This is a genomic window from Nocardia sp. NPDC059236 (assembly GCF_042754085.1).
Classification (GTDB): Bacteria; Actinomycetota; Actinomycetes; order Mycobacteriales; family Mycobacteriaceae; genus Nocardia.
On the sequence record NZ_JBHZAF010000001.1, the window covers coordinates 1 to 52692 of the forward strand.

Here is a 52692-nt window from a genome sequence, read left to right on the forward strand (position 1 = left end):
ACCCACTGATCCCAGCTCAGCGGGTATTACTTCCGCTACCAGTGATCATTTCTGAAAAGTGCTGGCAGTCAGGTAATTTGACGAACCGTGATTACGCATGATTGACCCCACCTAAGCTACAGCTAAGCTACAGACAATCGAAGGGGGTTCCCATGCCAGCCAAGAAGAGACGCGGCCGACGCGGCGAAGGCGCTTTCTACAAACGCAAGTCCGACAACCTCTGGATCGGCGCGGCCTCGTACGAGGACGAGTACGGCGAGTCACGCCGGGCCACCGTGTCCTCGGCGGACAAGGTGATCGCCATGGAGAAGTTCCGCGAGCTGAAGGCAGAGATCGCCCGAGGTACGTACTCGCCGCGCAAGAAAATGACCGTGGCGCAATGGATGACGTATTGGCTTGAGGAGATGGTCAAGCCGCACAAGGCACCGCGGACGTACAAGAGCTACAGCGACACGGTCAAGAACCAGATCGTTCCGTTCGTCGGTGACAAGCAACTTCCCGTCCAGCCGGCCACCATCCGCGGCAATCTCAAACGCGTAGGCGACCAGTGGAGCCCGCGCACAGCTGAACTCACTCACAGTGTGTGGAACATGGCGATGAAGGCGGCGAAGGCCGAAGGCGTGATTCTGACCAATCCTGTCGAGAACGTCACGAAGCCCATGAACAAGGCAGCCGTCGGTACGGCGCTCACCTCGGAGCAGGCTCGCGGCGTGCTGCTCTCGGCGATGGAGTCCAAGGACCCCATGGTGACTCGCTGGGCCACAGCGCTTTTGCTCGGCACGCGACAGGGCGAGGCCCTCGGCCTGGAGCGTGACCGCATCAACCTGGAGCACCGAACGGTAGATCTGTCGTGGCAGATTCAGGCGCTGCCGACGAAGGATGGATACGACCTGGAGGACCCGGACCGCTTCGACGTGCCGAACGGCTACGAGATTCGTCCGCTGTATCGCCGCTTCGCCCTCACCCGGCCGAAGTCGGACCGGTCGAAACGCCTTATCCCCCTACCGGATCCGCTGGCGGCCATCTTCGAGACCTACATGGACGCGACGCCGCCGAACCGATTCGGCCTGATGTGGGTCACGGACGCGGGTACGCCGATTCCGCATCGGTACGACTCGCAGGCGTGGCATGCCGCCCTGGTCCGCGCTGGGGTTCCTGACGTGCGCCTGCACGACGCTCGGCACACCACGGCAACTCTGTTGCTGGAGATGGGTGTGGAGGAGTCCGTGCGCATGGCGATCATGGGGCAGAACACGGTGGCGTCGCACCGCATTTACACCCATGTGGACCTCGACACGCAGCGCAAGGCGCTCGGCAATCTGGGCGGGCTGCTGTCGCTGGAGTAGACGACCGGCGCTATTGGTGCCACGACCGCCGGAGGACTTTTTAACCGATCGGCTAAAATTGCTGGTCAGGTCGTGGCACATGAACTACGGCGCGGGCACTGCGACCACCGTTTACGCTGGTGCCGAACGTCGTTGGGACTTACCGGATTACGGGCGGAAGTCCCAAGTTGCGTGAGACCGCAGAGCAGGGGCGGTCCAGGTGATGCGCACGCCTGTTCCCTTCACCCGGCAGTCGAAGCTCGCGCCTTCATCGACCGGTGTGGCGACCGCGTGTGCGTCCATCCCGTTGCTCGGGACGACCGCTACGGTGGTTGTGCCGATCGGTTGCAGAGTGATCATCACTGCTTTGGTGCCGCTGGAGTTCTCGAACCGGTATGTGTCTGCGTCGAGATGCGACACAGTCCATGGAACGCTCATGACTTCTCCTTCATCGGTTGGTGGCACAACCACGGTAGGAGAGCCCCGGTCGTCGGACCGTTACGACACACTTCGGCGAGACCAGATGTGTGCACCGTCTCAGCGTTAGAAAACGTCCACTATGGCCGACTCCCCGACTCGGACCTCGTCGTCCTTGGTGCCGATCGCGATCAGGTCCGACGAGATCATGGTGATCAGGTCCTGGAGGCCGTCGCGTTGGAATGGGTCCTCTACGTAAACGGGTAACCACGGACCCATGGCCATAAGTCGGCGGGTCCGTTTGCTGACCCAGTCCAGGTACTGGCTGGCCACCTTCGGCGCTTTGTCGCGCTCGCTTGCGAGCTCGGGCACGAGCTCGGGGTTTTCACTGAGTATGCCTGCCACGTGGAGAAATGCCTTCGCTGTGTCGTGCAACGACTGCCGGGCGGACTCCATCGCCATGTCGGCGCTTCTGCGGCCGCGCTGAAGATGGGATGACGCAGGCTGGAGTTCAAAGATCAATTCGGCCATGTCGATGTTCAGCACGTCGGCGATCATGGCAGCTTCGCCGAGTCCGATTCGCCTCGCGCCGGCCTCCATGCGCGTGATCGCGGTGGGGTCGAGTCGAAGGCTGCGTTCCCCGAGTATCTCGGCGAGCTTCTTCTGAGACCAACCCAGTGCGAGGCGCTTGTTCCGCATTGCTCCAGCGAACGCTGCCTCGAATAACTCGACGTTGCTCTCCTGTCCCTGCATATTTCGCAGAGTACTGCTTGACTCGCAGTGTTGCAAAGGGTAGATATTGGTTGTGTGCAGATCGCAGGCATCTGCGCAATTCACAGATCTGGAGGTTAGGCTGTGCGTAGCTCGCGAGTGCTCGATGACATCGAGCAGCTGCTCACTTACATCGAAGTGGCCGAGATGACCCGCTTGACCGTTGGGACTCTTCGGTATCTGCGGCACGAGGGACGAGGTCCGCGCTCGTTCAAGCTCGGCCGACAGGTGCGCTACTCCCGGCAGGACGTCCTCGACTGGATTGCGGCACAACGGGATGCCGAGGAGCACCGGTTCGTAGGTGGCAAGGCGTGAGAACGCCGTCGCCGAACAAGATTCGATTTCTGACAGTTACACACCAGCGCCCGGCCTTTCTGCCAGGTCCGACCGGGCACTGGTGCTCGCAAGACAACAACCCACGAAAGGGCTGAGTCAGTGCCTGACTCTACGTCATCGTCATCTACCAGCACGAACACCCATTCACATGGTGTCCCGTACACGTCCCTGGATGTCCTGAAGTACATGAACGCGCACATGCGTCGCACGATCGAGTGGACCATCGATTCGCTCGGTGACCGCTTCGACTGCTGGGACACCGACGAGATCGACGCCCTCGCAGAGCTCCCCGCTGGATTCGACACCCTCCTCGCCCCACTGGCCGAGGCGTGGAATCAGTACTCAGACGGCCGACCGGTCATGACTCGGGTGGAGATCGAGGAGGGCTGCACCTTCGAGCATCTGTGGCACCCGGATCCTTCGCAAGACTCTGCCCAGACCGTCACGGGACGACTCATGGCGGACCCCGGTCAGGACAACGGCGGCTATGTGATCACGATCCTGCCGCCATCGGCGCTGGTGCTGGAGCTGACACCTCCCAAGGCCGAGCGGTTGCAGATCGTTCCGGGCGGTGTTGTATGAGCGGCCCGAACATCGTTGCGAGCAGCCCGGACGGGTTCTTCAGCCAGGACGATAACGGTGAGTTCTATCTGTCGCCGAAGGCGCTGGCGCTGATCTTCGGCGTGTCGGAAGACCAGGTCCGTGAGGTCGGCAACCGCTACAAGCCGCAGGGTTTGAGCGATGGCGAGATCTACACGGCACACATGCCGCATTTGTGGATGCAGAACGGTCGCCGGCGGATTCGGGAGGCGTTCGCGGCGATCGGCGATGACGATTTCAGCGAGGCCGTCGCTTATCTGGCGCGACTGGAGGGCCGGTCGTGACCACTGGTTCTCTCGCCCGCCGCCTGGTGCGTGAGGTCGAGCCGAAGCCGCGCATCCGCTACGCGAAAGCCGAAGCGGCGCACATGTTGTCGATCTCCATTTCCACGTTCGACCGGCTTCGCCGAGCGGGCAAGATCATCGGCCGCCAGGACGGCGGGCGAGTGTTCTTCGACCACACCGAGCTGGAGAGCTACGCCCGGTCCTGCCCTGCTGAGTAGTTAGGTCTACCGACCCGGCTTGTGGTCGGTCCCAATCCATTTCACCCGAACGCCCCGCCGAGTCGTGCGCCTCGGCGGGGCCCAGGGACCCATTGTAAGGGGAATTCTTTCCATGGCCAATCAGGCCCATCCTGTCCGTGCCGAGAAGCTGTACGCGCCCATGCATCTCGGCTCCGATGCGACGGTCATTATCGCGATGTATTCGATCGTGATCCAGCCTGCGACCGCGCCTCAGGCGACGGATACTGTTGACGGTGTCGCCGGGACCCGTCTCGGTTACGTCACCTTCGACGACTGTGACCGGCCAGTCCTCACCCCGTGTGAGCACGCTACGGCGCGCACCCTGGAGCGGCTCATCGCCGCCACCACTGACATCGTCGAGTTCGAACAGCCTTCCGCTGGTGCGGAATTCGACGTCTGGGCGCGCGAAGAAATGGCCGACCGGGGCCAAGGCGGTGCGCGATGAGCATCTTCTCGAAGGTTGGAACCTGCGACCAGTTGGCGACGCGCTCGGTTGAGGGTTTCAGCCCGCGCGACGGCCGCGCCCACGGCAGCCTCGACGCCTACGTGTACGTGTGCGACGACCACATTCAGACCGCGGGGGATGAGTGGCTGGGCGACCTGCCCACGACGTTCGTCAACGTTACCCGCCCGTCGGACGGCACGGTGTGCGGTCGGATGGTTGATTTCCGTCGCGGGCTCGGTGTGGGCGGTGCGGAATGAGCCTTCGAGACATAGCAGACCAGCTGGAATCGGAATTGGCGACCTTCGCAGCGGGCGCGCTGAAGCATGGGACCGACCCCGCTTGGAACGCTTTCGAGGTCCGCTATCTGCGCTGGTCGATTGAGCAAACCGCGAAGGAACTGCGCATTCTCGCCGACCAGGCCGACGGCGGTGCGCCGTGATCATCCTCGGCCACATCATCCAAGTCGGTTACAGCGCTGTCCTGCTGTGGGTCGGCGCGAGCATCTGCGCCCACCACTGGCGCACTCGCGGACGACGAGAAGGCGCTGGCAGCCTTTTCGACTTTGGGGTCGAAATGGCTGGTCAAGCGGTACTCGGAAATGAGTACCCCCACAGCGGAAGTCACCGACAAGACGTCCACGACTTCCCTGACTCCCGCCCGCCGGCCACTCGCCGCCCGGTGCACCACATGCCCGCGGCTGGGTGACGGCTCGTCTCCGCGGAATCGATCTCGTCAGGACTGGCCCGGTGTGCGCGCCGGGCCGCGTCCGACATCCCCTGTTCGACCTGGAGGTAACTCGATGGGTTCTTCTGATCTACCCGCCGGTCTCACGCTGGACGAGACCCGCACCTACATCACGGCGATGCTCGACGCGATCCGCAAAGCCGAGCAGGCCGCCGCGCTGCACAAGACGCGTTACATGACCCTGGGCCGTCGCTACGGCCTGTCGTGCGCGGAGATCGCCGAATACCTCGGTATGTCGGAATCCGGTGTGCGACAGGCCATCCTGCGGGCTGAAGCGTCCATCGGCGAAGACGACCAGGTCCTCGGAGGTGCGGCGTAGTGATTCACGCCATCGACGAAAAGATGCACAGCCATCCGAAGACGCTGCGAATCCAGCGCAATGCGCGGTGCGCGGCCATCGGACTGTGGACGCTGGCGATGTCGTGGTGCGACGACCACGACACCGGCGGCCTGGTGCCGGCCTACGTGGTGGAGGAGTTCGGGGCCACCAAGCAAGTCGCTGAATGGCTGGTCACGGTGGGGTACTGGGAGTCCGCCGAGGACGGCTATCGGATCCCCGATTGGCCGGTGGATGACTGATGACTTGGTTCAAGGTCGATGACGGTTTCTGGTCGCACCCGAAGGTCGCGGCCCTGTCCGACGCGGCAGTCGCTCTGTGGGTGCGTGCTGGCTCGTATTCGTGCCAGCACCTCACCGACGGGCACGTCGCCCGGTCGGTGCTGCGGATGCTCGGCGAGGCGTCGGCGGTGGCCGAGCTCGTCGAGTGCGGGCTGTGGATGGAAGTGGCCGGCGGGTATGAGTTTCACGACTGGGCTGAGTACCAGGAGACCGGCGAGGCGGTGAAGCGTCGCCGGGAGCAGGCGCGGGACAGGCAGCGTAAGGCTCGGCAAGCTCGTGAGGAGAAGCGTTCCGGCAAGGGCAAATCCGCACCGAAGGTCACGCCGCATGTCACGCGTGACAGTTTCCGAACCGACGCGGAACCTGACAACACCGCCGCCCGGTCGAACGACGCGTTCAAATCGCCGAAATCCGGGCCCGATGGGAATTCGCAGGTCAGCGGCTCGGAGGGGTCTTATGTCACGGACCCTGTCACGCGTGACAACACGCGTGAGTTTTCTACCCCCGACCCGACCGTAGGGAGGGTCGGGACTACGTCCCTCCCCTCCCTACCTCTATCTCCTAACGGAGATAGAGAGGGGCCACGCAAGCGCGGCACCCGCCTCTCCGAGAACTGGATGCCCCGCCAGGACACCATCGACTGGGCCAAGCGTGAACGCCCAAACGTCGACCTACGCCTCGAACACGAGAAGTTTGTTAACCACTGGATGGCGAAGTCCGGCCGCGACGCGGTGAAGGTCGACTGGGATCGCACCTGGCGGAACTGGATCCTCCGCGCCGACGAGTACGCACCGCGCAAGGGTTCGCCCGTGCCCGGTGTGACCCGCCGCGAACTGAAGGCTGCGGCCGCCGAGCGGTTCAAGACCAATCCCCATCCTGGCGTTCTGCGGTACATCGAGTCCTCTGACGTCACTCCCACCTTCGGTGGGCCCAAAAACGCGCCCAGAGCGCTTCCAGGCGGCAGTGCGCACGCCTCCAATTCGCCTGCCGCATACCAACCCCCACTCCTTGGAGAAGTTTCATGACCGAAATCGCCTTGCCCACCTCGGCGTTCGGCCCGGACCACACAGGCATCACCAATGACGAGGTCGTAACGCTGCTGCAGAAAGCGGTCATCTACGACAACCGTGATGTCGACCAGTTGCTTGTGGACGCCTGGCTCGACGCCGGCCGCCGCCAGCACTGGACCTTCGACGAAGCCGAAGAAGCCATCCAACAGCACTACTCGGCCAGCACCGCCTGGATCATGCCCGGCCACATCACGCAGATCATCAAAAACGAAAACCGAAGGTGGTACGAGCAGTGAGCTACGAGGAAGAAACCCCCACCTACGACGACTCCGCTGAACGCGCACTCCTCGGCGCGGCAATGCAGGCGCCGGAACAGATGCGCACACACCTCCAAGCCATCACACCCGACTCCTGGCATCACACTCGTTCGCGGACCCTCGCAGGCGTCATCACCGCCATGATGAACAACGGTGACCCCATCGACCCCTACGCCGTCCTCGTTGCCGCACAAAACCGCGGACTCGTGCCCACCCGCATCACACCCGACTACGTGTTCGAATGCGCGCAGGTTGCAGTCCAACCCGTCTCAGCCGGCCTGCTCGTCGACCGCATCCTCAACCTCGCGGCCTGCCGCAAACTCTGGGATGTCACCACCCGCACAGCCCAACGCGTCGAATCCTCCTGGACCACAGGCGTCGACCGGCTCGACACCCTCGACCACATCGCCTACCTCAAAACAGCGATGGGCGATGTCGAAAAGGTGCTCACCAACAGCATCACCGCGCCGAAACCCGCAGGCGTCTTCCTCTCCGAGGAAAGCGACGAGAACCCGTGGCTCGTACCAGACCTGTTCCAGCGCATGGATCGGCTCGTACTCACCGGAGAGGAAGGGCTCGGAAAAAGTGAGATGTGCTGCCAAATGGCGGTAGCGATGGCCGCACACCTCCACCCGCTCAGCGGCAAACCTCTCGGCGACAACCTGCCGCCCATCCGGGTACTCGTGGTCGACGTCGAAAACAGCGCCGCCCAGATTCGAGACCGCTACAACCGAGTCGTCGCCATCGTCGACCAACGGCGCCAGATGTGCGGCCTACCCCAGATCGACTGGGACAACCCTGGCGTCAACCTGCGGTTCTCCGATCCGCGGCCAGGCGGCATCGACCTGCTCGACAGTCGAGACGCCGCCTGGGTCGAAACCCAACTCAGCCAGACCTCGCCCGACGTCCTTGTCATGGGGCCGCTCTACCGCCTCCACAACGAGAACCCAAGCGACGAACAGCCCGCTCGCAAACTCACCCGGATCATCGACCAGTGGCGTGAACAGTACGGTTTCGCGCTCATCACCGAAGCTCACGCCGGCAAAGCGCTCAACAGCACCGGAACCCGCAGCATGGCGCCCATCGGGTCCAGCGTGTGGCTGCGTTGGCCCGAATACGGGTTCGGCATGCGGCGGGCGAAGGAAGACCCCGGCGGCAAAAACGTGGAGATCGCTGACTTCGTGGCGTGGCGTGGCGCGCGCTCGAAAGGTGTGTGGCCGCGGCAATTCAACCGCAGCACATCAATGCTGCCGTGGATGCCCGCCGACCCCGCCTATTACGAGGAACTCGACCGACAGAGCCGCAGCGCTGCCTGATCCCAACCGGATGCCATCGACATCCCATCCGAAAGGCATCGACATGCCACGAGATCACACCGACATGTTGCGCAAGCTGTGGGCCCGCAAGGGCTTCCGCGCCCTACCCCGCACCGCCCAAGCCCTCTACGCACAGATGCTCACTGAACCGACACTGACCGCCGCCGGCGTGCTGCCGCTCATGGTCGACAAGTGGGCCGCCGCCTGCGACGACACCACCGTCGCCGATATCCAGGCCGACCTGAAAGCGCTCCATACCGCCGGATTCGCTGCCATCGACGCCGAGAACTTCGAGGTGCTGCTGCGCTGGTATGTCGACCTGGCCGGACTCGCCCGCCATCCCAACCACCTCAAGGGCGCGCTCCGTAGCGCCGAGGCAGTCGAAAGCCTGCTGCTGCGTAAGGCGTTGGGCATCGACCTCATGGCGCTCGGTCTGACCGGCGAAGCCGCAGCGGCCGCCGAGCGGCTCATCGGATCCCGATCCCATCCGGATCCCATTCCGATGCCATCCGAATCCGTACCCAGCCCGATCCCGGAGGAGGCCAACCGTGCCTGATCAGATCCATCCCGACGCTCCGCCCGTGGTCCTGTACAGCAAGCCAGCCTGCGGCCAGTGCGTTGCAACGGCGAAAGCGCTTACGGCGCGCGGTGTCCCGTTCGTCAAGGTCGACATCACGACCGATGACAACGCGGCCGACCGCGTGCGGAACCTCGGCTATCAGTCCCTGCCTGTCATCGTCGCGGGCGACATGCACTGGTCCGGGTTCCAGCTCAACAAGATCGATCAACTCGCCTACGCGCTGCGGAACTGGACACCCAGCACGGAGGCCGCCGAATGACCCACGCCGAGACCCACACCGATCCGATCGCGCACATCGACCACAACCCGGCATGCACCGGGTGCGGCAAGCGCGCCACATTCTGGGCAGACGCTCACGGCTGCACCGACGGATTCATCTGCGACACATGCCTCGCCGACAACCGAAAGAACTTCGAGCGCACCGTGGCCCGCCGCGGCCGGATCGGCTGCGTCTTCTGCGTGCGGTTCTTCAACAACTTCGACACCTGGATCAAGGTGGTGCCTCTGTGAGCATTCGTCCCTGCAAGTACCCGAAATGCGCTGGCGACAACGGAGACCCGCGCCTAACCAGCCTCGGCATGTGTGAACCCTGCCAGCGACGTCTGGCGCGCCTGCTCGGCTGGCTCGTCCTCGACTGGGTCAACCTCGCCACCCACCTACCCACCGCAGTGGCCCGCCTGCAAGCCATCCGGAGCTCGTCTGAGCGGGTCTACGGCCACCCCGCCGAATGGGCCAGCGACATGTCCGCCGAAATCGCGGCCAAGCTGAACGGTGCACACGACGCGCTCGCCGACCACCTCGGCGAAACACCGCCCCCGCACCCCGGCGTCACCGAGCACCGGCGGATCCGCGCGGCCTGGACCTACCTCGAATGCCGGATCCCCGAGCTCGCGCTGTACGACGAGACCGGCGACATCACGGCCGAACTAGTGGAGCTCCACAACAAGATTCGGGCCCGCCTCGGCCTCACCCGGCCCCGGCAACTCCTGCCGACGCCCTGCCCGGCCTGCGAGCTCCGCACCCTGTACCGCACCGTCGCCCAGTACAGCGACAGTGTCGAATGTGGACACTGCGGACACGTCATCCGCGAAGCGCATTACAGCTTCTACGCCCGTGTGGTACTCGACACAATCCTCGACAACACAGCCGCTTGACTTGCTACACGTGTTAAGCTATAGCCAGTGCCACATCTGTGCGCAGAAACCCCAGACCGGTTCAACCGGCTGGGGTTTCGTCGTGAAAGGGGTTCCCATGGCCGGATCAGTACTAGAACACACCGCCGGAATCGAAGACCTCATCACCGCAACAGATGCGGCGCACCTCTGCGGCGTCACCACAGCCGCCATCGTCAACTGGGTCAAACGAGGCCACCTCGACGTAGCCGGCCTCGACGAACGCGGCCGCAAGCTGTACCGCGTCATCGACGTCGCCAAAGCTGAACGCGCCACCCGCGACCACCCCGCCGCACGCAACCGCTGCGCGTAACCCAAATCGGTAGCGCGGCAACCGGAAAAGCGAACCTCTATTGCGATACACGGTATCGCTTTATGACTCAGGCCGTTCGGGAGCCGTGATGCCAGGCATGATGCGCAGCCGCAAATCAGGCCGATCGTGCCAATGCCATTCGGAATGGATGGGTAGCCGCGCAGCGGAGAAACGGGACTGGCGGCGTATCGAGCGGGAGCAATGGCACCCTCAAACGTCCCTCGTAGTCCAGCGGCCGAAGACGCCCCCACCGAAGCGGTAACGCGGGTTCAAATCCCGCCGAGGGCAACCTATCTCCCTGCGGTGTGGCGATCGCGGGTAGTCGTCGCGTGCAGAGGCCCACGCCTGTGTATGCGCTGCATGCGGCGCACCTAACCAATCCCGACGACCGTAGAAGCCGGTCGACTACCAACAGGCTCGGATAGCGCTGCGGGGCGTGAGGCCGGGCTCGAGATGAGGCCGCTCGGCAATCCGGCCTCACCCCAATCAGAGGAGAACTCCAATGGTTTCCATCCTGACCGAAGCCGGATCCGCTGTGCTGCACGCCATCGACTGGAAAGACGTGCTGATCGCACTGATCAAGGCCCTGTTCTGATGCAGCCCACCATTGGGCGCATCGTCCACTACACCCTCAATGAGTCCGACGCGGAGGCCATCAACAAGCGCCGCGGCGACTTCGTCAGGCACCGCCGAACCGAGGGCTACGCCGACACCGGATACGTCGCCCACTACGGCAACCCGACCCGCGCGGGCGAGGTCTACCCGGCCCTCATCGTGCGCGCCCGGGGCGACTTGGTGAATCTCAAGGTGCAGCTCGACGGCACCGACGAGTACTGGGCGACCTCGCGATCCGAAGGCGATGGCGCTGGCTTCTGGAACTGGCCCCCGAGGAGCTGACCGTGATCCTGAAGCACCCGATCCTCGTGCTCCCGCTGCAGTGGCCGGCGAACCTGCTCGGCTGCTGGCTGTTCGGGCCGCACTGATGTCCGCCGCCGCCCTGAGCCCGACCCTGGACGCCGCCCTCGCCGACATGCGCGAGGGCCACCAAGTGCTCATCGTCGCCGCGAATCGCGATGCGATCGCACGCATGGTCAACGACGCCCGGCCGCAGCTTCGCCCAGGCGAGCGGTTGAACGTCACCAACGGCGGCGAGCGGATCACCCGCTTCGACGGTGGATGGATCTACTTCCGCTGCTACTCGGCCGTCACCCGCGGCTCCGGCCGTGGATTCAGCCTCGACCGTGTGCACGTCGACCACACCGAGCTGTGGGACGAACTCGCGCCGACGTTGGTCAACGCCGCACCTGGACCGACCATCACGCACCACTGACCATGCTCGACCTTCGCACCGAGGACTGAACCATGAGACTGCGCATCCTGCCTCTGCCTGCCAACGTGCTCGGGCAGGCAACGCAAACCCCGTTCTGCCTGATCTTCGATCGGTGCACCGAAGCCGATACCAACACCATCACGGCCATGGTCGACATCGGCTTGAAGGACTCGACCGGCGCGAGATCGGTACTGGCGTTCCAGTCCGAGATCGAGCTGGACTGAGCATGTCGTACGTGACCGTCGCACTAGAGGTCGGCACTCCTGAGGCTGGCCTGTGGTGCGAGGCATGTGCACTACCCAGCTGCATCCGCTTCCAGTTGTCCGCAATCGTGCCGACTGGCGTGCTCTCGGTTGCCCCACTGATGTTCTGCCCTGATCACCAGACCATCGGCGACGCATGGACAACGTGGAGACAGGACATCAATGGCCCAGCGCAGCACGACAACCCGTGACCGGCATCGGGCAGTCATCGCCCGAGGCCGGCCACCATGCGGCATCTGTGGCAACGAGATCGACTACACGCTGCCCTACATGGACCCAGGTGAGTACGTGGTCGACCACGTCACCCCATTGGCCAAGGGCGGCACAGACACCCTCGACAACAAGCAGGCCGCACACAGGCAATGCAACCGATGGAAGAGCGACAAGATGACCGAGGACGACCAGGCCGGCGTCCGGACATTCGTCACGTCGCGAACCTGGTGAGACCTGGCCCGGATCGGCCGGCACTCGGCTGTTCCGAGGTCCGAAATGGCTGATTTTCGGGTCAAATTCACCGATTTTCGAGCCCGAAACCATCGAAAATTGGCGCAAAATCAGCGATTTCGGCCGTTCTGACCTGGTCAAACACGCTCAAATCGGGCTCAAACCGGCCAGGGTGGGGGAGGTACCCCCGCCAACGCACGCGCCGCCCCTCCCGGCATAGGCGAGTCCCCTCCCCGAGCAGGCCCCCGCCCCCCCTGAGCCCCTGAGATGAGGTGAACCCCATGGCAGCACGCGAGCCGAAGCCACCGCTTCGAGTCGTCTTGGATACCGAGCGCACGGAGCCGCCCGCGCCGCCCACCTTGCTTGAAGCTGTTGAGTCGGGGGACATCCTCGCGATCATGAAGGCTCAGCGCATCATCATTGCTGAGTCCCTGGTGACTGCCTCGGAGAACACCCGGCCGCAGTACAGCAACGAGTTGAACAAGCTGAACCGGCTCATCGCTGATGAGGAGGCGCGTCGGGTGACCGAGTTGGCCGACGCGTCGGTGGTGGCCGCGCTGGAAACCGAAGCTTGGGATGGCACTGGATACTGACCGCCGGCCGCTGTCTGCTGTTGCCCGTCATGTAGTTGCCCCCGATGGAATCGTGGCCAGTGAATGGCCTTCGGTTCGCCGGACGTGCCGAAATCTCGGCTGGGACTTCGACGGGTGGCAGGACGGCGCGGCGATGCTGATCCTGTCGCAGCGTGCCGATGGCGAGTATGCGTGCGACACCATCGTCATCTCGATCCCGCGCCAGGTGGGTAAGACGTACCTGGTGGCCTGCATCATCTTCGCCTTGTGCCTGATGAAGCCGGGCCTTCGGGTGATCTGGACGGCTCAGGTGAAAGACACCGCGCTCGAGACTTACGAGAAGCTCGTGGAGATGGCCAGCCGCCCACTGGTGCGCCCGCACATCTTCAAGACGCCGCAGGGCAAGGGCGACGAGGCGATCCTGTTCAACAACGGATCGAAGATCGAGTTCGGTGCGCGAGATTCCGGTTTTGGCCGCGGTCGAACCGATGTCGATGTGCTCGTTTTCGATGAGGGCCAGCATCTTTCGTTGCAGGCGCTCGAGAACATGGGCGCCGCGCAGAACGTGGCCGAGAACCCGCTGTGTTTCGTCATGGGCACTCCGCCCCGCCCGCAGGACAAGGGCGAGTTCTTCCTCTTGTCTCGACAGGAGGCGTTGGACGGCGAGTCCGACGGCACGTTGTACATCGAATTCTCCGCTGACCGCGGCTCGGATCCGATGGACCGCGAGCAGTGGCGCAAGGCGAATGCCAGCTTCCCGCACCGTACTTCGGAGCGCGCGATGCTGCGGCTGCGCAAGAAGCTGAAGAACGAAGACTCATGGCGGCGTGAGGCGCTGGGGATCTGGGACGAGATCAATCCGAACCTGCCAGTCGTGTCGAAGACCGCGTGGCGTGCTCTCGCCGCTCTCGGTCCGGACGACGGCACCAAGCCGAACGCGCTGGCCGTCGACATGTCCCACTCTCGACAGATCTCCATCTCGGCGTGCTGGCTCACCGGCGAACACGCCCACTGCGAAGAAGTTTGGGCTGGCATCGACACCGACGCCGCGGCGGCATGGCTGTTCGCCCGCGCGGGACGGCGCATCCCGGTCGTCATGGACGCGATGTCCCCGGCCGCCGAGTTCGCGCCGCTGCTGCGCGCGCGCCGTATGCGGGTGATCGTGACCAGCGCTGCGGACATGTCCAAGGCGTGTGGACAGCTCTACGCGAAGGTCAAGGCCAACAGGTTCTCGCACGCGAACCAGGAGGCCCCGAACGACGCCGTGGAAGACGCCCGCAAACGCCCGATCGGCACCGCTGGCGGGTGGGGCTGGGACCGGCACGACGAGACCTCCTACATCGCTCCGATCGTGAGCATGACGCTGGCCCTGTTCGGGGCGCTGGCAACGACGAAACCCACCAGATCCGGAGGCGGCCAAGGCCGTTCGGGTCGCACGAACACGGGGAGGAGGGCAACCCTGGCATGAACGAAACCATCCGACTCCGCGACCTAGACAACGACGAAAACGCCATCCTGGCTACGCTGCTCGACCGGCTCGACCAGAAGAAGCGGCGGAACCTGTTGCGCGCCTGCTACTACGACGGCAAGCACGCGATCCGGCAAGTCGGCACGGTGATCCCACCGCAGTACTACAAGCTTGCGCTCGTCCTCGGCTGGTCGGCCAAGGCTGTCGACATTCTCGCGCGCCGCTGCAATCTTGACGGATTCGTGTGGCCGGACGGCGACCTGGATAGCCTCGGCCTGCCAGATGTGATCGAGCAGAATGCTTTCAGGTCCGCCGCCAACTCGGCGATCGTGTCCTCGCTGATTCACAGCGTGGCATTCCTGATCAACACCGAAGGCGATACGGGTGAACCGAAATCGCTGATTCACGTCAAGGACGCACTGAACGCCACTGGCGAGTGGAACCCACGCACACGGCGACTGGACAACCTGCTCTCGATCACCGGCCGTGGTGAGCGCGGCGGCGACCGTACCGCGGTGACTTCCTTCGCGCTGTATCTGGACGGGCTCACGATCACCGCCGATTGGGACTCGTCCGGCTGGACTGTCGACCGCTCATCCCATCCATGGGGCGTGCCTGCCGAGGCGGTGGCGTACAAGCCGCGCGATGGCCGGCCGTTCGGTTCCTCGCGCATCTCGCGGACCGTGATGTCGTTGCACGACATGGCTCTTCGGACCGTGATCCGTATGGAGGGTCACGCCGACGTCTACAGCTACCCCGAAATGTGGATGCTCGGCGCGGACGAGTCGATCTTCAAGAACGCCGACGGCTCCCAGCGTGCGACCTGGCAAGTCATGCTCGGCCGGATCAAGGGCATCCCCGACGACGACGAGGCCGGCTCGGACGTGCTCGCCCGCGCGGACGTGAAGCAGTTCCCCGCGCAGTCCCCGCAACCGCACCTGGACATGCTCAAGCAGCAGGCCCAGCTGTTCTCGGGCGAGACATCCATCCCGCTGGACTCCCTCGGGGTGTCCGACATGACCAACCCCACCAGCGCCGAAAGCTACATTGCCTCGCGTGAGGACCTGATCGCCGAGGCTGAGGGCGCCACAGACGATTGGTCCACGCCGTTCCGGCGATCCATGACCCGGGCTCTGGCAATCGCCAACGGCGAGCGGGGGATCCCGGCCGCATGGTCGTCGATCGAGGCGAAATGGCGTCCGCCGGTCTACACGTCCCGGTCGTCACAGGCCGACGCGGGCATGAAGCAGGTCACCGCGGTGCCATGGTTGGCCGAGACGTCGGTCGGGCTCGAATTGCTCGGCCTCACCGAACAGCAAATCCGGCAGGCGCTCGCTGAACGTCGCAGCGCCAGCGCCGCGCTAGCTCTGACACAGCGTCTGGCGGCGCGCACCGAAGCGGTCGGCACGCCGTCGACGGCACCCACTCAACAGCCCATAGCGCAGCCGTGACCGTTTCACCCTCAGAGCGGCAGTTGATCATGTCTGCGCTCACGCGCGAGGCGTCCGCGGATCTGAATGCGTTGTGGGCGAAGGCCGATGCTCTCGCGTCCAAGGAATTCGCCGCGTACATGATCGAGGCATTCCCCGATCTGGCGACCGAGTATGCCGCGCTGGCGGCCGAGGTCGCCGCGGCCTGGTACGCCCAATCACTTTCCACGACACTGTTTGTCCCTGTGCCGGGGCCGCTGCCGGTCGCTGAGGCGCTGACCAAGTCCGCACAGTGGGCCCTCGGCGGCAGCGGCATGATCGGGCTCGACCGCCTGCAAGGCACCCTGCAGCGCTCGACATGGGACGCGGCCCGCCAGACGATCTTCACCAACACCGACGAAGAGGGCGGCCGATGGGCGCGGCACGCGTCGGCGAATGCCTGCGCGTTCTGCGCGCTCATGGCCTCCCGTGGCGCGGTCTACACCAGCCGCGACGCCGCCGAGACCGTGGTCGGGCGCGGCAAGGAAATGTCGCTCGCCGACCGCCGGGCACGCGCCGCCGGGCGGACCCGGGTCAACGGGCATACCGCGGCCGGCGGAATGAAGACGCGCGGCACACAGGCACTCGGCGACAAATATCACGACTTCTGTCACTGCATCGCTGTCGAGGTGCGGCCCGGTCAGAAGTACGAGCCGCCCGACTACGTCCAGAAATGGGACGAGGCGTACATCCTCGCCAGCCGTGAGACCAAGAAGAAGGGTCGGTACGGGGCGATCGACACCACGGCCGTGCTCGCGCACATGCGCGAGAACCTCGGCAGTCACTGACGTACCCCCGCCGCAACGGTGGGGACCAACCCGAAACGGGGAAACACCATGCGCAACACCACACTTCCACTTCATCCCCTCACGGGCGTACGTGCCCTCGGGTGGGGACGCCGCGGCCCGATCTGGCCCGTGCTGGGCGGCTCGGAGGACAGCGGCCACCCCTCGGGCGACCCCGATGGCAAACAGCCCGAAGACGTGAAGCCGGACCAGAAGCCGACCGAAACGGTCGACGACCTGCGCGCCGCGCTGTCCAAGTCCAAGGAATTCGCGCGGACATGGGAGAAGCGCGCCAAGGACAACGCCGGAGCCGCAAAGGAATTGGCGGAAATCAAGGACGCGCAGAAGACCGATGCCGAGAAGGTCGCCGACGCGTTGGCGAACGCCAAGGCCGAGGTAGACGCCATCCCGGCGAAGGTCGCCGAAGCGCTGCGTGCGCACCTGCGCGGCCTGCACCCCGACATCACCGACGAGCAGGCCGAGCTGTACCTCACCGCCACCGATCCCGAGCTGCTGCTCAAGCAGGCCACCGGGCTGGTGGGCGTGGGCAAACGCAAGTCGAACCACGTCCCTCGCGAGGGGCGCAACCACAAGACCACTGACGACGAGCTGGAGACATTCGCACGCCAGCTCTTCGGCGGAGAGTAGCGAAAGGAGCACCGCGATGGCCGTTTTGACCACCGGTAGCCTGACCATCCCGACCCAGATCATCGACCCGTGGCTGGGCAAGGTCCAGTACGGATCCACCATCGCCACCCTCTCGGGTGCCATCCCGATGAAGTTCGGCAAGGGCAACTCGATGACGTTCTCGATCGGCGAGGCCGAGTACGTCGGTGAGGGCGCGAACAAGGGCGCGAGCACCGTCACCCCCAGCACGAAGACGGTCAACCCGTTCAAGTTCCACAAGACCGTGCGCTGGACCGAAGAGGTCATGTGGGCCGACTCCGATTACCAGATGGAGGTGGTGCGGCAGATCCTCGATCTGATCTCGCCCGCACTGTCGCGCGCGCTGGACTTCGGCGTGTTCCACGGCATCAACCCCACCGGCGGCGCGGCCGTGGCGGCCATGACCGAGAAGCTCTCGGACACCACCAATTCCGTCGAGATCGCGCCCACCGACAAGCCGTACGCCAACCTGGACGCGGCCGACGCGCTGGTCCTGGCCGGCGGATTCAACCCGCGCGATATCGCGCTCAACCCCGACTTCGCCTCGAAGTTCGGCGGCCTGCGCGGTACCCAGAGCGAACAGAAGCTGTACCCGAACCTGTCCTACGCCACCTCGCCGGTTGGCGAGCTGGAAGGTCACCGGTCCTCGGTGTCCAACACCGTCGGTGCCGTCGGCGTCGCCGCCGCGGCCACCAACGTGAAGGGCTTCGTGGGTGACTTCTCCGCGATCCGCTGGGGCATCCAGAAGCAGATCGGCCTGCAGGTCATCGAGTACGGCGACCCGGACGGCCAGGGCGACCTGAAGCGAAACAACCAGGTCGCCTTCCGCGCCGAGGTGGTCTACGGCTGGGGCATCGCTGATACCAAGTCGTTCGCGAAGATCATTGACGCGGTGCCGTGATGCCTCGGTTCCGCAACGCTCTGTCTGGTGTGGTGGTGTCTGTCTCTACAGACATCGCCGCCCAGCTCGGCCCGGAATGGCAACCGGCCGAGGCGAAGCGCCCCCGTGTGAAGTCCCCTCGCCCGAGCACACGCGCGGGCGGGGGCGCGAGCACGGGCAAGTCCGAGTAGGGGGCCGAGGTGGCTGAGATCATCACGGCAACCGACCTTCCCGCCAGCGTTGTGAAGGCCGTCGAGGCCAACACGCTCGCGGTCATGGTGGCCGGCGCCAACGCGCGCGCGACCCGGGTGGCACCGTGCCTCGGCCAATCGCCGACCGCCGATCAGCTCGCCGAGGCGAAACTCGTTCTGATCGGCGCTATCCAGCGCTGGTCTCAGGCCGGGGCAGGCGCGTACACCGCCACAGCCGCTGGCCCGTTCTCAGTCGGAGTGGACACCCGCCAGCGCAGCGGATACACCCTGTGGCCCTCGGAAATCACGCAGCTGCAAGACATTTGCGCGAACCCCGATAGCAGCAAGGCGTACTCGATCGACACCGTCAGCGTCGCGGGCCCCACCCACGCCGATACGTGCGCGCTGACCTTCGCGGCGAACTACTGCGACTGCGGCGCGGACCTGACTGGGGGGTTACCACTGTATGAGTAGCTTCCCGCTGCCCTACACCGCCGGGCACCAGGTCTATGTGCCTGGCGCTGAGGATTCCCACGGCAACCCGATCGACACGTGGGCCGATCCGGTTCCGGTGCAATGCTTTTGGTGGACGCCAGACTCATCCGAGCCGCTGCTCGCTGGTCACGATCGGCTGATCGTGGACCGAGTGCTGGTGCTCGACTCCGCTGATGCCGAGGGTGTCTCGCATCGGGACCGGTTCACGATCGAGGGCCGCCAGTGGGAGGCGATCGGTATCGCCGAGGACTACGACCACGGCCCGTGGTGGTCGCCCGGTGTGCGTCCGGTCAATCTGCAAAGGGTGGACGGCTGATGGCGCGAATACGCGTGAAGTTCAATTTCGATGCGTTCGAGCAGATCCGCCGAGCACCCGGTGTCAGCGCGGACTTGAAGGACCGCGCCGATGCGATCGCCAAGGAAGCCCGCGAGCGATCAGGCGAGGACGGCTATACCGCCGAGGCCAGCCGCGGCCACAGCCGTGACCGTGCCGCGGTCATCACGACCACGTGGCAGGCGATCCGCGACAACGCCGACAATCACACGCTGCTCAAATCGATGGACGCGGGTCGATGACACTGCCGCCCATCGTGTTCCCCGATATCGAGGCGGTCGTCACGGCCTGGGGTAAGGCCACGCTCCCGGGTTACGGGATCACGGCCAAGGTCGCCACGAAAATGCCCGACCCGCGCCCGGCCGCAACGGTTGTGGTGCGCCACGGCGGCGGAGCGCAACGTGACGCCATCACTGACCGGCCCCGCGTGATCCTCGAATGCCACGCCGCCACCGAACCCGCCGCGGCCGATCTCGCGGGCAGGGTGCGGGCCCTGCTCAGCGCGGCCGCGCCCGGCTACCTCACCGCGGGCGTGTGGTGCGACCAGATCGTCGACATGGGCATCGCGAAGTCTCAGGACCCCAACACGGGCACGCCCCGGTATCTGGTGACCGCCGAGCTGCACGTCACCGGCCGCTCTCTCTAGATCCCAGATCCCCACGGGGACAACACAACTGCATAACCACTCATCAGGTCTGCGCATACCCCTGAAGGGAGAACTGTCATGGCTGTGGCAGATAGCAAGTGGATCGGCGCCGGCGCACCGGATTCCGTCACCGGCGGAATCCTCGTCGCCCCGATCGGCACCACCCTGCCGACGAACGGCTCGACCGCGCCCGGTGCGGCGTTCACCAAGCTCGGCTACGTGTCCGAGGACGGCCTCGAGCCCCAGGGCGAACGCAACGTCGAGGCCATCAAGGACTGGTTCGGTGACGACATCGCCGAGCTGCAGAGCGGGCACTCGGTCCAGTTCGGGCTGACCCTGTACTCGGCGTGGGATCCCGACGTCCTCACCGAAGTGTTCGGCCCGGACAACATCACCGTGACCGACCCGACCGCGTCGGCCGGCACCCTGATTACGGTCAAGGAGACCGGTTCGGTGCTGCCGCGCCGGTCCTGGATCTTCGACATGGCCCACGAGTCCAAGAAGTACCGAATCGTGCTGCCCAACGCCAAGATCAGCGAGGTCAAAGAGGGCAAGTTCACCTCGAAGGAACTCGCGTCGTTCGCCCTCACGATCAAGGCATTCAAGGATTCCAGCAACGTCAAGGCGTACCGCTACCTCGACGACGGTGTGACCACCGGGCCGTAACCCCAGACCCCAACGGCGGCGGGCCATTCCGCGCAGACCCGCCCGCCGCCGCTGGGCCCCAACTCTGGGGCATCGAAAAGGTCTGCGCAGCAACGAAAGGGCCTGCGCAATGGCACCCCGCAAGAACACCACCAAGACCGTCGAGAAGGTCCGCGACGACTTCGTCTACACCGTCGACGACCGGGAGATCCGGCTGCCGTCGCTGGCGAACCTCAAGCCCGGCATCGTCCGCAAGGTCCGCCGCCTCGGCGAGGTCGACGCCATGTTCACGATGATGGAAATGACCCTCGACGAGGACGCGCTCGCCCTGGTCGACGACATGGAATCGGAAGTGTTCGAGGACATGTGCGACAAGTGGCGCAAGCACTCCGGTATCGATCTGGGGGAATCGTCGGCCTCGCGTCGCTGATCGACGCGTACAGCGAGGCTATCGAATCCGACCTCATAGACCGAGGTCTGCGGCTGCGCCAGCTCGGCACCGACACGCTGAGCTGGCGCGACCTCAAGTCCGTGATCGCGTGGGCGCCAGCGCAATCCGCGATCGGCCGCGCGATCGATCCTGACAGCGCCCTGTGGGGGCTGAATGAGCATCTGCTGGCCGACGTCGCCGACAGCCTGCACTGGCTGGTCTGGGCAAAGACCGAGGACGCGCGCAAACAACCACCACGAAACCGGCCGCAGCAGATCCCGCGCCCCGGTGTCGACAACGACCGTGACCGAATCGGCACGCCGATGAGTCCCGAGGACATGGACGCGTTCCTCGGCTGGTAGGAGGTGAGCGGCGAAATGTCCGGCGACGCAATCGAACTGGCCACAGCGTATGTGAGCATTCTGCCCGAAACGAGCCGCATCGCGCGTGAGGTCCGCCAGGCCCTCGCCGAGGCTCAGGGGCTGGCCGACCGCAACCACCTCGAGATCAAGGCCGATGTCGAGACCAGCAAGGTCGACAAGCTCAAGACCGTGCTCGCGGGGGTCGGCAGCTCGGCCGGGCAGCTGTCCGGCGTCGCCGCGAAACTCTCGGCAATCTCGGGCGTAGCTGGTGTCGCGGCTGGCGCGGTGGGCACGCTGGCGGTCGGCCTGGTCGCGCTCGGCCCGGCCGCACTGGCTGCCGCCGCCACTGTCAAGGTCGGGCTCACCGGTGTGGCTGATGCGTTCAAGGCTCTGTCGGCTGCTGACGCGTCCGCGGGCAGTGATGGCGCGGCGCAGGCGAAAGCTGTTGCGGCAGCGCAGAAGCAGGTCGAGGCCGCGGTCAAGGGCGTGACGGCGGCGGAGAAGGACCTCACCTCTGCGGAGAAGGACCTCACGTCGACGAAGAAGGACGCCAGCAGCGCTGAGGACGATCTCACCACTGCCCGCAAGGACGCCCGCAAGGAGCTTGAGGACTACGTGCTCACCCTCGCTGACGCGGCGCTCAGCGAGAAGGAGGCCGCCCAAGCGGTCAAAGACGCCCAGAAGGACGTCGCCGACGCCAAGACTCCGGACGAGCGTCAGAAGGCGCTGCTGCGCCTCGAACGCCGGCAACTGGATCTCACCAAGGCGCAGGACCGCAACCGCGAAACCCAGGAGAAGGCAGCCGAAGCCGAGGCCAAGGGTGTCGAGGGCTCGGACAAGGTTGTCGCCGCCAAGGACAAGCTCACCGCCGCGAACGACAAGGTGATCGACGCCGAGCAGAAGGTCGTCGACGCCGGGCAGAAGGTCGCCGACGCCCACCAGGCCGTGGCCGATGCCCAGGCCGGCGTGAACGACGCCATGACCGCCAGCTCGGGCCCGCAGCAGGCCGCCGCGGCAGCCCTGGCGAAACTCGCCCCGAACGCACAGTCGTTCGTCCTCGCCGCGCGCGAGATCGCGCCCGCGTGGGACTCGCTGGTCAAGAACCCGACCCAAGACGCCCTGTTCGCGGGCGCGGCCGACGGCATCAAGGAACTCGCCGACGCGGCACTGCCGGTCCTTGGGCGCGGCATGACCCAGGTCGCGGGCCAGATGAACGCGCTCACCCACGATTTCGCGGAGTTCTGGAAGGCACCGGAGAACCTCGCAGGCGTCGAGTCGATCTTCGCCGGCACCGCGAGCTTCATCGGCGGGATGGGGCCGGGACTGCAGCAGGCGACGACCGGATTCCTGTCTCTGGGAAAGGCTTTCGAGCCTGTCGCCGGGCAGATCGGTGCGTCGTTCGGGAACCTGTTCGGGTCGATCGGGCAGGCATTCACCGATGCGTTCAACAGTGGCGCGCTGACACAGCTGCTCGGAAATTTCTCCGGCATCCTCGACGGCCTCGGCGCAGGTCTGCAACCGCTGATCGGCGGACTGATCGAGATCGGCAACATCGTCGGCCCGACCCTGGGCCCGCTGTTCGCCACGCTGGGTCAGTCCCTCGCCTCGCTCGCGCCGGCGCTGGGCCAGATCGGCGCTACCTTCGCGACGACCCTGACCGCGCTGATGCCGGACCTGACGGCTTTCATCAACGCGCTGCTGGTCGGGCTCGAGCCCGTCTTACCGGTGATCGGTGATCTGCTGCAGAGCTTGATGACCGCGCTGACCCCGATGATCGGGCCGCTGTCGCAGATCGCGCAGGTGGTGGGAATCGCTCTGTCGCAGGCGATTACGGCACTCACCCCGGCCATCGGGCCGTTGTCGCAGTCGTTCGCGTCGCTGATCACCGCGCTGGCGCCGATCCTTCCGGTCGTCGCCAACGTGGTGTCCGGGCTGATCCAAGCGCTCGCGCCAGCGTTGACAACGATCTTCGACGCGCTGGGCCCGGTGATCACACAGCTGGCCGATCTGCTGATGCCTGTGTTCGAGCAGCTGCAGCCGATCCTGGCCGACGTGGCCAAGAAGCTCGGCAACGCGCTGGCCTCGGCGATCGAGCAGATCGCCCCGATCCTGCCGGACCTGGTGTCCAGCTTCGGCAAACTCGTCGAGGCCGTCGCGCCGCTGCTGCCGCAGCTGATCGACATGGGCGTAAAGCTGCTGCCGCCGCTGATCGACATCCTGGTCCAGCTCACGCCTGTGATCACCAAGATCACAGACGCGTTCACATGGCTGATCAACGAGGTCATCACACCGCTGGTTCTGCCCGCCCTGCAGAAAATGGCCGACAAGTTCCAGACCGGACTCCAGTCCGCGGCCGACACGGTCAAGACAGCCAAGGACACCATCGGCGGCGCGCTGTCGGGCATCGGTGACTTCTTCACCAACCTGGGCACAACTGTGACCAACGTCTGGGATGGGATCGTGCGCGGAATCGCCAAGGCGGTCCGGGCAATCGGTGTCCTGCTCCAAGGCGTGAAGATCCCCGACTGGGTCCCCGGCGTCGGCGGCAAGGGCACCTCCGGGCTCGGCGACAGCCTCGTGCAGTGGGCCGATGCGCACATGGCCACGGGCGGACTGTTCCGCGGCCGGGGCACTGGGACCAGCGATAGCAACCTGATCGCGGTGTCCGATAACGAATTCGTCGTGAACGCCGCAGCGACCGGTAAGAATCTGTCGCTGCTTGAGGCGATCAATTCCGGATGGACCCCGAGCCCGGGCGACATGGCCAAGCTGTTCCCGGGCTTCAAGACCGGCGGCCTGGTCGCTGGCAAGTCGTTCGCTCAGTCCATGGATCCGGCCACGTACGCGATGGGCGGATTCTCGCGGACCGCGATCGACTGCTCGGGCCTGGTGTCGGCTGTCGTGAACGACGCCATGGGCACGGATCCGTTCTCGTCGCGCATGTCGACGGTGACCGAAGGCGAATGGCTGGCCGCGCGCGGGTTCAAGCTCGGCAGCGGCGGGCCCGGCGACTTGCGGGTCGGCTGGTTCGATCACGGCGGCGGCGCGAACGGGCACACCGCGCTCACGCTCGGCGACGACACGAACGTCGAATCGAATTCCAGCGAGGGCGTGGTCATCGGCGGCAATGTCGGTGCCGGCCACAGCATGTTCGACCATCACATGTACCTGCCCAAGGAGCTGCTGCTCGGCGGCGACCTCGGCGGGCCCGCCGGTCCGAACACCAACGGCGGCACCAACACCGGCGGTGGCACTACCGGAAGCCCCAGCGGCGCTACGGGCACGGGCGGCAGTTCGGCCGGCAGCGCCACCCCGAGCTCGACACCCTCGACGGGCACCTCGTCGCCGGGGGCGAACACCAACAACAACTCAAGCGCGACACAGGTTTCGGGCACGCACCCGCTGGCCGGGCTGCCGTTCACTGGCGACCTGTTCAACGGCGACGCGCCCTGGTACCTGGCCGACAGCCCGGAGAAGGCGCTCGCCAATCTGCAGACCCAGGCCGGGAACCAGTGGAACTCAACGGTTTCCGACGTCCAGAACTTCTTCCAGAACAACTGGAAAGAAATGGTGCAGACCGGCGCGGCCGTGGTCGGCATGGGCGCGACCGGCGGCGGCGGGGGCAGCGGCGACACCTTCCACATCAGCGGCGTCGACCCGATGAGCGCGGCCGCGGCCGTCGAACGCGTGCAGCGGCGAAAGACGCTGGCCCGGCAGCGACAAGGAGGTTACAGCCGATGAACCCCCTCATGCTGCCCGACGGCACCAAGATCGTGGCCTGGGACAACAACGGGCGCGTGTGGCATCTGCACGGCGCGGGCGCCGGCCGCGAGGGCGCACGCATCACCCGCCAAACCGGGTGGATGTTCGCGCCCGTGCAGCTGCTCGTGTCCGAGGCTGCCCGCCAGGACGGCGCGACGTTCGAGCGGTCGGTGCGGTCGAAAAAGGAATGGGACTTTGTCGTGTTCCTGAGCGCGCCGACCGTGCGGGAGTTCTACGCGGTCCATGATGCGTGGTTCCGCGGCTGGTCCACCGACATCCCGGTGACGGTCGGCTACTTCACCCGGCACCAGGGGTGGCGGCTGCAGCGATACCAGCTCGACGGCCCGCCCACCCCTGCGGGCGAACAGGACCCGGTCCGCAACGCGGCCGCGGAGTTCCAGATGTCGGCGACCGCAATGGATCCGCTGCCGCACCACCTCGGCGAATGGGACGTGTGGACCAACAGCCTCGCCCTCGGCGAGGGCACCGTCCGCGCTCGCAACGCTGCAGATCGGCCGGGCTGGGCGCGCTACACCATGCCGGGCCCGGGCCGGTACGGGATCGAGGACCCGACCGAGACCGCGTTGCGGATCGTCGAGACCCCGATCATCGGCGCGGGCGAAGAGCTGCGCATCGACACGCACCCGCGCCACCGCACCGCCCGCATCTACTCGCCGGGCAGCCCGTCCGGGCGAAACGTATGGGGGCAGCTGGCAGGCCGCAGGTGGTTTGCCAGCCTGCCGCCGTGGTCGGCGACCGACCTGGTTGTCCGCTGCACTGACGGCGCGACCACCTCGGCCGCGGTCCGCGTCGACGTCACCCCACGATCGTCGAGGCCGTACTGATGGCATGGGATTCCGCGGCCGCCGCGCGCCGCCTCGACCTCGCCGAGCGCCAGGACCAGGCCGCCCGCGCCGACCAAACCACGCTGGTCCGCTACTGGGACAAGAACCTGGACGAGGTCGGCGAGGAGCACAACTACACCTCGCTGCAGTTCAACCACACCCGCAACGCCGCGGGCGGGCTGAAAATGCAGATCCCGCGCAAGGACTTCCTCTACTACGACTTCGTGTTCGCCAACCCTGACGGCGAGGACGCGACAATCCCGTTCACGGTGAACATCACGGGATTTCGCTGGGACGGATTCATCACGCGGGCATCGGTGGTGCGTGATGAGACCGGCCTGGAGACCGTCGACATCGAGGCGATCCACTGCTGGCAGCACTGGGCGTCGATCTGCTGCTGGGCATCGCCGTTCGCGTCAATCCTGGCGCAGTATCCGCGCCATCACTTCGTGGTCGCCCCAGCCCGGACGATGGCGCTGAACTACGTTGTGCCGAATCTGATTCGGCTGCAATCGCAGTACGGCAGCCTCGACCCGTCCGGCGCGATGTGGCCGATCACCGTCAAACCGATCGATGTCCTGCACGATGACAGCAAATGGTCCGGCGCGACAGCGCGATTCCATATGGCCGACGAGCTGCTCGTCGCGCCGATGGACGCGGCCGGTTGCCTGCTCACCGCCGAGTTCTACATCCACGGCGAAGACGAACAGCCAGCGCCGGATTACTACACCCTCGACCGCAACACCGTCGTGCTGGGCACTGTCAACAAATCCGACACTGTCGGCCCGACCGGCACGCTGCTCGACGGTCTGATCATGTTCTTCGAGGACTTCCTCGAAGACGGCGTGACCCCGGTCCGATACCCAGTGTTCGACGCCCAGTCCGAATACGAAGCGATCTACGGGAATCCGGGGCCGCTCGGCACCACCCGCCGCCCACCGTGGGTCTGGTACCTCGAAGGCGAGTACTCCGGCCTCGGCCCGAGTGAGGTGGCCATCCACAAGCCGACCGCGGTCGCGGTGATTGTCGGCGGCAAGAGCCCCGGGTGGGTCAACGCGGGCATCGAGGTCGCGATGAAGAACCTGCTCTCCTGGCTGGGTCTGCTGATTGGCGTCCCCGGTTTGGACTCGCTGTATCAGGGCCAGCTCGATGACGTGTTCCTCGCGTGGAACGTCTACGAGGACGTTGGTCGCACGCACCGCGCGGGCCCATTCGCGTTCCGTGAGATGGCTATCAGCAACTCGCAGAAGGCATTCACCATTGATGGCTTCATGGCCGGCCGCCAGGGCCTGCACCAGACCCGCGGCTACACCAGCAAGAAGGTGAGCGTCGGCGACGGCGGCCCCTACACCTTCGGCCGCGACTACGAGCTCGGCGATCAGATCGGTTTCCAGCTGGCGGACCAGATCTTCACCGACTACGTCACCGAGATCACCTTCACTGACAACCGCACCACCGCGGCCCGGCTCGAGCTCACCATCGGCGACGGCAGCGACGAAGAGGACTCCCTCGTCAAGGCGTGGTCGCGCATGAGCGCACTCGCGCAGATGGTCAAGACCCTGGCCACCGACGTCGGCGCGGACCTCGACCTGCTCATTTTCTGACCGAAACCCTCTGTGAGGAGGTGGATTACGCGTGTCCGACGTGACCTTTCCCGCCCGGCTGACTGTGACCTCGGAACCCGACCTCGACGGGCTGCCCATCCTGGACGCCACCATCACCCCCGCCGGGGAGGCACCGGCGCTCGCGCTGCCCGCCGGCCAGCCGGGCCTGCCCGGTCCGCGCGGCGGGCCTCGCACCGCGTTCCGCAAGGTCGGCACACTCGCAAACGCGGGCGCCCGACCGACCGGCCTCGGCCCCGACGACCGCGGCAAGTGGTGGCATCGCCTCGACAGCAACGGCATGGATGTCTGGACCGGGACGGGCTGGCTGCACTCACCGAACGCTGTTGGTGCGCAAGGCCCGACCGCGCCAGCGGCCACCGCCGCCGCGACGACCGTGCACTCCGAGACCCTGACCGACCCCGCCCTGCGCGTCACGGCCAGCGGTGCCGCGCTGGCCCTGGAGGCGACCGCGCCCGCTGGACTGCAGGGCCCGCCCGGCCCGACCGGCAGCAGCGGCGCCATCAGCGCGGCCACCGATTTCGACAACACCCTCGGCCCGACGCACCGCAGCATGTTCGTCTATGCGCCCGCGGCCCGGAAGTGGAAGGTCGCCCCGGCCCCGAACGGGTTCGGTCAATGGTCCTGGTATCAGGAGGATTTCGCCGCCAACACCAGCACCGCGGCCGCCAGCTTGACCGTGGCCTCGTTCGCGCTGCCCGCACTGCCGTTCACCTGGCGGCCGATGGTGTGGCTGTCGGGATACATCCAATGTGTCGCGGACACCGCCACCTATCCGATCCTCGTGGGCCGCCTCAACTCCCCGACCGGTGTCACCCTCGCCTACGGCGCGGGCAGCATCCGCGCCGGCCGCGACTGGTACCACGCGACAGCGTTTCCCACCTTCGGCGACGACGGCCCCAAACCGCTCGCCCCGTCGAGCACCTACGCCACCGTCCCCGCAGGCGAGCAAGCCTCGCTGGTCGTGACCGTGGAAAAGGTGGGCGGCAACACCACCAACATCGCCTGGGACCGCACCGAAGCGAGCGCGGTCGTGTGGGCCCTCCCGATCGGAGCATGAGTTGTCCACCATCGGCGAATACTTCCGCGATGTCCGCATCACCGGTGTCGACGAAGGCATTGGTGGCGTGGGTGTCGTGCAGGCCCTGCAGGCCACCCCTGCTGACAGCTCTCTCGAGCTGCCCACCGGCCCGACCGGCGACGTGGGACCGCAAGGGCCGCAGGCGTACCCGTTCCGCTGGGAGGGCGACATCGCCGACCAGGCCGCCCTGTCCGCGCTCGCCGCCGGACTCGGGCCCGTGCAGGCCGGGAAGGCGTGGCGGGTCGCGTCGACCAACAGCCTCGCCTACTGGAACGGCAGCAGCTTCGACACCTTCCCCGACGCGTTCGGCGCGCACGGCCCGACCGGGCAACCGAACACCCTAACCCTCGGCACCGTCACCACGGGCCCGGCCGGATCCGATCTACAGATCACGATTACCGGCACGCCCCCCGCGCAGGTGGTGAATTTGGTTGTGCCGCGCGGCGTCAAGGGCCGCAAGGGCCCCGCCGGCCCACCTGGACCGATCAGCGCCGCCAGCGACTTCGACGCCACCGTGACCCGCACCGACGGCATGGTCCCCCTGTGGAACGCCGCTACCAGCAAGTGGACGCCGAGTCCGAATCCGAACTGGCGCGGCCCGTGGACGATCAATGACGCTCAGCGATACGACGGCGGCCCCGGGTTCGTCCCCGACAACACCAACATCACCACGGTGCCGTATCAGATTGCGTCCCTGCCGATCCCGGCTCAGGATGTCGCGTGGCGCCCGTTGGTGACCGGCGGCGCGATGGCCTGCACCACCAGCAACAAGACCGCTGAGCGAGTCGTGTTGCAGGCGTTGCTGTCTGGGTCCAACACGATCGTGGCCTACGGCGACGGGCACGGGTGGGCCGTCCTGCGGCACCTGACCCTCGTCCCGCAGATCCGCACTCAAGCCCAAACCCCCGCCAGCACAGCTGGTGTGGTCCCGGCCGGGCAGGACGCCACCATCATCGTGCGCATCGCCGCCAGTTCCGGCGCACCGCCGCTCATCTACGCCCGCGCGTTCGCCCATCTCGCGGTGTGGGCCGTGCCCGTGACAGGAGTCCCTGCATGAGTACCGTTTACGACTCCGACGTGACCGTCACCATGCGGTCGATCCAGGACCCGACCGGGCTACCGCACACCGTCAACCCCGTCGAGGTCGCCGACCGGCAAGTCCTCGTCGAGCTCCGCGAGGGCGCCCCCGGAATCCAAGGCCCCGAAGGTGACCCGTCGTGGCCGTGGACGTGGGAGGGCGACATCGCCACCTTCGCCGCGCTCAAGGCCCTGAGCCTGGGCACCGCTGATGCCCGCAAGGCGTGGCGCGTGGTCGATGAGCAGGCCCTCTATCTGTGGAGCGGGATGGAGTTCATCCGCTTCGCTGGATCGTTCCAGGCCCCCGGCCACCAGGCGGACCCGACCGCGCTGACCGGATCGGCGACCGCGGGCGCGACCGGATCCGCTGCAGCCGCGGCGATCACCGGCACCGCCCCCGATCAGCAACTGGCTATCACCTTTCCGCGGGGCGTGACCGGCGATGTCGGCGACGCGGGTGTCCCGGGTCCGATCCGCGACGCCGAGGACGTCGGCGACCTGTCGAGTGCACGGTCGGACTCCGTGCTCGCTTGGGACACCGCCAGCAGCGAATGGCAGCCGATCCCCGCGCCGCGCCTGGGCGGGCCGTGGGCGATCGCGGGCAATCAGTTCACCGGCGGCGGATCCAACCTGTCCGCCAGCCCGAAAACTCTGGCCACGATGAACATTCCGGCGCAGCCCTATGCGTGGCGGCCGATCGTGCTCGCCGGGAACATCGGCATCCAAAACCACTGCGACCCCGCCGATTCCGGGCGCGTGAACATCGAGATCCGCCTCGGCGCGGTCGACGGCACACTCATCGGCTACGGCGTCTCGGTCGGCCTGGCCAACAACTCCTTCGTGCAGTTCTACCCGCGCTGGGACTACGCCATCGGCCCCGGCAACACCCTCGGCACCGTCGCCGCGAACACCACCACCGCCATCTACGTCGTCGCCAAACGCGTACTCGGCAACAGCAATTACTCCGTCCAGACCGCCAATGCTCAGCTGCTGATCATGGCCCAACCCCTCTGAGGCCCCGTGAGCGACCACGAACCTGAGATCGTCGAACAGATCGTCACGAAGACCGGCCGCGACCAACAGCAGCGCGCCGACGCCACCACTCCACCCGGCAGCGGCGAGCCGCAGGTCACCGCAGCCATGCGCGCGTTCATCGAGCAGGCGCTCGGCGGCCGACTGCCCGACCTCGGCGAGATCCCCGAACAGGACCCGCAAGTCCTGGCGCTGGCCGCCGAGCTGCAAACCATCCACCTGCCCGAGTGGCGCAACCCGACCGGCCGCGTGCTCGCCGGGCCCGCGACCACCCAGATCCAGGGCGCGGTCCGCATCGCCGAGTACCTCGTCCGCCGCGGCGTCCGTATCCACCCCGAGCATGAGCAGATCCGATGGATGCCCACCCCGGGCGGCCCACCCGCGGTCTACGACGACGGTCTCCACGTCACCCCCGACGAACACGGGAACTGGCCGGCACCGGACCCCGAAACGTTCTGGGACGTCACCGATATCGCCGTCCGCCAGGACCGCGACGGCCAATGGGTCGCCGCCCACCCGCGCGGCATCCAGTTCACCAGCGACAGCAAAAGCGAAGCATACGCGGGCGTCGTCACCCGCCTGCGCGCGAAAATCGAGGAGGCACAACAGCAATGAGCGACCCAACCTGGTTGGCTGACGTCCTGCGGGCCGAAGGGCTGACCGTCATCGAGCACGAAGGATGGCGCGACCGCGGGCACGGGGATTTCCTAGACCTGCGTGGCGTGCTGTGCCATCACACCGCCGGCGGCGGCACGAGTGATTGGCAGATCGTGCAGAACGGCCGCGCCGACCTCGAGGGCCCACTCGCGCAACTCGTCCTCGAGCGCGACGGCACATTCCGCGTCATCGCCGCGGGCGTGTGCTGGCACGCCGGACGCGGTTCGTGGCCCGGCTGGCCCACCAACAACGCGAACTATCACGTGATCGGTATCGAGGCTGTCTCGCGCGGCGACGGATCCGATTGGACGCCAGTGCAATTGGACGCCTACAAGCGCGGCTGTGCCGCGATCCTGCGGCGCATCGGCCGCGACGCCGACGACTGCGTCGGCCACAAGGAATACAGCAGCGAGGGCAAGATCGACCCCGCCGGAATCGACATGACCGCATTCCGGCGCGACGTTCAGGCCCTCATCGACCGCACCCCCACACCGAATGAGGAGACCGACACCATGCTTGACGCGCTGATCAAGAACTTCCGCGGCACCACCTTGAAGTTCCGCGACCTGTTCTGGTGGATGGACAAGAACACCAGCCTGACCAAAGACCAGCTCATGGGCCCCGACGAGAAGGGCTGGAAGATCCTCGGCGCGTCCAAGGTCGACCCGAAGCGCGACAACACCCTCGTCGAGGCCATCGCCGAGCTGCGCGCCGACGTCGCCGAGCTCAAGCGCACCGCGCAGGGCGGCAAGTGATGGGACAGCACAGCGCCCCCGAGAATGCGAGCCAGGTCCGCTACCCGTGGCGGACCCTGGCGCGCACCACGTTTCAGCTCATCGTCGGCCTGGCCGCCGCGATGCCGTTGATCGTCGCCTCGTCCGGGCTGCCGACCACGGCGGCGGGTATCGGCACCGCGCTGGCGATCTCGGCCGCGATCACCCGAATCATGTCCGTGCCCCAGGTCAACCTGGCGCTCGCCATATGGGTGCCGTGGCTGGCGGCCGAGCCGCGCGACGACGGCCGGCCTACCGACGCGGGCGAGGCCCACGCGCCGACCTTCAACATCACCGGCGACCCCGCGCGCATGACTGCGGCCCTCGAGCGGGCGAAGCGGCGCGAGCAGATGGGCTGGCGAGGGGGTGGCGTGTGAGCCCCGAACTGATCACCGCGGCGTGCACCGGCGCCGTGGCCATCCTGGGCGCGATCTTCACCTATCTCGACCGCCGCCGCGCTTATCGGGTCGAGGTGCAGGGTCGGCAGATCGCCGATCTCACCAACCGTGTTGCGCACCTGGAGGCCGAGTTGGAGCGATCCAAAAGCCTGTTCCGCGAGGCCGTGAAGTTCATCCGCGTACAGGCCCACCATATCGCCGAGCTCGCCCTCGCCCACCGCCTCGGCACGACCGCCCCGCCCGCGCCCGAGATCCCCGAATCACTGCGAGAGGAGGTCTGACCATGGCCGAGCTCGCCCCGCTGAAATACGGCCGCGTGGTCGGCCGCTTCCTGGCCAACATCGCCGACGGCCCCGACATCGGCGACACCCCGGAGTTCGTACCACTGACGGGCACGCTCACGTTCACCGCCGGCGCTCCCAAAGTCCTTGTCGCCGCGGGCGAACCGGATCCGGCGACCTATGTCCAACTGCCCGACTACTACGTCGCGCAGTTGGATGAGTTCGGCTATCTGACATGGCGCGGCCAGCGCGGTATCCGGCTGGTCGCGCCCAACGGAGACACCAACCCGAGCGGCTGGACGTGGCGCGTCAGCTTCAATCTGACCTATGAGGGCAACCGCGTCCCCATGGACCCGTTCGCGTTCATGGTCCCGCCCTATATCCCGGGCCCGGATCCCGAGGACCCCGACGTGGACTCGACCGGTCTGGTCGACCTGACCCTCGTCTCCCCGGTCCCAGCGTCCAACGGCGAGGCGGTCGTCCGGGGGCTGAGCGTGATCGGCGTGCGCCTCGTCGGTGATGCACTGGTTTTCGAGCTCGACAACGGCGAAGACTTGTCGCCGGTCACCGTGCCCGCCATCACCGAGGCATCGGCCGCAGCAGCAGCGGCCGCCGCCAGCGCAAGCGGCGCATCGACGGCCGCCAGCGCAGCCCAGGCCGCCGTCGACTCGTTCACGCTCACCATCGGTGCGGTATCGGAGGGCCCGGCGAGCGCGGCCGTCCACGGCGGCCCACCCGACTGGACCCTCGACCTCGTGCTCCCGCCCGGCCCGACCGGACCCCCGGCACCGGACGCCACCACGGGCACGAAGGGCATCATCCAGCTCGCCGGAGACCTCGCCGGATCCGCGGGCGCGCCCACTGTGCCGGGCCTGGCGGGTAAGGCGGCGCTCGTGCACGCCCACGCCGCCGCCGATATCAGCGATTCGACGTCGACCGGGCGCGCGGTACTGACCGCGGCGAACGGCGCGGCCGCCCGCTCGGCGATCGGTGCCGGCACCTCGAGCCTCGTGATCGGCACCAGCGCCGGAACTGCCTGCGACGGCAACGATTCGCGGCTGTCGAACCCTCGCACACCGGCGACCGGCACCTCGCCCTATGACCTGTCGATCGTCGTGTGCGGCAAGGACACCGTGCGCGCGTTCGGCACAGGCGATTTCACGTTCGGCGTCAAGCTGCAGCGAGCGGTCACGTTCACCTCCTGGACGATTCGCGGTGGGACCGAGGGGTCCGGCGGCAACCTGGTCGTCGAGCTCCGCAAGAACGGCACCGCGGTGCCGGGTAGCGCCATCACGGTCGCCGGGGGCAGCCAGGTCGCGGGCGGGAGTGCGACCGGCGTATTCGCCTTCGCGGCGGGCGACATCCTCATTATCGGCATCACAGCCGCCGGCAGCACACCCGGCAAGGGACTGATCGCCGACCTGCTCGGCTTGGCGTGAGGAGCGACAGACATGGCAATCATCGTGGTCGGCACCGGCCTCGCGTCGCGGCCAGCGTCGCAACGGATGAACAAATCCGGTGCCTACGGTCCGACCAGCTCGTCACCGACCTTGCTGCCGGTCTGGACGCCCGACCCCGCGTTCCCCGGCACCAACCTCGTGGCCGATCAGCTCGTTGTTGATCGCCCGGGCATCATCGACATCACCGCGCGCATGGTGGTCACAGCCAACAGCCTCAGCGGAACAGTGACCGGCTACATCTACAAGAACAATGCCTCGATCAAGTCGGCGTCATCGAACACGGTGTCCACGATCGGCCTCGACATCGCGGGAATAGTTGTCGCACAAGGCGATCTGATCGACATGCGCGTATCCAACAACTTCGGCACCGTCGCCATCGGCGACATCGGGACCTACCTGCAGTTCGTCGCCGCCTAGAACACCTCACCAACGAACGAATGCACCCCGGCCCTACCTCGGCCGGGGTGCATTCGTGGCTTCTACGTCAGGGGATGTTCACAAAAAACCGGTGTGCCGTGACCTCATCGTCCGGGGCGTACGAGCGTGGCTCGACCTCGTCGTGCATGAACTCGACCAGGATCCGCCGCTCCCCTCCATGCGCCGGATCACGGGCGACAGTGATGTCCTTGACCTTCACGGCGCGAGTGAACGTCCGACCCTTGTCGGTGATCGTATCGATCTCCAGCAGCGGCGCCGGATCATTCTCACGCTCCGTCAATCGTTTGATCGGACCGCGCCAGGTGCGAATCTCGTTGGGACTAAAGCTCGGAAATACCATCTATGTCTCACTTCTCGCGGTCTAGTGTGGGCTTGCATCGGCTAGCTGGACCCGGCACTTCCCGTCGACGGGCGCGACCCCGGCTTCGGCCGGTCGTAGTGCACGTAATAGCTCTCGCCGTTGATGTGGTTGCAGCGTGCGTTGTACCCCATCTCTCGGTACATCTTCACGGTCTCTTCACATGCCTTGCGCCCGTAGATCGTTCCGGTTTCGCCCGCGTTCGCAGGGCCCGCCCCAAGGCCCACAGCCGCCACAGCGATTCCACCTATCAACACAGCTCGCGCAATATGCTTCATACCCAGTGTCTTTCGTGTCACATGATTTGGAATGACCCCCCCTCGCGGCACTGCCATACCGCGATATTTCCAGCTGGGAGCGTCGGCCCCGATCCTTCCCGGTGCGGCGCTCCATGTCAGCAGCCCGTCAGAGAATGGGCACGAATCGTCACAGGGCTATGTGACGAGACCGGTTTAGTCTTACCGCCACAGTTTTGAGAAGTCTGCACGCTCTGGCACAGAAGGTCACAAATCTGGCAGCAGCTGGCCTTATGCACACTCTGAGCAACCTGGTTACGTCAGCGTTCCTGGTGTCTTCCAGGCAGAGGATCGAAGGGAACAGCACCGCAGATGTCAGACCCGTACGGTAAGCCAGGGCATCAGGATTCGAGCCATGCGTGGCCGGATCGCACCACGACTCAGCAACCCGCGCCGGCCTATCAGCCGCAGCCCAGATACGGCCAACAGCCCGAATACGCACCGCCGCAAGGGCATGCACCCCAGCCCGGATACCAACCGCAGCCCGCGCCCGGGTATCAGCAGACCAGACCAGGATTCCCGCAGCAGCAGGGCTACCCGCCCCAGCCCGGCATGCCGCCGATCGTGATCAACAACGTCGCGAACGCCTCGGCCGCGGCGTTCGCTGGCGGCTACGGGCACGGCCGCCGCAAGACCCAATCCTTCTGGGTCCACTTCTGGCTGTTCTGGCTCACCATGGGGATCGGGAACATCGTTTACGCGTGGTACGTGATGGACTGGAACAAGAAGCACGGGTACTGAACACGGCACTGCCGCGATACAGAACAACCGGCCGCCCCCGTCGCTACCGGGGGCGGCCGTGCTGTATTCATCCTCCTGCTGGACAACGCCGAAACGCAACCGCCTCAGCCATTTACCTGGCTGGGGCGGTTGCGTCATTTGCGGGTCGTGTCGAAGTCACTCACGCCCCGGCGCACGTGGTGGGACTCCAGTAGATTTGCGGCGCAACCGAAGAGCACCAGCCCGGGGGGCCTTCCCTGTGGAGCAATGCGGGAATTGTCAGATATGCCCGTGTCGCTCCAGGAACTGACGCGCGGCCGTCACCCTCGGACAGGGCGGCGTGCACGTGGAGTGAATCTTCATGATCCCCTCGGCGCGCTTGCGGTCAAGCTCATCGATCCGCCAGCGGTCGCACCAGTCGTCAACCCACTGGTTGGCTTTGACAGCGTGGATGTTCGGCATGTCCTCACCTCCGTGGAAGGCATACGACGCCAATGATTATCGCGATGAGTGCAGCGATGAGCAGGCCGATCGGCATTGTCAGCATCGGAACTCCGTTGCGCGAGTGGAGGTGGCCGGCCGACGGGAGGACGGTTGCAAAGCATCCCGCCGGGGGCCACCTGTGGCCGTTGGCCACGAAACCCACCGTATGCAGCAATGATGCGAACAACAGGTACGAACGTACCCCATGCCCTACGCTGGAAAAGTGGTAACCGCGTGGAGGGGTGAACCATCATGAACAGTCCAGATGGCGTTATGAAGATCGGGCAGCGGATCCGGTCGTACCGCGAGCGGGCGGGCATGGCACGCCCTCTGCTGGCCGCACAGATAGGGCGCTCGGCCGAGTGGCTGAAGGCTCTGGAGAACGGCAAGATACAGCGCACGCCGAGTCTCGACATGCTGCTACGCATCGCCCGCGCCCTGGGCCTCGATGATCTGGCGGTGCTCACCGGCGACGATCACGCGGTGCCTGTGGCCGCATTCTCCGGCGAGCGGCACAATGCCCTGACTGAAGTCCAGGCCGCGCTGACCGATTACCGGCTCATGCCCGGCGCGCGGCCGGTCAGCGACACCCATCTCGCCGAGCGACTCCGGAAGGCGTGGCGTATCCGGCATTCCAGCCCAGACCACCGGTCGCAGTTGGGCGCGCTGCTGCCCGGCTTGATCCGTGACGCGCAGTCCTCCGCCCGCACGGGCGAGGACCGCCGCGCCGGGCGCCGCAACCTCGCGGGCGTCTACCAGCTCGCTGACTTCTATGTCGCCTATCAGCCTGCGCCCGAGCTGGTCTGGCTGGTCGCCGACCGCGCCATGAACGAAGGCTACGAAGCCGACGATCCGTACGTGATCGCGTGCAGCGCGTGGGCCATGGTGCAGTCACTGCGCGACTCGGGGCGCTGGGAGGAGGCAATCGGGCTGGCCCGCAACGCCATCGAACAGATATCCCCGTACCTCGGCCGCGAGGAAACGCCGGACGATTGGCACGGCATCGCCGGGGCGCTGGAATTCGAGATCGCCTACGTCTACGCCCGGCGCGGCCGGTACGGCGACGCGTGGGCGCACTGGGAGACCGCCGACCAGGTTGCGCACCAGCTCGGCCCGACCTATCGGCATGTGCAGACCAGCTTCAGCCAGCCCGTGATGGCCGCGCACGCGACGACTCTCGGTGTCGAGTTGCGGCGTGCGGGCGAGGCGCTGCAGGCGGCCCGGTCCATCGACGTGAACCAGATCGTTTCGGTGCCGCGGCGCGGCCGGCACCAGATCGAGGTGGCGCGCGCCTACTCTCAGCGCGGCGAGAGCGCGGGGGTGCTGGCGATGCTCGCCGCCGCCGAGCGCACCGCGCCCGAGACGATCCGCTACAACGGGTTCGCGCGGGACATGATCCTCACCCTGGTGGCCTCGCCTCCCACGGCGATGCGCGCGGAGGTCCGGGAGCTTGCTGGGAAGGTCGGCATCCGGGCGTGAGTGCCCGCCCCGCCCGTAAGCTACAGCTGGAGCTACAGCGCTAACGACGAAGGCCCCTCCTGTCCGGCGGTTGCGCTGGTGAGAGGGGCCTTCGGATGTATTCGATCAGAGCGCAGAGCCCTGAACCCACTGATCCCAGCTCAGCGTCCAGTCGCCGTTCTGCCACACCTCGAGCGGTGCGCCGCCGGTGTTGTGCACCTCCACCACGTCGCCGGGGTTCGCGAAGTTGAAGAACCACTGCGCGTTCTCGGCATTGAGGTTGAGGCAGCCGTGTGAGGTGTCGGTATTGCCCTGCGCCCACACCGTGGAATCCAGCTCGTGCAGATAGATGCCGTCGGTGCTGATGCGGGTGGCCCAGCTGATGGCCTCCTTGTAGCCGAGCCGCGAATTGACCGGCAGGCCGTAGGTGGAGGAGTCCATGATGACCGGGTTGGCCTTGTCCATGACCGTGTAGGTGCCGGGCATGGTCCAGAACGTGAAGGTCTTGCCCGCGATGGTCTCGCTGCCGCCGCGGCCCATGGAGGTGGGCATGGTGCGGATCAGCTGACCGTTCTCGAACACCTGCACCTGATGGGTGTTGTCGTCGGCGATCGACACGTGCGACGGGCCGATCACGAAGTTGGCCTTGGAGTCCTCCTGGCCGAACAGGCCGTTGCCGACCTCGACGCCGTAGAGGTTGGCCGCCACGCTCACCTTGGTGCCGGTCTTCCAGTACTCCTTGGGCCGCCAGTGCGCATTGCGGTTGTCCATCCAGTACCAGGCGCCGTCGACCGGCGGATCGGTGGTGACGACCAGACGCTTCTGCGCCGCGGCCCGGTCGGGGATGTCCTCGTCGAAGTGCGCGACGATGACCATGCCCACGCCGTAGCTGTTGCCGTCGACGATCGCCTGCCCGCCCGTGGTGTTCAGATACACCTTGGTCTGATTCTTCGGGGCGATGGTCGTGAAGCTGGAGGTGACCGGGCCGGTGGGACCGGTCACGTCCATGCCCGAGGCCTTCAGCGTGTACGTGCGGCTGTAGCCCAGCTGATCGTTCGGCTTCCATGCCGTCTTGTCCGGCGTGTAGGTGCCCTCGATGACCTTGCCGTCCTCATTGGTGAGCGTCACATCGGTCAGCACGCCGCTGGAGGTGCTCACCTTCACCGGCGCCGACGGATCCACCTTGTCCGTGCCCTGTGCGGGGGTGATGGTGATGGACTGCGCGACCGGAGTGCGCGGACCCACATTCCCGCTCGGGAGATTGGACGAGCAGGCCGCCAGCACCAGCACCAATGCGATCAATACGCTCGCTGCGGCGTTCGTCCGAAAACGGCGGGGTGGCATAGCTTCCCTCCTGTAATCGCCGTGCGCCGCACTGCTGCACAGCATCTTGTTACTGCCCAGCGTAGTAGATTACCCTCCGTTTCTGATCTTCCATCGCCAGGTCATGCTGACGAAATGACAACGATGTGAGATCTGCGCGCGACACGCCGTTGGGCAGTGGTCATTTCAGCGATTGTTCTTTGATAGCGAGTTGCTGTTGACCCTTCTGATACGTGACTTCGCGGATGCCGAGGGCATCGTGCAGCTTGCCCGCGGGCAGCGTCACCGGCTTGGGTGCCGGCCCGTCACCGGGTTTCGGCAGCGGATACGCCGTGGTGGTGCCGCTGTAGAACGTCACATTGCCCTCGGTCTTCGTGAACAGTTGGTGCACATGGCCGTTGAGGCAGGTCACCGAGGAGAACCGCTTCATATAGCTGAGCGCCTGGGTGGCATCGTCTGTGCCCCAGCCCCATTGGGGGTACATGGCGAACAGCGGAATGTGGCTGAACACGATGATCGGTGTGTCACTGGACAATCCGGCCACGTCCTTCTGCACGAAGTCCAGCTGATCCTGCCCGAGGTGCCCGAGATCCTTGAGATTGAGCGTATTCACCAGCCCGATCACGTGGACGCCGGCGATATCGAAGCTGTACCAGCCGCCCCCGCGCGTGCCGTTCCCGAACGTCGACCGGTATCGGGAACCGCCGTCATCACTCGAATCGTGTTCTCCCGGAACGGTGAACACGTGCGGGGTCTTGAACCCCTGCATCATCTGATGGACCTGATCGAACTGCTCCTGTGTGGCCAGATGCGTGAGATCGCCGGTGTGGATGACGAAGTCGGGCTCGTAGCCCAGCGAATTCACCTGTGAGATGGCCTCGGTGAAGGTATCGGTCACGCTGGTGTTGGCGGTACCGGTGAAACCGATGTGGCTGTCACTGACCTGAGCGAACCGCAGCGTGGGCCGGGCGGGCGCGGCCAGCGCGGTGCCGGCCACGTGCGAGACCACCTCGCCGCCCACCACCGCCAGGCCCACGGCCGCGCCGAACCAGGCGGAGTGCCGCATGAGCTGGCGGCGGGTCATCTTCTGCGGATCGCGGGCCGCGTCCTCGTCCTCGAAGTCCGCGTACCGATCGTCCGGGTTGCGAGTGTTCATTGGGTCACCACCACGGTCGCGTGCATGAAGGGATGAATCGAGCAGACATAGGCGAAGCTGCCCGCTTTCGAGAAGGTGAAGGTGTAGGTCGCGTTGTTGCCCAGCGTCGGCGAGCGGAAGCTGCCGTCGTTGGCGACCACGGTGTGCGGTTCCTCGTCCTTGTTGGTCCAGGTCACCGTGGTGCCGACCCTGACGGTCAGGGAGCCGGGCCCGAAGGCGAAATTGTCGATGTTGACAGCATTCGGGCCGGCCGGTGCCGCCGCCGGGGCGGACGAGCTCGGCATGGACATGCCGGGCATACCGGTCGGCCCGCTGCCGTCCGGCACCATGCCGGGCGTAGCGGTGCCGGAAGCGAAGGTGAAGCCGGGGGCGGCATTGTCCGTGGCTTTGCCGCTGCCGTTCGAGCTGCACGCGCTCGCCGTCAGCAGGGCTGCCGCGGCGACGGTGACGGCGACGGCTGCGCGCCGCCGGCTGCGGGTGGGTGTCATGGGGTCCGGGCCTCCATCCGGGATGGTTCCGTTCGCTGCTGCGAACCGGTCATCCATAGATAGGGGCGGGGGTTACACGGGACGGAAACCGCTGTGCACCAGCACTATTGGAGCCTAGGCGGGTTCGGTGGGAGCGAAAACCTCGATGGTGCCGTTGTTCTCGCGGACCTGGACGGTGGGCAAGGGCGCGGGCGCCACCGGCAGTTGATGGGTGACCACCTCGCCCTGGATGGAGAAGGAAGTGGAATGGCACGGGCAGCGCAGACGCTCGGCCGGGGCGTCGAGCCACAGCTTGCAGCCCTGATGCGTGCACACGCCGGAAACCGCGACCGGATTCCCCTTGTCGCGGCGCACGAATCCATTGACGGTGCCGACATCGAACGCGATCGTCGCGCCCTCCGGCAGATCCGTGGAGCGGGCGATCGGCAGCCACGCGCCCGTATTGGGGGACAGCGGGGCCTGCTTGGCGGCGGGCGGGGAGCTCGGCTGCCCGTGCCCGATCAGGGTCCGATCCACCACGGCGCCGACCGTGGCCGCGGCCGCAGCCGCGGAGGTGCCGATCAGCAGGTTCCGGCGGCGGTAACCGTTCGCCGGGTGCAAGGGGGTCGGCTCGTCGTCCATCTCGGCCGCGAGCCGGCGCTGCAGACTGCTCAGGAACTCCTCGCTGGGCGCGTCGCTGCCCAGGCGCGCGGCCCGCAGTTCGATGGCCGTGCGCATCTCCTCGGCCTCGGCCTCATCGGGCCGGAAGCCCGTGGACTTCTTTCCGGCCAGTAGTTCGTCGACGAACCGCCGCACTTCCCGCCCGCTCACCGCACACCTCGCTCATTCAGCTGGGACGCCATCTGCAACGCCCGATGCTGCAACACCTTCGCATTCGCCACCGTCACACCGAGGCTCTGCGCCGACTCCCGGACCGAAAGCCCTTGGAGAAAGCGCAGTTCCAGAATGCGGCGGTAGCGGTCCGGGAGTTCGGCCAGCACCGCCTTGGCGCGGGCCTCCGCCCCGGAGTCGTGGAACTCCTCGGGCGGTTCATCGGGGATATCGCCCTCGATGGTGGTGATCTCCCGGCCCATTCGCGCCTTCCAGTGCGCGGCCAGCACCGTGCGCGCGGTGGCGCGCAGGTAGGCCCGTACCTCCGGGGCGCTCGCCGTGATGCGCAGCGGTTTGAGCGCTGCCGTGAACACCTCGGCGGTGAGATCCTCGGCGTCGGCCCGGTTGCCGACCTTGCCGAACATCAACGCGTACACCCAGGTGACATTGTCCCGGTACACCGCTTCCCAGCTGGCGTAGCTGTCACCGGACACCAGCCGCAACTCCCGACCCGAGCTCGAGCTCGTGACAGGCTGCGTCCGGTGCTCGGATTCGACCCGTCGCACCATGAACCGCCGCTTCCCGCATCCAACGAATACATCGACGCGTGTTCACGTCTGTCAGTAGATAGCGCCCGGGGTTACAGCGGGGACGTTTCGGTGGTATCGCAACGAATTCGTCCCGGGTGGATCCGGCCGGATCCACCCGGGACGTGCGCTGATCGCGCTGTCAGCGCACGGGTCGCAGCAGATCGCCCCGCAGCACGCCGTGCACGGTCCTGGCGGCGACCACGGCCCAGGCGGCGACCAGCAGGGCGTACAGGCCCACGGCGGTGACGGCGAACAGGTCGGCGCCGGTGTGCTGGTAGAGCGCGGTGCTGCCGGTGACGCAGCAGCCGAGCGGGAAGGTGAAGCCCCACCAGGTCAGGTTGAACGGCATGGAGGTGCGGGCGTGCCGGGTGACGGCAATGGCCAGTGCCAGCCACAGCATGGCGAATCCCCAGGTGGGAACGCCGTAGAGGACGGCGAAGACATCGAGCCCGGCGGCAGTGCGGTCATCCACGACGCCGGGGGCGACATTGGCCAGGCTGCCCGCGGCGGTCACCGACTGGCCCAGGGGACCGAGCACCAGCCAGACGGTGGCGACCATTCCGGCCGGCAGCAGGCCGTGATGCAGCAGCCGCGACCAGATCAGGGTGATGGTGACCAGCGAGGCGATCAGGCTCAGCCCGAACATGGCCAGACAGGCCACGAACATGGTCAGCCGCAGCTGCCCGGCCGGAGTGTGCGGCACCAGCAGCGCCCCCAGCGCGGCGGACACCATCGGCGGCACCACGGGCATCAACCAGCCGCCGAAGGCCGAGTCGGGATCGAAAGTGTGGCGGGTGATCATCCGGTAGGGGATGGCGGCGGCGGTCATCAGCCCGAAAACCGTTCCGGCCGACCATAACACCCAGTCGACGGTCACCGCGGCGGTCGTGCCGATGATGTCCTTGCCGAGCAGCAGGGTGCCCGCGCCCACGGTCAGCAGGGCCATCGGCAGCGCGCCGTAGAACTGCATCATGATCGGGTGCAGTCCGTGTGCCCGCGCCTCCTGCGGATACCGCCGGCAGTGCAGGACCCAGGCCCCGGCCAGTACGGTCAGCAGCAGCGCGGCCAGCGCCCACACCAGGGTGGCGACGCCCTTCAGTCCGGGGAACTGCATCGGCAGGGTGGCGGCGGCATTGGCGATGATGCCGGTGCCCATCACCGCCGCGAACCAGTTCGGCGCCAGGTACCGCAGCGGCTGCCACCCCTCGCCCGCAGCCGTCGGGGTGCTCACCTGTGCGGCGGGAGCTGCGGCAGCGGTTCGGCGGAAGGTTACGGTGGTCATGCCTCAACCCTCGCGGACCGGCACTTCCCCCGGTAGCGCTCACAATCCGATGGATGCATAGATCGGTTCTATGCCCGATCCCGGTCCTGTTCTATGCCGCCACCATGTGCTGGATTGTCAGGCGGTGGGCGGAGCGGATTTGCGCAGCACGTCGAGGAAGGCGCGCATCCACTGCGGATGATCGGGCCAGGCGCGCCCGGTGATCAGATTGCCGTCGACATGGTCCGGGCTGTCGACCCATTGCCCTCCGGCCGCCACCACATCGGGTTCGAGTGCCGGGTAGCTGCTCGAGGACCGGTCCCGCAGCACGCCCGCGGCGGCCAGGATCAGCGGTCCGTGACACAGCGCCGCGATCGGCTTGTCCGTTTCCGCGAAGTGCTGGACGATCCGCCGGCAGTCCTGGTCCCCGCGCAGATACTCCGGCGCCCGCCCGCCCGGAATCACCAGCGCCGCATACCGACTCGGATCAACCTCCGCGAACGCCAGATCAGCGGGCCAGGTCCGCCCCGGCTTCTCGGTATAGGTGTCGAACCCCTCGGTGAAGTCGTGCACCACGAACTGCAACTGTTTCCGAGCCGGAGCCGCGATATCGACCTCGTACCCCTCTTCCAGCAATCGCTGATAGGGATACATCACCTCGAGGTCCTCGGCGGCATCCCCGGTGATCAAGAGCACCTTCGTCATGGCGCACCTCCCAATGAATGGTAGCGAGACCGCTCATCACCCAACCCCTTTTCGGAACACCTGATCGCACGACCCGGTGCCGTATCGCGATTCGGACGCGGCGGTCATGCGACGCCGCCAATGGAAGCTGGCAGCCGCCCGCGCTCACCCCGAACAGCTGAACCGCGGGCAGGCCGGCATGAGCGCAGACCAGGAGTGTCGTTCATATCGGCCGATGCGCGAGACCCGTTGCGATGGTGGGGAGTTCAGCCGACGATCGACGCACGGCGATCCGGCGGCGGCGGGCGCAGGTGCCGGACGACGGCCAGGTCGGTGGGCTGGGCGTGGCGGGTGTCGTAGCGGTCGAAGACCGCGGCCAATTCCGGTGACCAGCGCGCGAATTCGGCTCGGATGGGCCCCTCGGTCTCCAATTGGCACACCACGCCCAGCGCGGTCAGAAAGGAGCGCGCGAAGGGGGTGAAGTAGGCGGGCATGTCCAGTTGCCGGTGGACATTGGACAACCGCGGCGCCAGCACCGAGCGGACGTGGCCGCGCAGCCAGGCGGTGGTGAGCCGGAAGGTGGGCACGGTGAGCGGTTCGCCGACCGCGTCGAGCCCCTCGGCCAAGGCGGCCACGTCGTAGTTGCGTCCGGGCCGCACGAAGCCGTGCCGCCGCACCGCCGCATCCAGTTCCGGTATGCCGCCGTTGAACGCGGCCTCCATCACCTCGCCCACCAGCGCCTCGAAGCCCGGGGGCGGCCAGGGCGTGCAGGCCCCGAAATCCACCACGCCCAGCCGCCCGTCGGGCAGCACCCGGAAATTGCCCGGGTGCGGGTCGCAGTACAGCAGGCCGGTGCGCGACCAGGTCGACAGCAGGAATCGGATGATGAGCATCCCGACCCGGCTGCGCTCCTCGGGCGCACCGGATTCGATGATCCGCGAAACCGGTGTGCCGGTGAGCCATTCGGTCACGATCACATCGCCGCGCTGCGTGATCACGCCGGGCACCGCGAAGTCCGGATCGTCCGCGTACGCCTCGGCGAAGCGCCGCTGATGGTCGGCCTCGGCCGCGTAGTCGAGTTCGTCGGCCACGCAGGTGCAGAGGGCCTCGGTCACCGCGGGCACGTCCGCGCCGGGCGCGAACACCGTGGCCAGCACCGAGAGTCGGCGCAGCTGTTCCAGATCGGCGAGCACCGCCTGGTGCGCGCCCGGATACATGACCTTGACCGCCACCGGCCGCCCGTCGCGCCACACCGCGCGATGCACCTGTCCGATGGAGGCCGCCGCGGCCCGCCGATCGTCGAATTCGGTGAAGTGCCAGCGCCAGTTCTCGCCCATGCCCGCGGCCATGGCCTCGTGCACGGTGCCGGGCAGCATGGTGGGCACCGCATCCTGCAGCTGGGTGAGCGCGGTCCGGTACGGCGACGCGATCTCCGAGGGCAGCGCGAGTTCGTAGAGCGAGAGCAACTGCCCGAGTTTGGTGGCGCAGCCCTTCAATTCGCCGAGTACCTCGAAAATGTGCTGGGCGGTGCGCATCCGGATTTCGAAGTCCACCTCGGCCGCGGATCGGCCGAGGGCCCGCTTGCCGACCCCGGCGGCCTGCCGGCCCGCGAATGCGACCGGAAGACTGGCGATTCGCGCATTGCGGACCGCGCCGCGAGCCTGCGGCCTGCCCCCGTCGTCCCCCGACCGTTCCCCGATACGCCGAATCGACATTGCTCACCTCGTCGTGTGCGCGGCACCGCGCCGGCGTCCGGTGTGGCCCTCACCAGGTCCGATGAGTGGCCCGCTACGGCGCATGCACGTGCAGTTTGGCACACGGAAGTCTAAACTGTCTGGGACGTATCCGAAAGTTGTCGAAAGGTGACACGATGGGTGCCCAGACGGTCGTGTCCGATGTCGCGGACGAGCTCGCTCGCCGCGTCGCGACCGGTGATTACGCGCCCGGTGATCTGATGCCGTCGGTCCGCCAGGTCGCCGAGGAATTCGATATGAACCGGGCCACAGCGCAATTGGTGCTGGGCCGCCTGGAGTCCTACGGCTTCGTGGACGCGCATCGCGGCCGCGGTTTCACCGTCCGGGATGTGCGCCGCGCTGGCGGGGTGGATGTGTATCGGCGGCTGTTCCGGCTGTCCATGCACGCGCCCGAGGTGGCCGCGGAGATGTTCGGCAATATCGTGGCGGCCGAGCGCGCCATCGTGCTGGAGGCACTGCTCGACTACACCGCCGCCGACCGCGGCATCGAGCCCGCGGTGCTGACCGCCGCGGTCGACCAACTCGAAACCCAGGCCCGCAGCGCCGAACCCGACCGCACCCGGATGCTCGAGCTCGAGGTCGGTCTGGTGCGCCTGGTGCTGACCGATCTGGGCCACACCATGCAGCGCGCGGTGCTCAATTCGGTGGGGGAGATGGTGTTCGAGGTGCCGGAGGCGGTGGAGGCGTTCTTCGCGGCCTCCGCCGATCTGCACGTACTGGTGTGGCGGGCGCTGCTGGCGGTGTGGGAATCCACGTCCGGTCCGTCCCAGGCGCAGCTGGCGCTGTTCGAGGATCTGTTCGCCATGTACCACGAGAAGGTGCTGGCCAGATTCGACGAACTGCTGGGTATGGGCCTGGATTCCGCGGTGCACCGGCAGAGCGCGTCCGCCTGATCAGACGGCGGTCGCCATGGCCGCCGCCACGAGCGCGCCGATGATGGCCAGCGCTAGCACCGCCAGGATCACCCGGTTGCCTTTGGTGGGTGGCTCGGCGGGCGGATGGACGGTCATGGATCTGTCTCCTCATCGATATGGGTGGTGGAGGCCATCGTATTCCGGGGACTCCCAATATGTTTGGAGTCCTCGACGTTGGGGCATTATCTCGGCCGCTTCCCGGGCCACGCCGAGGAAACCGGGGTGGTCGATGAGGAAACGCGCCACCCGCCCGACCTGGGGTTTGCTCGTCACCCACATGAGGGCCCAGTAGATGCGGGGCAGGCGCGGGTGAGCCCACACCTGGTGCGGCGGGGAGGAGAATCGCGCCGGACGGTGACGGCGAAGGTAGCGCTGTCGATGAACGCATCGATGTCGGCGCTCGACAGTGGCCGCCCGGCGAAACCGCCGCCGGCGAGAACCGCTGTGGCCCAGGCGCGCAGCATCAGTGCGGCAAGGCCCGCGGCGATCGCTCCCACTGCGACGACGACGATAACGATGATGGTGGCGAGCATGATGAACTCTCCCCTGGATTGTCCCAGACAGAATAGAGACGGGATCCGGTCCCGGCTAGTCGACTCCGCGCGCGGAACTGCGCGGTCCCGCATCACCAGATACATTGTCTCAGACGGAAATTCGAGGAGGAGAACGACCGCATGACCGAGGCGCTGCCCGACCGGCCGACCGTGACCAGCCCGCCCCTGCTCGCGCGCCGCTGGACCATCGACGACATCCCCGACCAGACCGGCCGGACCGCCGTGGTCACCGGCGCCAACAGCGGACTCGGTCTGCGCACCGCGGAAGCCCTGGCCGCCAAGGGCGCCCACGTCCTGCTCGCCTGTCGCAACGAGCTCAAGGCCGCGGCCGCGCTGGAGCAGGTGGGTGCCGCGGCCACCGGCCCCAAACCCGAAGTGCTGCCGCTGGATCTGGCCGACCTGACCTCCATCCGCCGCGCCGCCGACCACCTCGACGTGCGCGGCACACCCATCGACATCCTGGTCAACAATGCGGGCGTGATGGCACTGCCGCGGCATCAGCGCACCGCCGACGGTTTCGACGCGCAGTTCGGCACCAATCATCTGGGCCACTACGCATTGACCGGACTACTGCTGCCCCAGTTGCTGCGTGCACCCGAAGCGCGCGTGGTGACCGTGTCGTCGATCGCCGCCTGGGGCGGCCTCATCAACTGGTTGGATCCGAATTGGCGTGTGGTGTACAGCCGTTGGCTGGCCTACAGCCAATCCAAACTCGCCAACCTCCTGTTCACCGCCGAGCTGCAGCGGCGGGCCCGCGCCGCCGGGTCGACGCTGACCGCCGTGGCCGCGCACCCGGGTCTGTCGGCGACGAATCTCTACGATTCCGGCCCGGAAAAAGGTGTGGCGGCGGCCTTCGCGGCCGTCCAGCAGCGAATGCTGTTCTCGCTGGCGCAATCCGACGCCAAGGGCGCGCTGCCGCAACTGTATGCGGCGACCATGCCCGGCCTGGCCGGCAACTCCTACTGCGGCCCGGCCTTCGAGGCCTTCGGATATCCCCGCCGCACCCTGCGAAATCCCCTCGCCTACAGCCGATTCCAGGCTCGTAAGCTCTGGGAGCTCAGCGCGGAGCTGACCGGCGTCGACTACCGGTGGGCCTGACCGGCGGCCGGAGCTAGGACGGGTAGACCGCGATCTCGATGAGATTCCCGTCGAGATCGCGGCAGTAGTGCGAGACCATCTCACCCAGCGCGCCGATCTTGACCACCGGGCCGTTGACGATCTCGACGCCGCACGCGGTCAGGTGCTCCGCGATCGCCTCGGGCGCGGCCGTGGTCACGAAGCAGAGGTCCTGTGCCCCAGCGGCTTCGGTGGCGCCGGTGGTCCAGTTCGGATCGGTGTTCAGCGCGCCGACCGGCCGGAGATTGATCTTCTGATTCCCGAAGGTGAGCGCGAGCCGCCCGGCGGGGCCGAACCGCTCCACGCTCATGCCCAGCACGCGGGCATACCAGTCGGCTGTCGCCACCGGGTCGAGGCAGTTGATGACCACATGATCGAAACGGTCCACGGTGAATGCCATATCCGCATTCTCCGTGCGTCCCGCAGCAAGATCAACGGCGGCGCAACAGCATTCCGCGGATGTAGGCCGCCTGGCCGGAATGCTGGATATCGTCGTCGACCACGCTGATCAGGCGGACTCCCAGGGTGACCGGCGGATCCCAGCGGGTGTCGACGATGCGGGGGAGATCGGCGTCGGTGAGCGTGGACACGTACCCGATGGTCTGGTCGTGCACCGCGTCGAAGTAGCCGAGCAGCAGGTCGGCGGAAACGCCGTCGAGCCGCGCCACCTCGGCGGAACTGTGCGCGTATCCGGTGGCGGAATCGTCGAAGGGCAGGTCGAATCGCTTCGCCCAGCCCTGCGCCGTCCACACCTGTTCGAGGCCCGCCACGTCCGCGATGTGATCGTCCTGCACGCGGGTCAGATGCCAGATCAGCCAGGCGATGGAATTGGCATCCCCGTCCGGCCGCGCGGCCAGTTCCGTCGGGGTGAGCCCGTCCACCGCGCCGTGCACGTTCTCCTTGATCCGCCCGAATGCGTCCACCAGCAAGTCAGCGCTCGTCATGCCCTCATCCAATCACCCCGGGCCGGAGGTTATTCCGAGGCGCGCGCCCAATCCGGAACCCAGGTTCCGGGAAGGTCCACGACCGCGCCGGCCAGATGGCCGTGCAGCGCGGCCAGGGTGGGATGGGGGTCCGCCGCGCGCTGGAGCAGGGAGTGCGGGTAGACGGGTGTGGGGTCACGCAACGGCACCCGCCGCAGACCGTGGGTGTCGGGCCAGAGGAAGCGGGTGTCCTCGCCGACCAGCGTCGCGACCTCCGGGGAATCGGCGACCGCGTCCAGGAGCGGCTCCAGGCCGAAATTCGGGCCGACCGAATCGATGGTGAGATCGAAAGCCGCGGCGAGTGACGCGTAATAGGCCGACCATTCGGTACCGCTCACCAGGCTCGGCATCCAGATGCGATGGCCGGCCAGATCTTCCGGCGACAATGTCCGCGCCTTGGCCAGCCGGTGGGCCGGGCCGACGAGCAGCTCCAGTGGCTCGTCGAAGATCGGCGTCGCCCGCAGGCCCTCGGGCAGCGCGTGCCCCGGCGCGGGTACACAGCGGAACGCGGCGTCGACGGAACCCTCCAGCAGCGCCTCCATGGCCGCGCCCGCGTGCGGGAGCCGCACCACGTCCAGTTCGAAATCGGGATGGGCGCGGTGGAAGTCGCGCAGCAGCCCGGCCGGGGCGAGCTGGCGACCCACCACATCCACGCGCAGCGCCCGCCGGCCCGGGATCACCGAGGCCAGGGCGCGTTCGGCGGTGTGGAGCAGGGTGCGGGCATGGGGGAGGAAGGCCTGCCCGTCGAGGGTCAGGCGGGCGCCGCGCGCCGTGCGGGTGAACAACCGGGCGCCCAACGTCTTCTCCAGGGCCGCAATGCGTTTCGAGACCGCCTGCTGGCTGATCGACAGATCCGTGGCGGCGTCCTGGAAACGTTCCGCGTCCGCCACCGCGACGAAGGTGCGCACGGCCTCGAGATCCATGCGACGAGGGTATGCGCACAACGTCCGGTTGTGGCTCGCGGGCGGCTCGGTTGTTTGATTCCGAGGTCGCGGGTCTGCTTCGATCTTGCCGGACAACGACGGCGGGACAGCACGAGGCGGGCGGTATGACGGGCAGGCGGTCACTGGGACGCGGATTCGGCTGGTTGTGGACGGCCTTCGCGGTGAGCACGGCGGGATCGTGGCTGGCCTTCGACGCCTTCCCCTTGATCGCGGTGCTGGTCCTGCACGCCGGTCCCGGGCAGGTGTCGCTGCTGGCGGCCGCCGGACTGGCGGTGGGCGCGGTGGTGGCGATACCGCTGGGGCCGTGGATGGAATTCCGGCGCAAGCGGCCGGTCATGATCGCCACCGATGTGGTGCGCTTCGCGGTGGTGCTGAGCGTGCCGCTGGCATTCGCGGCGGGCGTGCTGAGTTTCGCGCAGCTGGTGGTGGTCTCGGTGATCGTCGCGGCCTCGGACATCGCATTCCGGGCGGCGTCGGGGGCATACCTGAAAACTCTGCTGCCCAAGGAGGACCTGCTCCTGGCGAACGGGCGATTCGAATCGACCATGTGGACGGCGTCCGTGCTGGGCCCGCCGCTCGGGGGCGCGGCGATCGGAATCTTCGGACCGGTGGTCACCGTGGCGGCCAATGCCGTCAGCTTCCTGTTGTCCGCGTTGGGAATTCGGGCCATCGCGGGCGGTGAGCCGCAGCCCGCGCCGAGCGGGAGCGGGGGCTTCCGGATGGGCGACCTGGTCGAGGGCTGGCGCTACATCCTGACCCACCGCGCGCTGCGGCCGCTGTTCGTCAACACGATCCTGGTCAACGGCCTGATCCTGGCGATCCAACCGCTGCTGGCCGTCATCATGCTGCGCGATCTCGGCTTCGCGCCCTGGCAGTACGGGCTCGCGTTCGGCATTCCCTGCCTCGGCGGCCTGATCGGCTCGCGGCTGGCGACACCGCTGGTCGGCCGGTTCGGTCAGCGCCGGGTGCTCGTCGCCGCCGGGATGCTGCGCGCCTGCTGGGTGCCCGCCCTCGCCTGCATCGGCCCCGGCCTCGCCGGCCTGCTGGTGGTGATCGTGGTGGAATTCGGCCTAATCACCTGCTGCGGAGTCTTCAACCCGGTCTACGCGACCTTCCGCCTCGAACGCGCGGCACCCGACCGCACCACCCGCATGCTCTCCGCCTGGTCCATCACCAGCAACATGAATACCGCGGCCATGACGGCCCTCTGGGGCCTCCTCGCCGCCCTCACCGGCCCCCGCACCGCCATCGCGCTCGCCGGACTACTCATGCTCGCCACGATTCCGCTGTTGCGCCCCAACAGTTTTCCCGACCTCCCCGCCGCGGAACCCGTGGCCGCCGCTACAAGCTGAAGGCGATCGCGCGCAGCACGAGCACCGCGATGAACACCACGGTGAAGGCGAGGTCGATCGAGACGCCGCCGAGCCGGACCGGTTTCAGGACCCTGCGCACCGGCGCGATCACCGGCTCGGTGAGGCGATGGACGACATCCCGAGCCTTCCGCAGGGCCGGCGGGGTGTCGCCCAGCACGCCGATCCAATCGATGATGAGGCGGGCCAGCAGCAGCAGCATGAACAGCGTCAGGGCGAGCCCGATCAGGGAACCGAGGAATGACATGGCGAACTCCTTCGTAGTGGCCGCCCTCAGGGTGATCAACGCTGCAATGCCGGCGAAAGTGCCCTCATCGTCGACCATGCTCCGCAGGTTCGGCGGCGGGCTCGCCGCAGCCGTGCGAGAATCTGGGCTGCTGTTGGCCCAGCTCACCCGAGATCGCACAAGGAGTCGCCGTGAGCAAGAAGTATCTGGTCGGCCTGCCCCTGGCCGTCGCCGCCATGTCACCGGCCCTGGCGGCCGTCGATGCCGCGACCGCCCAGGCCGCCGTTCCGACCTACACCTGTACCGCGCAG

General features: G+C 66.8%; 70 protein-coding genes and 1 tRNA gene (1 of these 71 only partly in view). 54 read left to right on the forward strand and 17 right to left on the reverse strand.

What is annotated here, in order from left to right:
- The first annotated feature begins 152 nt into the window (after window positions 1–152).
- Window positions 153–1346, forward strand: a complete 1194-nt coding sequence (locus ACFXIV_RS00005) for a tyrosine-type recombinase/integrase (protein ID WP_379401480.1) — start codon at window positions 153–155, stop codon at window positions 1344–1346.
- A gap of 147 nt (window positions 1347–1493) precedes the next feature.
- Here ACFXIV_RS00005 and ACFXIV_RS00010 read toward each other — a convergent pair whose 3' ends face one another.
- Window positions 1494–1763, reverse strand: a complete 270-nt coding sequence (locus ACFXIV_RS00010; RefSeq protein WP_379401481.1) for a hypothetical protein — start codon at window positions 1761–1763, stop codon at window positions 1494–1496.
- 105 nt (window positions 1764–1868) lie between these two features.
- Window positions 1869–2495, reverse strand: coding sequence for a helix-turn-helix domain-containing protein (locus tag ACFXIV_RS00015; protein WP_379401482.1), 627 nt, complete (start codon window positions 2493–2495; stop codon window positions 1869–1871).
- A 102-nt stretch (window positions 2496–2597) separates the two neighbouring features.
- On the opposite strand from ACFXIV_RS00015, the gene ACFXIV_RS00020 reads away from it, so the two are divergent.
- The 47 genes from ACFXIV_RS00020 (at window position 2598) to ACFXIV_RS00250 (ending at window position 34872) form a co-directional block, all read left to right on the forward strand.
- On the forward strand, window positions 2598–2828 hold the full coding sequence (locus ACFXIV_RS00020; RefSeq protein ID WP_379401483.1) for a helix-turn-helix transcriptional regulator: 231 nt from the start codon (window positions 2598–2600) through the stop codon (window positions 2826–2828).
- Between the two features lie 207 nt (window positions 2829–3035).
- A complete protein-coding gene (locus ACFXIV_RS00025) occupies window positions 3036–3431 on the forward strand; it encodes a hypothetical protein (protein ID WP_379421190.1) in 396 nt (131 codons plus the stop codon).
- Entirely contained in the window at window positions 3428–3733 is a 306-nt protein-coding gene (locus ACFXIV_RS00030) for a hypothetical protein (protein ID WP_379401485.1), read from the forward strand. Before ACFXIV_RS00025 ends, ACFXIV_RS00030 begins: the two co-directional genes overlap by 4 nt.
- Window positions 3730–3951, forward strand: a complete 222-nt coding sequence (locus tag ACFXIV_RS00035; protein ID WP_379401486.1) for a helix-turn-helix domain-containing protein — start codon at window positions 3730–3732, stop codon at window positions 3949–3951. Before ACFXIV_RS00030 ends, ACFXIV_RS00035 begins: the two co-directional genes overlap by 4 nt.
- Window positions 3952–4063: 112 nt before the next feature.
- Entirely contained in the window at window positions 4064–4417 is a 354-nt protein-coding gene (locus ACFXIV_RS00040; protein WP_379401487.1) for a hypothetical protein, read from the forward strand.
- Window positions 4414–4674 carry a hypothetical protein gene (locus ACFXIV_RS00045; RefSeq protein ID WP_379401488.1) on the forward strand — a complete coding sequence of 87 codons (261 nt, stop codon included), beginning with the start codon at window positions 4414–4416 and terminating at the stop codon, window positions 4672–4674. Before ACFXIV_RS00040 ends, ACFXIV_RS00045 begins: the two co-directional genes overlap by 4 nt.
- Window positions 4671–4856 (forward strand): hypothetical protein, encoded by a 186-nt coding sequence (locus ACFXIV_RS00050; RefSeq protein WP_379401489.1) that lies wholly within the window; start codon window positions 4671–4673, stop codon window positions 4854–4856. Before ACFXIV_RS00045 ends, ACFXIV_RS00050 begins: the two co-directional genes overlap by 4 nt.
- Before the next feature lie 360 nt (window positions 4857–5216).
- Window positions 5217–5480, forward strand: a complete 264-nt coding sequence (locus tag ACFXIV_RS00055; protein ID WP_379401490.1) for a sigma factor-like helix-turn-helix DNA-binding protein — start codon at window positions 5217–5219, stop codon at window positions 5478–5480.
- A complete protein-coding gene (locus tag ACFXIV_RS00060; RefSeq protein ID WP_379401491.1) occupies window positions 5480–5740 on the forward strand; it encodes a hypothetical protein in 261 nt (86 codons plus the stop codon). Before ACFXIV_RS00055 ends, ACFXIV_RS00060 begins: the two co-directional genes overlap by 1 nt.
- A complete protein-coding gene (locus ACFXIV_RS00065; protein WP_379401492.1) occupies window positions 5740–6804 on the forward strand; it encodes a hypothetical protein in 1065 nt (354 codons plus the stop codon). The genes ACFXIV_RS00060 and ACFXIV_RS00065 overlap by 1 nt, the downstream gene beginning before the upstream one ends.
- Entirely contained in the window at window positions 6801–7085 is a 285-nt protein-coding gene (locus tag ACFXIV_RS00070) for a hypothetical protein (RefSeq protein ID WP_379401493.1), read from the forward strand. The genes ACFXIV_RS00065 and ACFXIV_RS00070 overlap by 4 nt, the downstream gene beginning before the upstream one ends.
- Window positions 7082–8422 (forward strand): AAA family ATPase, encoded by a 1341-nt coding sequence (locus tag ACFXIV_RS00075; RefSeq protein ID WP_379401494.1) that lies wholly within the window; start codon window positions 7082–7084, stop codon window positions 8420–8422. The genes ACFXIV_RS00070 and ACFXIV_RS00075 overlap by 4 nt, the downstream gene beginning before the upstream one ends.
- A 43-nt stretch (window positions 8423–8465) precedes the next feature.
- Window positions 8466–8978, forward strand: coding sequence for a hypothetical protein (locus ACFXIV_RS00080; protein WP_379401495.1), 513 nt, complete (start codon window positions 8466–8468; stop codon window positions 8976–8978).
- Window positions 8971–9261 (forward strand): glutaredoxin family protein, encoded by a 291-nt coding sequence (locus ACFXIV_RS00085; RefSeq protein WP_379401496.1) that lies wholly within the window; start codon window positions 8971–8973, stop codon window positions 9259–9261. The genes ACFXIV_RS00080 and ACFXIV_RS00085 overlap by 8 nt, the downstream gene beginning before the upstream one ends.
- A complete protein-coding gene (locus tag ACFXIV_RS00090; RefSeq protein WP_379401497.1) occupies window positions 9258–9512 on the forward strand; it encodes a hypothetical protein in 255 nt (84 codons plus the stop codon). The genes ACFXIV_RS00085 and ACFXIV_RS00090 overlap by 4 nt, the downstream gene beginning before the upstream one ends.
- A gap of 68 nt (window positions 9513–9580) precedes the next feature.
- A complete protein-coding gene (locus ACFXIV_RS00095) occupies window positions 9581–10156 on the forward strand; it encodes a hypothetical protein (protein ID WP_379421192.1) in 576 nt (191 codons plus the stop codon).
- A gap of 97 nt (window positions 10157–10253) precedes the next feature.
- On the forward strand, window positions 10254–10487 hold the full coding sequence (locus ACFXIV_RS00100; RefSeq protein ID WP_379401499.1) for a hypothetical protein: 234 nt from the start codon (window positions 10254–10256) through the stop codon (window positions 10485–10487).
- Between the two features lie 218 nt (window positions 10488–10705).
- Window positions 10706–10775 (forward strand) — tRNA-Arg (locus tag ACFXIV_RS00105).
- A 306-nt stretch (window positions 10776–11081) separates the two neighbouring features.
- Window positions 11082–11384, forward strand: coding sequence for a hypothetical protein (locus ACFXIV_RS00110; RefSeq protein ID WP_379401500.1), 303 nt, complete (start codon window positions 11082–11084; stop codon window positions 11382–11384).
- 40 nt (window positions 11385–11424) lie between these two features.
- Complete coding sequence (locus ACFXIV_RS00115; RefSeq protein WP_379401501.1) at window positions 11425–11817, forward strand: hypothetical protein; 393 nt, start codon at window positions 11425–11427, stop codon at window positions 11815–11817.
- 32 nt (window positions 11818–11849) lie between these two features.
- Window positions 11850–12041: a hypothetical protein gene (locus ACFXIV_RS00120; protein WP_379401502.1), complete on the forward strand. Its 192-nt coding sequence runs from the start codon at window positions 11850–11852 to the stop codon at window positions 12039–12041.
- Between the two features lie 201 nt (window positions 12042–12242).
- Entirely contained in the window at window positions 12243–12524 is a 282-nt protein-coding gene (locus tag ACFXIV_RS00125) for an HNH endonuclease (protein WP_379401503.1), read from the forward strand.
- 281 nt (window positions 12525–12805) lie between these two features.
- On the forward strand, window positions 12806–13117 hold the full coding sequence (locus ACFXIV_RS00130) for a hypothetical protein (RefSeq protein WP_379401504.1): 312 nt from the start codon (window positions 12806–12808) through the stop codon (window positions 13115–13117).
- Window positions 13118–13169: 52 nt separating this feature from the next.
- Window positions 13170–14564, forward strand: a complete 1395-nt coding sequence (locus ACFXIV_RS00135; RefSeq protein ID WP_379401505.1) for a terminase — start codon at window positions 13170–13172, stop codon at window positions 14562–14564.
- The gene (locus ACFXIV_RS00140; protein WP_379401506.1) at window positions 14561–16015 is read left to right on the forward strand and encodes a phage portal protein; all 1455 of its coding nucleotides are present in this window, start codon (window positions 14561–14563) and stop codon (window positions 16013–16015) included. Before ACFXIV_RS00135 ends, ACFXIV_RS00140 begins: the two co-directional genes overlap by 4 nt.
- A 29-nt stretch (window positions 16016–16044) precedes the next feature.
- Window positions 16045–16821 carry a hypothetical protein gene (locus ACFXIV_RS00145; protein ID WP_379401507.1) on the forward strand — a complete coding sequence of 259 codons (777 nt, stop codon included), beginning with the start codon at window positions 16045–16047 and terminating at the stop codon, window positions 16819–16821.
- 48 nt (window positions 16822–16869) lie between these two features.
- Window positions 16870–17466: a hypothetical protein gene (locus ACFXIV_RS00150; RefSeq protein WP_379401508.1), complete on the forward strand. Its 597-nt coding sequence runs from the start codon at window positions 16870–16872 to the stop codon at window positions 17464–17466.
- Window positions 17467–17482: 16 nt separating this feature from the next.
- Window positions 17483–18385, forward strand: a complete 903-nt coding sequence (locus ACFXIV_RS00155; RefSeq protein WP_379401509.1) for a phage major capsid protein — start codon at window positions 17483–17485, stop codon at window positions 18383–18385.
- A 179-nt stretch (window positions 18386–18564) separates the two neighbouring features.
- Window positions 18565–19029 carry a hypothetical protein gene (locus tag ACFXIV_RS00160; RefSeq protein WP_379401510.1) on the forward strand — a complete coding sequence of 155 codons (465 nt, stop codon included), beginning with the start codon at window positions 18565–18567 and terminating at the stop codon, window positions 19027–19029.
- Window positions 19022–19366, forward strand: coding sequence for a hypothetical protein (locus ACFXIV_RS00165; protein ID WP_379401511.1), 345 nt, complete (start codon window positions 19022–19024; stop codon window positions 19364–19366). The genes ACFXIV_RS00160 and ACFXIV_RS00165 overlap by 8 nt, the downstream gene beginning before the upstream one ends.
- A complete protein-coding gene (locus tag ACFXIV_RS00170) occupies window positions 19366–19626 on the forward strand; it encodes a hypothetical protein (RefSeq protein ID WP_379401512.1) in 261 nt (86 codons plus the stop codon). Before ACFXIV_RS00165 ends, ACFXIV_RS00170 begins: the two co-directional genes overlap by 1 nt.
- Window positions 19623–20030 carry a hypothetical protein gene (locus tag ACFXIV_RS00175; protein ID WP_379401513.1) on the forward strand — a complete coding sequence of 136 codons (408 nt, stop codon included), beginning with the start codon at window positions 19623–19625 and terminating at the stop codon, window positions 20028–20030. Before ACFXIV_RS00170 ends, ACFXIV_RS00175 begins: the two co-directional genes overlap by 4 nt.
- A gap of 78 nt (window positions 20031–20108) precedes the next feature.
- Window positions 20109–20696, forward strand: a complete 588-nt coding sequence (locus ACFXIV_RS00180) for a hypothetical protein (RefSeq protein ID WP_379401515.1) — start codon at window positions 20109–20111, stop codon at window positions 20694–20696.
- 109 nt (window positions 20697–20805) lie between these two features.
- Entirely contained in the window at window positions 20806–21105 is a 300-nt protein-coding gene (locus ACFXIV_RS00185) for a hypothetical protein (RefSeq protein ID WP_379401516.1), read from the forward strand.
- The gene (locus ACFXIV_RS00190; RefSeq protein ID WP_379401517.1) at window positions 21051–21467 is read left to right on the forward strand and encodes a DUF5361 domain-containing protein; all 417 of its coding nucleotides are present in this window, start codon (window positions 21051–21053) and stop codon (window positions 21465–21467) included. Before ACFXIV_RS00185 ends, ACFXIV_RS00190 begins: the two co-directional genes overlap by 55 nt.
- Window positions 21468–21482: 15 nt before the next feature.
- Window positions 21483–25208: a hypothetical protein gene (locus ACFXIV_RS00195; protein WP_379401518.1), complete on the forward strand. Its 3726-nt coding sequence runs from the start codon at window positions 21483–21485 to the stop codon at window positions 25206–25208.
- Window positions 25205–26074, forward strand: coding sequence for a phage tail protein (locus tag ACFXIV_RS00200; protein WP_379401519.1), 870 nt, complete (start codon window positions 25205–25207; stop codon window positions 26072–26074). The genes ACFXIV_RS00195 and ACFXIV_RS00200 overlap by 4 nt, the downstream gene beginning before the upstream one ends.
- On the forward strand, window positions 26074–27678 hold the full coding sequence (locus tag ACFXIV_RS00205; protein WP_379401520.1) for a phage tail protein: 1605 nt from the start codon (window positions 26074–26076) through the stop codon (window positions 27676–27678). Before ACFXIV_RS00200 ends, ACFXIV_RS00205 begins: the two co-directional genes overlap by 1 nt.
- Window positions 27679–27709: 31 nt before the next feature.
- Window positions 27710–28756 (forward strand): hypothetical protein, encoded by a 1047-nt coding sequence (locus tag ACFXIV_RS00210; RefSeq protein ID WP_379401521.1) that lies wholly within the window; start codon window positions 27710–27712, stop codon window positions 28754–28756.
- Window position 28757: 1 nt separating this feature from the next.
- Window positions 28758–29834: a hypothetical protein gene (locus ACFXIV_RS00215; protein WP_379401522.1), complete on the forward strand. Its 1077-nt coding sequence runs from the start codon at window positions 28758–28760 to the stop codon at window positions 29832–29834.
- On the forward strand, window positions 29831–30868 hold the full coding sequence (locus ACFXIV_RS00220) for a hypothetical protein (RefSeq protein ID WP_379401523.1): 1038 nt from the start codon (window positions 29831–29833) through the stop codon (window positions 30866–30868). Before ACFXIV_RS00215 ends, ACFXIV_RS00220 begins: the two co-directional genes overlap by 4 nt.
- Window positions 30869–30874: 6 nt before the next feature.
- Window positions 30875–31501, forward strand: coding sequence for a hypothetical protein (locus ACFXIV_RS00225; RefSeq protein ID WP_379401524.1), 627 nt, complete (start codon window positions 30875–30877; stop codon window positions 31499–31501).
- Window positions 31498–32298, forward strand: coding sequence for an N-acetylmuramoyl-L-alanine amidase (locus ACFXIV_RS00230; protein WP_379401525.1), 801 nt, complete (start codon window positions 31498–31500; stop codon window positions 32296–32298). Before ACFXIV_RS00225 ends, ACFXIV_RS00230 begins: the two co-directional genes overlap by 4 nt.
- Window positions 32298–32693 carry a hypothetical protein gene (locus ACFXIV_RS00235; RefSeq protein WP_379401526.1) on the forward strand — a complete coding sequence of 132 codons (396 nt, stop codon included), beginning with the start codon at window positions 32298–32300 and terminating at the stop codon, window positions 32691–32693. Before ACFXIV_RS00230 ends, ACFXIV_RS00235 begins: the two co-directional genes overlap by 1 nt.
- Complete coding sequence (locus ACFXIV_RS00240) at window positions 32690–32995, forward strand: hypothetical protein (RefSeq protein ID WP_379401527.1); 306 nt, start codon at window positions 32690–32692, stop codon at window positions 32993–32995. The genes ACFXIV_RS00235 and ACFXIV_RS00240 overlap by 4 nt, the downstream gene beginning before the upstream one ends.
- A gap of 2 nt (window positions 32996–32997) precedes the next feature.
- Complete coding sequence (locus ACFXIV_RS00245; RefSeq protein WP_379401528.1) at window positions 32998–34434, forward strand: hypothetical protein; 1437 nt, start codon at window positions 32998–33000, stop codon at window positions 34432–34434.
- A 12-nt stretch (window positions 34435–34446) separates the two neighbouring features.
- Entirely contained in the window at window positions 34447–34872 is a 426-nt protein-coding gene (locus ACFXIV_RS00250; protein ID WP_379401529.1) for a hypothetical protein, read from the forward strand.
- Between the two features lie 67 nt (window positions 34873–34939).
- On the opposite strand, the gene ACFXIV_RS00255 is transcribed toward ACFXIV_RS00250, so the two are convergent.
- On the reverse strand, window positions 34940–35233 hold the full coding sequence (locus ACFXIV_RS00255; protein ID WP_379401530.1) for a hypothetical protein: 294 nt from the start codon (window positions 35231–35233) through the stop codon (window positions 34940–34942).
- 626 nt (window positions 35234–35859) lie between these two features.
- Between ACFXIV_RS00255 and ACFXIV_RS00260 the strand changes: the two genes are divergently transcribed.
- Window positions 35860–36288: a hypothetical protein gene (locus ACFXIV_RS00260; protein WP_379401531.1), complete on the forward strand. Its 429-nt coding sequence runs from the start codon at window positions 35860–35862 to the stop codon at window positions 36286–36288.
- A gap of 258 nt (window positions 36289–36546) precedes the next feature.
- Here ACFXIV_RS00260 and ACFXIV_RS00265 read toward each other — a convergent pair whose 3' ends face one another.
- Window positions 36547–36729 carry a hypothetical protein gene (locus ACFXIV_RS00265; RefSeq protein ID WP_379401532.1) on the reverse strand — a complete coding sequence of 61 codons (183 nt, stop codon included), beginning with the start codon at window positions 36727–36729 and terminating at the stop codon, window positions 36547–36549.
- A gap of 273 nt (window positions 36730–37002) precedes the next feature.
- Between ACFXIV_RS00265 and ACFXIV_RS00270 the strand changes: the two genes are divergently transcribed.
- The gene (locus ACFXIV_RS00270; RefSeq protein ID WP_379401533.1) at window positions 37003–38229 is read left to right on the forward strand and encodes a helix-turn-helix domain-containing protein; all 1227 of its coding nucleotides are present in this window, start codon (window positions 37003–37005) and stop codon (window positions 38227–38229) included.
- Between the two features lie 105 nt (window positions 38230–38334).
- On the opposite strand, the gene ACFXIV_RS00275 is transcribed toward ACFXIV_RS00270, so the two are convergent.
- The 8 genes from ACFXIV_RS00275 to ACFXIV_RS00310 form a co-directional block, all read right to left on the reverse strand.
- Complete coding sequence (locus ACFXIV_RS00275) at window positions 38335–39552, reverse strand: Ig-like domain-containing protein (RefSeq protein WP_379401534.1); 1218 nt, start codon at window positions 39550–39552, stop codon at window positions 38335–38337.
- A gap of 160 nt (window positions 39553–39712) precedes the next feature.
- Window positions 39713–40615, reverse strand: a complete 903-nt coding sequence (locus ACFXIV_RS00280) for a metallophosphoesterase family protein (protein ID WP_379401620.1) — start codon at window positions 40613–40615, stop codon at window positions 39713–39715.
- Window positions 40616–40683: 68 nt separating this feature from the next.
- Entirely contained in the window at window positions 40684–41175 is a 492-nt protein-coding gene (locus tag ACFXIV_RS00285) for a cupredoxin family copper-binding protein (protein WP_379401535.1), read from the reverse strand.
- A 114-nt stretch (window positions 41176–41289) separates the two neighbouring features.
- On the reverse strand, window positions 41290–41985 hold the full coding sequence (locus tag ACFXIV_RS00290) for a Rieske (2Fe-2S) protein (protein WP_379401536.1): 696 nt from the start codon (window positions 41983–41985) through the stop codon (window positions 41290–41292).
- Window positions 41982–42554, reverse strand: coding sequence for an RNA polymerase sigma factor (locus ACFXIV_RS00295; protein WP_379384054.1), 573 nt, complete (start codon window positions 42552–42554; stop codon window positions 41982–41984). Before ACFXIV_RS00295 ends, ACFXIV_RS00290 begins: the two co-directional genes overlap by 4 nt.
- 160 nt (window positions 42555–42714) lie before the next feature.
- Window positions 42715–43857 carry a TDT family transporter gene (locus tag ACFXIV_RS00300; protein ID WP_379401537.1) on the reverse strand — a complete coding sequence of 381 codons (1143 nt, stop codon included), beginning with the start codon at window positions 43855–43857 and terminating at the stop codon, window positions 42715–42717.
- A gap of 117 nt (window positions 43858–43974) precedes the next feature.
- Window positions 43975–44541, reverse strand: a complete 567-nt coding sequence (locus ACFXIV_RS00305) for a DJ-1/PfpI family protein (protein WP_379401538.1) — start codon at window positions 44539–44541, stop codon at window positions 43975–43977.
- A gap of 245 nt (window positions 44542–44786) precedes the next feature.
- Complete coding sequence (locus ACFXIV_RS00310; protein WP_379401539.1) at window positions 44787–46235, reverse strand: ABC1 kinase family protein; 1449 nt, start codon at window positions 46233–46235, stop codon at window positions 44787–44789.
- A gap of 155 nt (window positions 46236–46390) precedes the next feature.
- Between ACFXIV_RS00310 and ACFXIV_RS00315 the strand changes: the two genes are divergently transcribed.
- Window positions 46391–47167 carry a GntR family transcriptional regulator gene (locus ACFXIV_RS00315; RefSeq protein ID WP_379401540.1) on the forward strand — a complete coding sequence of 259 codons (777 nt, stop codon included), beginning with the start codon at window positions 46391–46393 and terminating at the stop codon, window positions 47165–47167.
- Window positions 47168–47457: 290 nt separating this feature from the next.
- On the opposite strand, the gene ACFXIV_RS00320 is transcribed toward ACFXIV_RS00315, so the two are convergent.
- Window positions 47458–47721 carry a hypothetical protein gene (locus tag ACFXIV_RS00320; protein WP_379401541.1) on the reverse strand — a complete coding sequence of 88 codons (264 nt, stop codon included), beginning with the start codon at window positions 47719–47721 and terminating at the stop codon, window positions 47458–47460.
- Between the two features lie 141 nt (window positions 47722–47862).
- Between ACFXIV_RS00320 and ACFXIV_RS00325 the strand changes: the two genes are divergently transcribed.
- Complete coding sequence (locus tag ACFXIV_RS00325; RefSeq protein ID WP_379401542.1) at window positions 47863–48840, forward strand: oxidoreductase; 978 nt, start codon at window positions 47863–47865, stop codon at window positions 48838–48840.
- Between the two features lie 13 nt (window positions 48841–48853).
- On the opposite strand, the gene ACFXIV_RS00330 is transcribed toward ACFXIV_RS00325, so the two are convergent.
- From ACFXIV_RS00330 to ACFXIV_RS00340, 3 genes are read right to left on the reverse strand one after another with little or no spacing between them, the layout of a single operon-like run.
- Window positions 48854–49258 (reverse strand): VOC family protein, encoded by a 405-nt coding sequence (locus tag ACFXIV_RS00330; RefSeq protein WP_379401543.1) that lies wholly within the window; start codon window positions 49256–49258, stop codon window positions 48854–48856.
- 31 nt (window positions 49259–49289) lie between these two features.
- On the reverse strand, window positions 49290–49802 hold the full coding sequence (locus ACFXIV_RS00335) for a DUF664 domain-containing protein (protein WP_379401544.1): 513 nt from the start codon (window positions 49800–49802) through the stop codon (window positions 49290–49292).
- A 29-nt stretch (window positions 49803–49831) separates the two neighbouring features.
- Window positions 49832–50764 carry a LysR family transcriptional regulator gene (locus ACFXIV_RS00340; protein WP_379401545.1) on the reverse strand — a complete coding sequence of 311 codons (933 nt, stop codon included), beginning with the start codon at window positions 50762–50764 and terminating at the stop codon, window positions 49832–49834.
- Window positions 50765–50889: 125 nt separating this feature from the next.
- Here ACFXIV_RS00340 and ACFXIV_RS00345 point away from each other — a divergent pair, with 125 nt between their 5' ends.
- Window positions 50890–52137, forward strand: a complete 1248-nt coding sequence (locus ACFXIV_RS00345) for an MFS transporter (RefSeq protein ID WP_379401546.1) — start codon at window positions 50890–50892, stop codon at window positions 52135–52137.
- Here ACFXIV_RS00345 and ACFXIV_RS00350 read toward each other — a convergent pair.
- Entirely contained in the window at window positions 52127–52480 is a 354-nt protein-coding gene (locus ACFXIV_RS00350; protein ID WP_379401547.1) for a YggT family protein, read from the reverse strand. The genes ACFXIV_RS00345 and ACFXIV_RS00350 overlap by 11 nt on opposite strands.
- A 92-nt stretch (window positions 52481–52572) precedes the next feature.
- Here ACFXIV_RS00350 and ACFXIV_RS00355 point away from each other — a divergent pair, with 92 nt between their 5' ends.
- Window positions 52573–52692, forward strand: the 5' portion of a protein-coding gene (locus tag ACFXIV_RS00355) for a hypothetical protein (RefSeq protein ID WP_379401548.1). Its footprint extends 135 nt past the window's final position; only the first 120 of its 255 coding nucleotides appear in the window; the start codon lies at window positions 52573–52575; its stop codon lies beyond the right edge, outside the window.

What these genes read in the sequence shown, in the direction of transcription:
- ACFXIV_RS00005 (WP_379401480.1), top strand. Translation starts at nt 153, where the DNA reads ATGCCAGCCAAGAAGAGACGCGGCCGACGCGGCGAAGGCGCTTTCTAC.
- ACFXIV_RS00010 (WP_379401481.1), bottom strand. Translation starts at nt 1,763, where the DNA reads ATGAGCGTTCCATGGACTGTGTCGCATCTCGACGCAGACACATACCGG.
- ACFXIV_RS00015 (WP_379401482.1), bottom strand. Translation starts at nt 2,495, where the DNA reads ATGCAGGGACAGGAGAGCAACGTCGAGTTATTCGAGGCAGCGTTCGCT.
- ACFXIV_RS00025 (WP_379421190.1), top strand. Translation starts at nt 3,036, where the DNA reads ATGAACGCGCACATGCGTCGCACGATCGAGTGGACCATCGATTCGCTC.
- ACFXIV_RS00030 (WP_379401485.1), top strand. Translation starts at nt 3,428, where the DNA reads ATGAGCGGCCCGAACATCGTTGCGAGCAGCCCGGACGGGTTCTTCAGC.
- ACFXIV_RS00040 (WP_379401487.1), top strand. Translation starts at nt 4,064, where the DNA reads ATGGCCAATCAGGCCCATCCTGTCCGTGCCGAGAAGCTGTACGCGCCC.
- ACFXIV_RS00045 (WP_379401488.1), top strand. Translation starts at nt 4,414, where the DNA reads ATGAGCATCTTCTCGAAGGTTGGAACCTGCGACCAGTTGGCGACGCGC.
- ACFXIV_RS00050 (WP_379401489.1), top strand. Translation starts at nt 4,671, where the DNA reads ATGAGCCTTCGAGACATAGCAGACCAGCTGGAATCGGAATTGGCGACC.
- ACFXIV_RS00055 (WP_379401490.1), top strand. Translation starts at nt 5,217, where the DNA reads ATGGGTTCTTCTGATCTACCCGCCGGTCTCACGCTGGACGAGACCCGC.
- ACFXIV_RS00065 (WP_379401492.1), top strand. Translation starts at nt 5,740, where the DNA reads ATGACTTGGTTCAAGGTCGATGACGGTTTCTGGTCGCACCCGAAGGTC.
- ACFXIV_RS00070 (WP_379401493.1), top strand. Translation starts at nt 6,801, where the DNA reads ATGACCGAAATCGCCTTGCCCACCTCGGCGTTCGGCCCGGACCACACA.
- ACFXIV_RS00080 (WP_379401495.1), top strand. Translation starts at nt 8,466, where the DNA reads ATGCCACGAGATCACACCGACATGTTGCGCAAGCTGTGGGCCCGCAAG.
- ACFXIV_RS00090 (WP_379401497.1), top strand. Translation starts at nt 9,258, where the DNA reads ATGACCCACGCCGAGACCCACACCGATCCGATCGCGCACATCGACCAC.
- ACFXIV_RS00095 (WP_379421192.1), top strand. Translation starts at nt 9,581, where the DNA reads ATGTGTGAACCCTGCCAGCGACGTCTGGCGCGCCTGCTCGGCTGGCTC.
- ACFXIV_RS00100 (WP_379401499.1), top strand. Translation starts at nt 10,254, where the DNA reads ATGGCCGGATCAGTACTAGAACACACCGCCGGAATCGAAGACCTCATC.
- ACFXIV_RS00110 (WP_379401500.1), top strand. Translation starts at nt 11,082, where the DNA reads ATGCAGCCCACCATTGGGCGCATCGTCCACTACACCCTCAATGAGTCC.
- ACFXIV_RS00120 (WP_379401502.1), top strand. Translation starts at nt 11,850, where the DNA reads ATGAGACTGCGCATCCTGCCTCTGCCTGCCAACGTGCTCGGGCAGGCA.
- ACFXIV_RS00125 (WP_379401503.1), top strand. Translation starts at nt 12,243, where the DNA reads ATGGCCCAGCGCAGCACGACAACCCGTGACCGGCATCGGGCAGTCATC.
- ACFXIV_RS00130 (WP_379401504.1), top strand. Translation starts at nt 12,806, where the DNA reads ATGGCAGCACGCGAGCCGAAGCCACCGCTTCGAGTCGTCTTGGATACC.
- ACFXIV_RS00140 (WP_379401506.1), top strand. Translation starts at nt 14,561, where the DNA reads ATGAACGAAACCATCCGACTCCGCGACCTAGACAACGACGAAAACGCC.
- ACFXIV_RS00145 (WP_379401507.1), top strand. Translation starts at nt 16,045, where the DNA reads ATGTCTGCGCTCACGCGCGAGGCGTCCGCGGATCTGAATGCGTTGTGG.
- ACFXIV_RS00150 (WP_379401508.1), top strand. Translation starts at nt 16,870, where the DNA reads ATGCGCAACACCACACTTCCACTTCATCCCCTCACGGGCGTACGTGCC.
- ACFXIV_RS00155 (WP_379401509.1), top strand. Translation starts at nt 17,483, where the DNA reads ATGGCCGTTTTGACCACCGGTAGCCTGACCATCCCGACCCAGATCATC.
- ACFXIV_RS00165 (WP_379401511.1), top strand. Translation starts at nt 19,022, where the DNA reads ATGAGTAGCTTCCCGCTGCCCTACACCGCCGGGCACCAGGTCTATGTG.
- ACFXIV_RS00170 (WP_379401512.1), top strand. Translation starts at nt 19,366, where the DNA reads ATGGCGCGAATACGCGTGAAGTTCAATTTCGATGCGTTCGAGCAGATC.
- ACFXIV_RS00175 (WP_379401513.1), top strand. Translation starts at nt 19,623, where the DNA reads ATGACACTGCCGCCCATCGTGTTCCCCGATATCGAGGCGGTCGTCACG.
- ACFXIV_RS00180 (WP_379401515.1), top strand. Translation starts at nt 20,109, where the DNA reads ATGGCTGTGGCAGATAGCAAGTGGATCGGCGCCGGCGCACCGGATTCC.
- ACFXIV_RS00185 (WP_379401516.1), top strand. Translation starts at nt 20,806, where the DNA reads ATGGCACCCCGCAAGAACACCACCAAGACCGTCGAGAAGGTCCGCGAC.
- ACFXIV_RS00195 (WP_379401518.1), top strand. Translation starts at nt 21,483, where the DNA reads ATGTCCGGCGACGCAATCGAACTGGCCACAGCGTATGTGAGCATTCTG.
- ACFXIV_RS00200 (WP_379401519.1), top strand. Translation starts at nt 25,205, where the DNA reads ATGAACCCCCTCATGCTGCCCGACGGCACCAAGATCGTGGCCTGGGAC.
- ACFXIV_RS00205 (WP_379401520.1), top strand. Translation starts at nt 26,074, where the DNA reads ATGGCATGGGATTCCGCGGCCGCCGCGCGCCGCCTCGACCTCGCCGAG.
- ACFXIV_RS00220 (WP_379401523.1), top strand. Translation starts at nt 29,831, where the DNA reads ATGAGTACCGTTTACGACTCCGACGTGACCGTCACCATGCGGTCGATC.
- ACFXIV_RS00230 (WP_379401525.1), top strand. Translation starts at nt 31,498, where the DNA reads ATGAGCGACCCAACCTGGTTGGCTGACGTCCTGCGGGCCGAAGGGCTG.
- ACFXIV_RS00235 (WP_379401526.1), top strand. Translation starts at nt 32,298, where the DNA reads ATGGGACAGCACAGCGCCCCCGAGAATGCGAGCCAGGTCCGCTACCCG.
- ACFXIV_RS00245 (WP_379401528.1), top strand. Translation starts at nt 32,998, where the DNA reads ATGGCCGAGCTCGCCCCGCTGAAATACGGCCGCGTGGTCGGCCGCTTC.
- ACFXIV_RS00250 (WP_379401529.1), top strand. Translation starts at nt 34,447, where the DNA reads ATGGCAATCATCGTGGTCGGCACCGGCCTCGCGTCGCGGCCAGCGTCG.
- ACFXIV_RS00255 (WP_379401530.1), bottom strand. Translation starts at nt 35,233, where the DNA reads ATGGTATTTCCGAGCTTTAGTCCCAACGAGATTCGCACCTGGCGCGGT.
- ACFXIV_RS00260 (WP_379401531.1), top strand. Translation starts at nt 35,860, where the DNA reads ATGTCAGACCCGTACGGTAAGCCAGGGCATCAGGATTCGAGCCATGCG.
- ACFXIV_RS00265 (WP_379401532.1), bottom strand. Translation starts at nt 36,729, where the DNA reads ATGCCGAACATCCACGCTGTCAAAGCCAACCAGTGGGTTGACGACTGG.
- ACFXIV_RS00270 (WP_379401533.1), top strand. Translation starts at nt 37,003, where the DNA reads ATGAACAGTCCAGATGGCGTTATGAAGATCGGGCAGCGGATCCGGTCG.
- ACFXIV_RS00275 (WP_379401534.1), bottom strand. Translation starts at nt 39,552, where the DNA reads ATGCCACCCCGCCGTTTTCGGACGAACGCCGCAGCGAGCGTATTGATC.
- ACFXIV_RS00280 (WP_379401620.1), bottom strand. Translation starts at nt 40,615, where the DNA reads ATGACCCGCCGCCAGCTCATGCGGCACTCCGCCTGGTTCGGCGCGGCC.
- ACFXIV_RS00285 (WP_379401535.1), bottom strand. Translation starts at nt 41,175, where the DNA reads ATGACACCCACCCGCAGCCGGCGGCGCGCAGCCGTCGCCGTCACCGTC.
- ACFXIV_RS00295 (WP_379384054.1), bottom strand. Translation starts at nt 42,554, where the DNA reads ATGGTGCGACGGGTCGAATCCGAGCACCGGACGCAGCCTGTCACGAGC.
- ACFXIV_RS00300 (WP_379401537.1), bottom strand. Translation starts at nt 43,857, where the DNA reads ATGACCACCGTAACCTTCCGCCGAACCGCTGCCGCAGCTCCCGCCGCA.
- ACFXIV_RS00305 (WP_379401538.1), bottom strand. Translation starts at nt 44,541, where the DNA reads ATGACGAAGGTGCTCTTGATCACCGGGGATGCCGCCGAGGACCTCGAG.
- ACFXIV_RS00310 (WP_379401539.1), bottom strand. Translation starts at nt 46,235, where the DNA reads ATGTCGATTCGGCGTATCGGGGAACGGTCGGGGGACGACGGGGGCAGG.
- ACFXIV_RS00315 (WP_379401540.1), top strand. Translation starts at nt 46,391, where the DNA reads ATGGGTGCCCAGACGGTCGTGTCCGATGTCGCGGACGAGCTCGCTCGC.
- ACFXIV_RS00320 (WP_379401541.1), bottom strand. Translation starts at nt 47,721, where the DNA reads ATGCTCGCCACCATCATCGTTATCGTCGTCGTCGCAGTGGGAGCGATC.
- ACFXIV_RS00325 (WP_379401542.1), top strand. Translation starts at nt 47,863, where the DNA reads ATGACCGAGGCGCTGCCCGACCGGCCGACCGTGACCAGCCCGCCCCTG.
- ACFXIV_RS00330 (WP_379401543.1), bottom strand. Translation starts at nt 49,258, where the DNA reads ATGGCATTCACCGTGGACCGTTTCGATCATGTGGTCATCAACTGCCTC.
- ACFXIV_RS00335 (WP_379401544.1), bottom strand. Translation starts at nt 49,802, where the DNA reads ATGACGAGCGCTGACTTGCTGGTGGACGCATTCGGGCGGATCAAGGAG.
- ACFXIV_RS00340 (WP_379401545.1), bottom strand. Translation starts at nt 50,764, where the DNA reads ATGGATCTCGAGGCCGTGCGCACCTTCGTCGCGGTGGCGGACGCGGAA.
- ACFXIV_RS00345 (WP_379401546.1), top strand. Translation starts at nt 50,890, where the DNA reads ATGACGGGCAGGCGGTCACTGGGACGCGGATTCGGCTGGTTGTGGACG.
- ACFXIV_RS00350 (WP_379401547.1), bottom strand. Translation starts at nt 52,480, where the DNA reads ATGGTCGACGATGAGGGCACTTTCGCCGGCATTGCAGCGTTGATCACC.